The organism is Streptomyces sp. NPDC059009, from assembly GCF_042740175.1.
Classification (GTDB): Bacteria; Actinomycetota; Actinomycetes; order Streptomycetales; family Streptomycetaceae; genus Streptomyces.
The window spans coordinates 112,242-167,238 of the sequence record NZ_JBHYJB010000007.1; the positions used below are offsets into that span (position 1 = coordinate 112,242).

51 protein-coding genes and 2 pseudogenes (2 of these 53 only partly in view) are annotated in these 54,997 nt (G+C 71.5%); 27 read left to right on the forward strand and 26 right to left on the reverse strand.

Features of this window, described 5'->3' with window-relative positions:
- Positions 1 to 582: the 3' portion of a haloacid dehalogenase type II gene (locus tag ACFWYM_RS09195; RefSeq protein ID WP_384832408.1), read on the forward strand. 168 nt of this gene lie to the left of the window's left edge; the window shows 582 of its 750 coding nt (coding positions 169–750); its start codon lies off the left edge, out of view; its stop codon occupies positions 580 to 582.
- On the opposite strand, the gene ACFWYM_RS09200 is transcribed toward ACFWYM_RS09195, so the two are convergent.
- Complete coding sequence (locus ACFWYM_RS09200; RefSeq protein WP_384832411.1) at positions 570 to 1,502, reverse strand: GntR family transcriptional regulator; 933 nt, start codon at positions 1,500 to 1,502, stop codon at positions 570 to 572. The genes ACFWYM_RS09195 and ACFWYM_RS09200 overlap by 13 nt on opposite strands.
- A gap of 179 nt (positions 1,503 to 1,681) precedes the next feature.
- Here ACFWYM_RS09200 and ACFWYM_RS09205 point away from each other — a divergent pair, with 179 nt between their 5' ends.
- Positions 1,682 to 2,989, forward strand: coding sequence for an aspartate aminotransferase family protein (locus tag ACFWYM_RS09205; protein ID WP_384832414.1), 1,308 nt, complete (start codon positions 1,682 to 1,684; stop codon positions 2,987 to 2,989).
- Between the two features lie 40 nt (positions 2,990 to 3,029).
- On the opposite strand, the gene ACFWYM_RS09210 is transcribed toward ACFWYM_RS09205, so the two are convergent.
- Positions 3,030 to 3,938 (reverse strand): glycoside hydrolase family 16 protein, encoded by a 909-nt coding sequence (locus tag ACFWYM_RS09210; RefSeq protein ID WP_384832417.1) that lies wholly within the window; start codon positions 3,936 to 3,938, stop codon positions 3,030 to 3,032.
- A 209-nt stretch (positions 3,939 to 4,147) separates the two neighbouring features.
- Here ACFWYM_RS09210 and ACFWYM_RS09215 point away from each other — a divergent pair, with 209 nt between their 5' ends.
- From ACFWYM_RS09215 to ACFWYM_RS09225, 3 genes are all read left to right on the forward strand, one after another.
- Positions 4,148 to 5,212, forward strand: a complete 1,065-nt coding sequence (locus tag ACFWYM_RS09215) for a type III polyketide synthase (protein ID WP_384832420.1) — start codon at positions 4,148 to 4,150, stop codon at positions 5,210 to 5,212.
- An 81-nt stretch (positions 5,213 to 5,293) separates the two neighbouring features.
- Positions 5,294 to 5,845: an RICIN domain-containing protein gene (locus ACFWYM_RS09220; protein ID WP_384832423.1), complete on the forward strand. Its 552-nt coding sequence runs from the start codon at positions 5,294 to 5,296 to the stop codon at positions 5,843 to 5,845.
- 65 nt (positions 5,846 to 5,910) lie between these two features.
- On the forward strand, positions 5,911 to 8,238 hold the full coding sequence (locus ACFWYM_RS09225) for an Rv1355c family protein (protein WP_384832426.1): 2,328 nt from the start codon (positions 5,911 to 5,913) through the stop codon (positions 8,236 to 8,238).
- A gap of 127 nt (positions 8,239 to 8,365) precedes the next feature.
- On the opposite strand, the gene ACFWYM_RS09230 is transcribed toward ACFWYM_RS09225, so the two are convergent.
- A complete protein-coding gene (locus tag ACFWYM_RS09230) occupies positions 8,366 to 10,663 on the reverse strand; it encodes a glycosyl hydrolase family 18 protein (RefSeq protein WP_384832429.1) in 2,298 nt (765 codons plus the stop codon).
- A 634-nt stretch (positions 10,664 to 11,297) separates the two neighbouring features.
- Between ACFWYM_RS09230 and ACFWYM_RS09235 the strand changes: the two genes are divergently transcribed.
- Positions 11,298 to 13,538 carry a M9 family metallopeptidase gene (locus ACFWYM_RS09235; RefSeq protein WP_384832432.1) on the forward strand — a complete coding sequence of 747 codons (2,241 nt, stop codon included), beginning with the start codon at positions 11,298 to 11,300 and terminating at the stop codon, positions 13,536 to 13,538.
- Here the strand turns inward: ACFWYM_RS09235 and ACFWYM_RS09240 are convergent.
- Positions 13,535 to 14,194 (reverse strand): GntR family transcriptional regulator, encoded by a 660-nt coding sequence (locus ACFWYM_RS09240; protein WP_384832435.1) that lies wholly within the window; start codon positions 14,192 to 14,194, stop codon positions 13,535 to 13,537. The two genes, ACFWYM_RS09235 and ACFWYM_RS09240, sit on opposite strands and share 4 nt — an antisense overlap.
- Positions 14,195 to 14,353: 159 nt before the next feature.
- On the opposite strand from ACFWYM_RS09240, the gene ACFWYM_RS09245 reads away from it, so the two are divergent.
- Positions 14,354 to 16,405 (forward strand): collagenase, encoded by a 2,052-nt coding sequence (locus ACFWYM_RS09245; protein ID WP_384832438.1) that lies wholly within the window; start codon positions 14,354 to 14,356, stop codon positions 16,403 to 16,405.
- 118 nt (positions 16,406 to 16,523) lie between these two features.
- On the opposite strand, the gene ACFWYM_RS09250 is transcribed toward ACFWYM_RS09245, so the two are convergent.
- The 5 genes from ACFWYM_RS09250 to ACFWYM_RS09270 form a co-directional block, all read right to left on the reverse strand.
- Complete coding sequence (locus ACFWYM_RS09250; protein ID WP_384832441.1) at positions 16,524 to 18,059, reverse strand: MFS transporter; 1,536 nt, start codon at positions 18,057 to 18,059, stop codon at positions 16,524 to 16,526.
- 44 nt (positions 18,060 to 18,103) lie between these two features.
- Positions 18,104 to 19,417, reverse strand: coding sequence for an aldehyde dehydrogenase family protein (locus ACFWYM_RS09255; RefSeq protein ID WP_384832444.1), 1,314 nt, complete (start codon positions 19,415 to 19,417; stop codon positions 18,104 to 18,106).
- Between the two features lie 5 nt (positions 19,418 to 19,422).
- Complete coding sequence (locus ACFWYM_RS09260) at positions 19,423 to 20,436, reverse strand: NADP-dependent oxidoreductase (RefSeq protein WP_384832447.1); 1,014 nt, start codon at positions 20,434 to 20,436, stop codon at positions 19,423 to 19,425.
- 69 nt (positions 20,437 to 20,505) lie between these two features.
- On the reverse strand, positions 20,506 to 21,075 hold the full coding sequence (locus tag ACFWYM_RS09265; protein WP_384832450.1) for a TetR/AcrR family transcriptional regulator: 570 nt from the start codon (positions 21,073 to 21,075) through the stop codon (positions 20,506 to 20,508).
- Positions 21,076 to 21,080: 5 nt separating this feature from the next.
- The gene (locus ACFWYM_RS09270) at positions 21,081 to 21,776 is read right to left on the reverse strand and encodes a type 1 glutamine amidotransferase domain-containing protein (RefSeq protein ID WP_384832453.1); all 696 of its coding nucleotides are present in this window, start codon (positions 21,774 to 21,776) and stop codon (positions 21,081 to 21,083) included.
- Positions 21,777 to 21,990: 214 nt separating this feature from the next.
- Between ACFWYM_RS09270 and ACFWYM_RS09275 the strand changes: the two genes are divergently transcribed.
- Complete coding sequence (locus ACFWYM_RS09275) at positions 21,991 to 22,947, forward strand: LysR family transcriptional regulator (protein WP_384832456.1); 957 nt, start codon at positions 21,991 to 21,993, stop codon at positions 22,945 to 22,947.
- A 469-nt stretch (positions 22,948 to 23,416) separates the two neighbouring features.
- Here ACFWYM_RS09275 and ACFWYM_RS09280 read toward each other — a convergent pair whose 3' ends face one another.
- The 3 genes from ACFWYM_RS09280 to ACFWYM_RS09290 form a co-directional block, all read right to left on the reverse strand.
- Positions 23,417 to 23,725, reverse strand: coding sequence for an antibiotic biosynthesis monooxygenase family protein (locus ACFWYM_RS09280; RefSeq protein ID WP_384832459.1), 309 nt, complete (start codon positions 23,723 to 23,725; stop codon positions 23,417 to 23,419).
- An 81-nt stretch (positions 23,726 to 23,806) separates the two neighbouring features.
- Positions 23,807 to 24,568 carry an HD domain-containing protein gene (locus ACFWYM_RS09285; RefSeq protein WP_384832462.1) on the reverse strand — a complete coding sequence of 254 codons (762 nt, stop codon included), beginning with the start codon at positions 24,566 to 24,568 and terminating at the stop codon, positions 23,807 to 23,809.
- Positions 24,568 to 25,557, reverse strand: coding sequence for a GlxA family transcriptional regulator (locus ACFWYM_RS09290; protein ID WP_384832465.1), 990 nt, complete (start codon positions 25,555 to 25,557; stop codon positions 24,568 to 24,570). The genes ACFWYM_RS09285 and ACFWYM_RS09290 overlap by 1 nt, the downstream gene beginning before the upstream one ends.
- Positions 25,558 to 25,756: 199 nt before the next feature.
- Between ACFWYM_RS09290 and ACFWYM_RS09295 the strand changes: the two genes are divergently transcribed.
- Positions 25,757 to 26,491, forward strand: a complete 735-nt coding sequence (locus tag ACFWYM_RS09295) for a DJ-1/PfpI family protein (protein ID WP_384832467.1) — start codon at positions 25,757 to 25,759, stop codon at positions 26,489 to 26,491.
- A gap of 30 nt (positions 26,492 to 26,521) precedes the next feature.
- Here ACFWYM_RS09295 and ACFWYM_RS09300 read toward each other — a convergent pair.
- Positions 26,522 to 26,656, reverse strand: a pseudogene (locus ACFWYM_RS09300) (IS5/IS1182 family transposase); the annotation flags it as partial.
- Between the two features lie 154 nt (positions 26,657 to 26,810).
- Here ACFWYM_RS09300 and ACFWYM_RS09305 point away from each other — a divergent pair.
- Positions 26,811 to 27,464 (forward strand): transposase, encoded by a 654-nt coding sequence (locus ACFWYM_RS09305; RefSeq protein ID WP_384832470.1) that lies wholly within the window; start codon positions 26,811 to 26,813, stop codon positions 27,462 to 27,464.
- Positions 27,451 to 27,912, forward strand: a complete 462-nt coding sequence (locus ACFWYM_RS09310) for an Hsp70 family protein (protein ID WP_384832473.1) — start codon at positions 27,451 to 27,453, stop codon at positions 27,910 to 27,912. Before ACFWYM_RS09305 ends, ACFWYM_RS09310 begins: the two co-directional genes overlap by 14 nt.
- Before the next feature lie 133 nt (positions 27,913 to 28,045).
- Here ACFWYM_RS09310 and ACFWYM_RS09315 read toward each other — a convergent pair whose 3' ends face one another.
- Positions 28,046 to 28,468: a YjbQ family protein gene (locus ACFWYM_RS09315; protein WP_384832476.1), complete on the reverse strand. Its 423-nt coding sequence runs from the start codon at positions 28,466 to 28,468 to the stop codon at positions 28,046 to 28,048.
- 134 nt (positions 28,469 to 28,602) lie between these two features.
- Between ACFWYM_RS09315 and ACFWYM_RS09320 the strand changes: the two genes are divergently transcribed.
- The 7 genes from ACFWYM_RS09320 (at position 28,603) to ACFWYM_RS09350 (ending at position 34,842) form a co-directional block, all read left to right on the forward strand.
- Positions 28,603 to 28,686 (forward strand): putative leader peptide, encoded by an 84-nt coding sequence (locus ACFWYM_RS09320; RefSeq protein WP_384832734.1) that lies wholly within the window; start codon positions 28,603 to 28,605, stop codon positions 28,684 to 28,686.
- A gap of 173 nt (positions 28,687 to 28,859) precedes the next feature.
- The gene (locus ACFWYM_RS09325; protein WP_384832479.1) at positions 28,860 to 29,717 is read left to right on the forward strand and encodes an ABC transporter permease; all 858 of its coding nucleotides are present in this window, start codon (positions 28,860 to 28,862) and stop codon (positions 29,715 to 29,717) included.
- Positions 29,690 to 30,493 (forward strand): ABC transporter ATP-binding protein, encoded by an 804-nt coding sequence (locus tag ACFWYM_RS09330; RefSeq protein ID WP_384832482.1) that lies wholly within the window; start codon positions 29,690 to 29,692, stop codon positions 30,491 to 30,493. Before ACFWYM_RS09325 ends, ACFWYM_RS09330 begins: the two co-directional genes overlap by 28 nt.
- Before the next feature lie 52 nt (positions 30,494 to 30,545).
- Positions 30,546 to 31,592, forward strand: coding sequence for an ABC transporter substrate-binding protein (locus ACFWYM_RS09335; protein WP_384832485.1), 1,047 nt, complete (start codon positions 30,546 to 30,548; stop codon positions 31,590 to 31,592).
- 2 nt (positions 31,593 to 31,594) lie between these two features.
- The gene (locus ACFWYM_RS09340) at positions 31,595 to 32,803 is read left to right on the forward strand and encodes an LLM class flavin-dependent oxidoreductase (RefSeq protein ID WP_384832488.1); all 1,209 of its coding nucleotides are present in this window, start codon (positions 31,595 to 31,597) and stop codon (positions 32,801 to 32,803) included.
- A gap of 77 nt (positions 32,804 to 32,880) precedes the next feature.
- A complete protein-coding gene (locus ACFWYM_RS09345; RefSeq protein ID WP_384832491.1) occupies positions 32,881 to 34,017 on the forward strand; it encodes an NAD(P)-binding domain-containing protein in 1,137 nt (378 codons plus the stop codon).
- Positions 34,018 to 34,125: 108 nt separating this feature from the next.
- Positions 34,126 to 34,842 carry a haloacid dehalogenase type II gene (locus ACFWYM_RS09350; RefSeq protein ID WP_384832494.1) on the forward strand — a complete coding sequence of 239 codons (717 nt, stop codon included), beginning with the start codon at positions 34,126 to 34,128 and terminating at the stop codon, positions 34,840 to 34,842.
- Here ACFWYM_RS09350 and ACFWYM_RS09355 read toward each other — a convergent pair.
- The 3 genes from ACFWYM_RS09355 to ACFWYM_RS09365 form a co-directional block, all read right to left on the reverse strand.
- Entirely contained in the window at positions 34,826 to 35,650 is an 825-nt protein-coding gene (locus ACFWYM_RS09355; RefSeq protein WP_384832497.1) for a VOC family protein, read from the reverse strand. The two genes, ACFWYM_RS09350 and ACFWYM_RS09355, sit on opposite strands and share 17 nt — an antisense overlap.
- Positions 35,651 to 35,711: 61 nt before the next feature.
- Positions 35,712 to 36,365 (reverse strand): hypothetical protein, encoded by a 654-nt coding sequence (locus ACFWYM_RS09360; RefSeq protein ID WP_384832500.1) that lies wholly within the window; start codon positions 36,363 to 36,365, stop codon positions 35,712 to 35,714.
- The gene (locus ACFWYM_RS09365; protein ID WP_384832503.1) at positions 36,349 to 37,065 is read right to left on the reverse strand and encodes an RBBP9/YdeN family alpha/beta hydrolase; all 717 of its coding nucleotides are present in this window, start codon (positions 37,063 to 37,065) and stop codon (positions 36,349 to 36,351) included. Before ACFWYM_RS09365 ends, ACFWYM_RS09360 begins: the two co-directional genes overlap by 17 nt.
- Before the next feature lie 50 nt (positions 37,066 to 37,115).
- Here ACFWYM_RS09365 and ACFWYM_RS09370 point away from each other — a divergent pair, with 50 nt between their 5' ends.
- A complete protein-coding gene (locus ACFWYM_RS09370; protein WP_384832505.1) occupies positions 37,116 to 38,084 on the forward strand; it encodes a LysR family transcriptional regulator in 969 nt (322 codons plus the stop codon).
- 24 nt (positions 38,085 to 38,108) lie between these two features.
- On the opposite strand, the gene mltG is transcribed toward ACFWYM_RS09370, so the two are convergent.
- From mltG to ACFWYM_RS09385, 3 genes are all read right to left on the reverse strand, one after another.
- Positions 38,109 to 38,921: an endolytic transglycosylase MltG gene (mltG, locus tag ACFWYM_RS09375; protein ID WP_384832508.1), complete on the reverse strand. Its 813-nt coding sequence runs from the start codon at positions 38,919 to 38,921 to the stop codon at positions 38,109 to 38,111.
- Positions 38,922 to 38,964: 43 nt separating this feature from the next.
- Positions 38,965 to 40,764: an ABC transporter ATP-binding protein gene (locus ACFWYM_RS09380; protein WP_384832511.1), complete on the reverse strand. Its 1,800-nt coding sequence runs from the start codon at positions 40,762 to 40,764 to the stop codon at positions 38,965 to 38,967.
- A gap of 107 nt (positions 40,765 to 40,871) precedes the next feature.
- Positions 40,872 to 41,819 (reverse strand): MarR family transcriptional regulator, encoded by a 948-nt coding sequence (locus tag ACFWYM_RS09385; protein ID WP_384832514.1) that lies wholly within the window; start codon positions 41,817 to 41,819, stop codon positions 40,872 to 40,874.
- A gap of 237 nt (positions 41,820 to 42,056) precedes the next feature.
- Here ACFWYM_RS09385 and ACFWYM_RS09390 point away from each other — a divergent pair, with 237 nt between their 5' ends.
- The 3 genes from ACFWYM_RS09390 to ACFWYM_RS09400 all read left to right on the forward strand — a co-directional run bounded on the left by ACFWYM_RS09390 (position 42,057) and on the right by ACFWYM_RS09400 (position 44,988).
- Positions 42,057 to 42,986: an ABC transporter ATP-binding protein gene (locus ACFWYM_RS09390; protein WP_384832517.1), complete on the forward strand. Its 930-nt coding sequence runs from the start codon at positions 42,057 to 42,059 to the stop codon at positions 42,984 to 42,986.
- A gap of 68 nt (positions 42,987 to 43,054) precedes the next feature.
- Positions 43,055 to 43,885 (forward strand): ABC transporter permease, encoded by an 831-nt coding sequence (locus ACFWYM_RS09395; protein ID WP_384832737.1) that lies wholly within the window; start codon positions 43,055 to 43,057, stop codon positions 43,883 to 43,885.
- An 80-nt stretch (positions 43,886 to 43,965) separates the two neighbouring features.
- Positions 43,966 to 44,988, forward strand: a complete 1,023-nt coding sequence (locus ACFWYM_RS09400; protein WP_384832520.1) for a Ppx/GppA family phosphatase — start codon at positions 43,966 to 43,968, stop codon at positions 44,986 to 44,988.
- Here ACFWYM_RS09400 and ACFWYM_RS09405 read toward each other — a convergent pair.
- The 4 genes and pseudogenes from ACFWYM_RS09405 to ACFWYM_RS09420 form a co-directional block, all read right to left on the reverse strand.
- Positions 44,903 to 46,317: pseudogene (locus ACFWYM_RS09405) on the reverse strand (FtsW/RodA/SpoVE family cell cycle protein). The gene ACFWYM_RS09400 and the pseudogene ACFWYM_RS09405 sit on opposite strands and share 86 nt — an antisense overlap.
- A complete protein-coding gene (locus ACFWYM_RS09410; RefSeq protein WP_384832523.1) occupies positions 46,305 to 47,504 on the reverse strand; it encodes an LCP family protein in 1,200 nt (399 codons plus the stop codon). Before ACFWYM_RS09410 ends, ACFWYM_RS09405 begins: the two are co-directional and overlap by 13 nt.
- Positions 47,505 to 47,614: 110 nt before the next feature.
- On the reverse strand, positions 47,615 to 49,072 hold the full coding sequence (locus ACFWYM_RS09415; protein ID WP_384832525.1) for an ATP-binding protein: 1,458 nt from the start codon (positions 49,070 to 49,072) through the stop codon (positions 47,615 to 47,617).
- The gene (locus tag ACFWYM_RS09420; protein WP_384832528.1) at positions 49,062 to 49,739 is read right to left on the reverse strand and encodes a response regulator transcription factor; all 678 of its coding nucleotides are present in this window, start codon (positions 49,737 to 49,739) and stop codon (positions 49,062 to 49,064) included. Before ACFWYM_RS09420 ends, ACFWYM_RS09415 begins: the two co-directional genes overlap by 11 nt.
- A gap of 178 nt (positions 49,740 to 49,917) precedes the next feature.
- Between ACFWYM_RS09420 and ACFWYM_RS09425 the strand changes: the two genes are divergently transcribed.
- The 3 genes from ACFWYM_RS09425 to ACFWYM_RS09435 all read left to right on the forward strand — a co-directional run bounded on the left by ACFWYM_RS09425 (position 49,918) and on the right by ACFWYM_RS09435 (position 51,829).
- Positions 49,918 to 50,154: a hypothetical protein gene (locus ACFWYM_RS09425; RefSeq protein ID WP_384832530.1), complete on the forward strand. Its 237-nt coding sequence runs from the start codon at positions 49,918 to 49,920 to the stop codon at positions 50,152 to 50,154.
- A 2-nt stretch (positions 50,155 to 50,156) separates the two neighbouring features.
- Positions 50,157 to 51,068, forward strand: coding sequence for an endonuclease/exonuclease/phosphatase family protein (locus ACFWYM_RS09430; protein WP_384832533.1), 912 nt, complete (start codon positions 50,157 to 50,159; stop codon positions 51,066 to 51,068).
- Between the two features lie 323 nt (positions 51,069 to 51,391).
- Entirely contained in the window at positions 51,392 to 51,829 is a 438-nt protein-coding gene (locus tag ACFWYM_RS09435) for a two-component system response regulator (RefSeq protein ID WP_384832536.1), read from the forward strand.
- Here ACFWYM_RS09435 and ACFWYM_RS09440 read toward each other — a convergent pair.
- Complete coding sequence (locus tag ACFWYM_RS09440) at positions 51,819 to 52,685, reverse strand: LysR family transcriptional regulator (protein ID WP_384832538.1); 867 nt, start codon at positions 52,683 to 52,685, stop codon at positions 51,819 to 51,821. The two genes, ACFWYM_RS09435 and ACFWYM_RS09440, sit on opposite strands and share 11 nt — an antisense overlap.
- 124 nt (positions 52,686 to 52,809) lie before the next feature.
- Between ACFWYM_RS09440 and ACFWYM_RS09445 the strand changes: the two genes are divergently transcribed.
- The gene (locus ACFWYM_RS09445; protein WP_384832541.1) at positions 52,810 to 53,409 is read left to right on the forward strand and encodes a short chain dehydrogenase; all 600 of its coding nucleotides are present in this window, start codon (positions 52,810 to 52,812) and stop codon (positions 53,407 to 53,409) included.
- A gap of 149 nt (positions 53,410 to 53,558) precedes the next feature.
- On the opposite strand, the gene ACFWYM_RS09450 is transcribed toward ACFWYM_RS09445, so the two are convergent.
- Positions 53,559 to 54,203 carry a carboxymuconolactone decarboxylase family protein gene (locus ACFWYM_RS09450; RefSeq protein ID WP_384832544.1) on the reverse strand — a complete coding sequence of 215 codons (645 nt, stop codon included), beginning with the start codon at positions 54,201 to 54,203 and terminating at the stop codon, positions 53,559 to 53,561.
- A gap of 75 nt (positions 54,204 to 54,278) precedes the next feature.
- Here ACFWYM_RS09450 and ACFWYM_RS09455 point away from each other — a divergent pair, with 75 nt between their 5' ends.
- Positions 54,279 to 54,997, forward strand: partial view of a LysR family transcriptional regulator gene (locus tag ACFWYM_RS09455; protein ID WP_384832547.1) — the 5' portion only. 250 nt of this gene lie beyond the right edge of the window; the window shows 719 of its 969 coding nt (coding positions 1–719); the start codon lies at positions 54,279 to 54,281; its stop codon lies beyond the right edge, outside the window.

Genomic DNA, 54,997 nt, shown 5'->3' on the forward strand with positions numbered 1-54,997 from the left:
TCCGTCGAACGGCTGCTGACCGTGTGGCAGCGCCACGTCGAGGAGGAGCAGCGGCGCATCGCGCAGGGCGAGCGCGCCTACGCGACCTCGGAGGTCATCGACGCGGAGGCCGCCCGCCGCGTGGCCGACCACGCGGGACTGACCGACCCGGCGGCCATCGCCCGGCTGGCGACGGCCGGACAGCGCCTGCCCCCGTGGGAGGACACGGTGACCGGCCTGGAGCAACTGGCCCACCACGTCCCCGTACTGGGCCTCTCCAACGCCTCCGGCAAGACCCTGCTGCGGCTCGACGCGCACGCCGGGCTGCGCTGGCACCAGGTCCTCTCCGGAGAGTCGGCGCTCGCCTACAAGCCGGACCCGCGGGTCTACCAACTCGCCCTGGACGCCGCCGGATGCGCACCGGAGCGCGTGCTCATGGTGGCCGCCCACGCCTGGGATCTCCGCGCGGCCCGAGCGAGCGGTCTGCGCACCGCCCACGTCCGGCGCCCGGCCGGTGACCCGCCGACGGACTCCGACGCCTTCGACGGGCACTTCGAGGGCCTGGACGACCTGGTCACCGCGCTGAGCGCTCAAGCGATCTGAAGGTCCCGTACGACGTCGGCGACCATCCTGATGGACGCGGCGTCGAGGACGTTGCCGAACTCGATCACCCGCACCCGCCCCTCCAACTGCCGCTTCAGGTCCGGCATTTCACTGGGGACGATCACGAGGTCGACGCCCCGGAGGTCCTCGTCGGCCGTCCCGGCGAGGACCTGGATGTTGGTGACGCCGGCCTGGGTGAGGGAGTCGCGGATGCTCACGGCCTGGTCGTCGGTCGAGTAACGCAGCCCCACCGCGCGGTTCTTGGGCACCTGGGCGATCTGGAGCAGCGTCTGGATGTGCGGCGCGACCACGATCGCGATGACGTCGGTCGTGGGGCGGCGCAGCATGCCGCGCACCTCGGCGAGGTGGAAGAAGGTCGTCAGGACCAGGTCGGGGTGCTCGTCGGCGGGGTCGAACTCGCCGAGGACCAGCGGCTTCACGGGGATGCCCACATGCTTTCCGAGCTCGTCGGAGAAGTACGTGGCCCGCTCGACGTTGCATTCCACGAAGGAGACCTGGGGCACCTTGTCCGCCGCGCGCAGCGCGAAGTCCATGACGAGCTCCTGGATGTCGGACGGCCGCAGCCCGAGCTCCATGCACTCGCGGGCGGCGGACTCCAGGACGGAGCGGGCCCGGTCCCGGGCCGCCGAGGTCGAGCGCGCCCGCTCGCCGCCGACCACCACCATGCCGTTGCGCCCCCGCGCCTCGACGAGACCGAGGTCCCGCAGCTCGCTGTAGGCGTGCGCCACGGTGTTGCGGTTGATGCCCAGATTGTCGGCGAGCAGCCGGGTGCCGGGCAGCCGCTCCCCGTCCCGCAGCTCACCCATCTCGATCATGAACGTCAGCTGCGTGACGATCTGCCGGTAGATGGGGACGTCGGAGTGCTGACTGACACTGACGTTACTGGCGCTGGCGCCCATGACCCTCCGGATCTCCTTTATGGCCTAGCCGAGAGTGTAGCCCAGTAGGTCATAAAGCCCCTCCGCTTGCATCCCCTTCTATTTGGCATAGCATCCTGTGCCATAGAACGTGGACGACGATCGGTCGTCACCCATCGGCGGCCCCGGCGCCGCCACGCACCAGCAAGAGGAGGTCCCCCATGACCGCGGACACCATGTGGGCTGACGTCGAACGTCATGTGGTCCGGTACGGCGCGAGCTTCACGCCGCGCATCATCGAGAGCGCGAGCGGCTCCTACGTCCACGACAGCGACGGCGGGACCCTCCTCGACTTCACGTCGGGCCAGATGAGCGCCGTCCTCGGGCACTCGCACCCCGACATCGTCCGCGCCGTCTCGCAGTCGGTCGCCTCGCTGGACCATCTCTTCAGCGGCATGCTGAGCCGGCCCGTCGTGGACCTGGCCAAGCGCCTGTCCGCGACGCTGCCGGACCCCCTCACCAAGACGCTGCTCCTGACGACCGGCGCCGAGTCCAACGAAGCCGCCCTCAAGATGGCGAAGCTGTACACCGGCAAGTACGAGGTCGTCTCCTTCGACCGGTCCTGGCACGGCATGACGTCAGGCGCCGCCGCGGCGACCTTCTCCGCCGGGCGCCACGGCTACGGCCCGACCATGCCGGGCAGCCTCACCCTGCCCACCCCCAACGCCTACCGCTCGCCGTTTTGCCGCCCCGACGGCTCCTACGACTGGGAGGCGGAACTCGCGTACGGCTTCGCTCTCGTGGACCAGCAGTCCACCGGCTCGCTCGCGGCGTGCCTGGTCGAACCGATCCTGTCGTCCGGCGGCATCATCGACCTGCCGCCCGGCTACCTCGCCCGCCTCAAGGAGATGTGCGCCGAGCGCGGCATGCTCCTCATCCTCGACGAGGCCCAGACCGGCCTCGGCCGCACGGGCCAGATGTACGCCTTCGAGCGCGACGGCGTCACCCCCGACCTCCTCACGCTCTCCAAGACGCTCGGTGCCGGACTGCCGGTCGCGGCGGTGGTGACCAGCGCGGAGATCGAACAGGTCTGCCGGGACCGCGGCTTCCTCTTCTTCACCACCCACGTCTCCGACCCCCTCGCGGCGACCGTGGCGCTCACCGTCCTCGACGTCATCGAGCGCGACGGCCTCGTCGAGCGGTCCGCGAAGCTGGGCGCACAGCTCACCGAGCGCCTCCTTGGCCTGCGCGACACGTACGAGGTCGTGGGCGACGTCCGGGGCCGCGGCCTGCTGCAGGGCATCGAGCTGGTGCAGGACAAGGAGAGCAAGACGCCCGCGGACGCGCTCGGCCAGGCCGTCACGGCGGCCTGCCTCGACCGGGGCCTGCACCTCAACATCGTCCAACTCCCCGGCATGGGCGGCATCTTCCGCATCGCCCCGCCGCTCACGGCGACCGAGGACGAACTGCACGCGGGCATCGACATCCTCACGGACGCCCTCAAGGCGGTGCTGGCAGCCCGCAGTTGACGCCACCGCACCGCACGGCCTCCGCTGATCCGCCCCCGGATCACTTCCACCCGTAGGCGTACGCGGCGACCCAGGTGATCTCCAACTGCGCACTGCTGCCGGGCGCTGCCCCCGGCCCCTCCAGCGCGCTCTCGTTCTGCAGGACCCAGGACAGGGGGCGGTCCGGCACTCCCCTGGTGTCGTGGCCCGTCTCCCGTCCGTCCACGAAGAAGCGCACGCTCCCGGGCGTCCACTCGGTCGACACCGTGTGCCACTCGGTCCAGTCGTCGGCGCCGCGGAAGGCGCCCTGCTCGCCGCCGCCGCACGGGTGGTGGAAGGCCGTGAGGGATCCGGTCCAGTTGCCCTCGGGGTGGTCCATCTCGCAGCCGCCGCCGTAGTGCAGCCAGGCCGACTTGTATCCGGGGGCCGGACGGGTCACCTTGATGCGCGCGCTGTACTTGCCGTACTTCATCTGCATGACGGCGCGCGGCACGACCGCCGCCGCGTGGACCGGCCCTCCGTCGGCGGGCCGCCACATCCGGATACGCATGCGGCCGTCACCGTTGTGCGCAGGCCCCACGCTCACGGTGTCCTCCGGGTGGTAGACACCGACGACGTCACGCCCCCGGTCGTTGGCGGTGTCGCGCCAACCGGTCGGGTAGGCCCACCAGTTGTCCCGGTACGCGCCGTCGAGGCCGCCGCAGTACGCGGCCGACGTGTCGATGTGGTGATCGCAGTCGCTGAACGCGCCGAGCGGCACCCGGTCACCGGTGAAGTCCTCGGCGAGGACCTGCCAGAACGGCCCGCAGTCACCGCGCGGCACCTCCGTGGCGGCCGTCGCACCGCAGGCATCCCCCGACCGCGGCGCACCCCCGGCGCTCGGGATGCACAGCAGGGCGGCGAGCAGAGTGGCGCCGACCGCCACGAGCACGACCGGCCTGCGCCGTCTCCCCGCCGCGTGTGATCCCATCGCGATGCCCTTCCTCCCGGCCCCGCACACCCGACGCCATCCGTCCACGGACGCCCCGCACGCGTCAAGCCCCACGGCGGCTCCAGCACTCCACGACACCGCGCCCCGCACGCCGCACACCGGAACCAGGAACTCCCCCCAACTGCACGGGAGTTGCCCCTCCACGGCTCCACGGCTCAACGGCTCCACAGCCCGAAAGGCGGTCCGCCATGACACGCATCGCCTCCGTGTACAAGGTCACCGCTCCACACCGGCACACCCAGGAAACACTCGCCGCCCGCCTCAAGGCCGCGCTCCCCGACGCCGACCCGGAGCTGCTGCACCGCGTGCACACCTCCTCCGGCGTGCACACCCGCCACCTGGCCCTCCCTCTCGACGCCTACGACGCACTCACGGGCTTCGGCGACGCCAACGAGGCGTATCTGCACAGCGCGTCGGACCTGGGCACCGAGGCGATCGACGGCGCGTTGCGGTCGGCAGGTGTCACCCCCGCGGACGTCGACATGCTGATGTTCGTCTCGACGACCGGCCTGGCCACACCGTCCGTCGACGCCCGCCTGATCCCCCGTCTCGGGCTACGGGACGACATCGTCCGCCTGCCGGTCTTCGGGCTCGGCTGCGCCGCCGGTGCGGCGGGCCTCGCGCGCGTCGACGACATGCTGCGCGGCCGCACCGACGCGCTGGCGGTGCTGCTCTCCGTGGAACTCCCCACCCTCACGCTCCAGCGCGACGACCCGTCCCCCGCCAACCTCATCGGCAGCGCCCTGTTCGGCGACGGGGCGGCGGCGCTGGCCCTGTGCGGACCACGGCACCCCGCAGCCGCAACCGCTGCCGGACCGACCGTCGTGGCCACCCGCAGCCTGCTCATCCCGTCCGGCGAACGCGCCCTGGGCTGGGACTTCACCTCCACCGGCTTTCGCGCGGTGCTCGGCCCGGAGATCCCCGGCCTGGTCCGCACCCACCTCCCGGACACCGTCGACGCCTTCCTGACGGACCACCACCTGACCCGCGGCGACATCGGCGCCTGGATCTGCCACCCCGGCGGCCCCAAAGTGCTCGACGCGGTCGAGACCTCCCTCGCCCTGCCCGCCTCGGCGCTCGCCCCCTCCCGTACCTCCCTGGCCCAGGTCGGGAACCTCTCCTCCGCGTCGGTGCTGCACATCCTCGCCGACGTCACGGCGGCAGGCGTCGAGCCGGACACCTGGGGCCTGGTCCTCGGCTTCGGCCCGGGATTCTCCGTCGACCTGGCCCTGCTGCGCTGGGACTCGGCCTGAGCCAGTCGGATCGCCCCTCCCAAAGGGGCAATGCCCCCTGGGACGATGCGCGTTTTCGATCTTGGTCGTAGTGTCAGGCGGATGAAGAAGACGATGGGTTCCGTGGTGGCCTCGGGGGCTGCGATAGCGGCGATAGCCGGTGGCGTGGTGGTGCAGGGTGCTGCACCGGCGCAGGCGAGAGTGAAGCTGAACAACATTCAGCTGCACTCGATGTGGGGGAAGAACCTGTGCCTGTCGATGGCCGGGAGCAAGAAGAGTGGGGCCGCACCGAGGATCGCGAAGTGCTCGAAGCACAAGACGCAGCGATGGACGTTCAAGTATGAACGCTATGGGTCGTACGGGTACAAGCTGAGGAACGACCATTCGGGCAAGTGCCTGTATGTGGGCAGCACGAGGCAGGGCGCGGCGATCAAGCAGGCGACCTGTCCGAAGTACAACGACCAGAAGTTCCGGTGGCGTCCGGTCAACAAGGCCGGGGCCGAGAAGGGGCACATCAGGAACTACGAGAAGCTGCGCAACGCGTACTCGGGGAAGGTGATCACCTTCGGTTCCAGGGTCGGTTCGAAGGCGGTCAGCGGGAAGGCGAAGACGGGCAGCAAGCATCAGTCGTGGTATCTGCCGGCGTTCGTCTGAGCGTTGGCTCGCAAGGGGGCCGGGCAGGCGCCCGCCGATGTCCACGCAACGCATGAAGGTGCCCGATGAATCTGGAAGCCCGGATCAGTTCTCTCGCCGCCACCACCGGCGGTGCCGACGCCCCTTGGCGGCCGGTGCTGTACGCCCTCGACGACGGCGCGCAGCGGGCGGCCCTCGGCGCGATGCTCGAGCGCGGCGAAGTGACCGAGGTGCGGGACACGGTGGCCGAGCAGGCGGCGGAGCTGCTGACGTCGCGCAGGCCCGACTGGCGCCCGGACACCGGCGAGTTGGCCGCGGCGGTGGAGGCGCACCTCGGCGGTCCGGCGAGCGCGTACGGGTCCTGGGTCTGGTATCCGTGGTCGCGCCGGCTCGTCCACGTCCTGCCCCCGGACGAGTACCGCGAGCTGCGGCAGTCCCGCAACCGGTACAAGATCACGGCCGAGGAGCAGGCGCTCCTCACGGACCGGACGATTGCCGTCATCGGGCTGTCCGTGGGGGCCGCGAGCGCGGTCACACTCGCCCAGGAGGGGGTGGGCAGCCGGTTCCGGCTCGCCGACTTCGACCGCCTTGCACTGTCGAACCTCAACCGGCTGCGCGCCTCGGTCACCGACATCGGCCTGCCCAAGGTCGTGATCTCCGCCCGGCAGATGTACGAGATCGATCCGTACCTCGACATCGAGGTGTGGCCGCACGGGCTCGCGGAGGGCAACGTGGATGCGTTCCTGACCGGCGGCGGCCGCGCCGATCTCCTCGTGGAGGAGTGCGACGACCTCTACATCAAGGTGTACGCCCGCGAGCGGGCCCGCGCGCAGGGCATCCCGGTGCTCATGGAGACCAACGAGCGCGGCATGCTGGACGTGGAACGGTTCGACCGTGAGCCCGAACGGCCGCTGCTGCACGGGCTGTTGAGCGGTGTGGCGGCCGCCGACCTCAAGACGCTGTCCACCCGAGAGAAGGTGCCGTACGTCCTGCGGATCCTCGATCAGGAACGGCCGTCGGAGCGCTTCGTCCCGTCGCTCGTCGAGATCGGGCAGACCATCTCCTCGTGGCCGCAGCTCGCGTCGGGGGTGGCGTTGGGTGCCGCCCTGGTCACCGACACGGCCCGGCGGCTGCTCCTGGGGACCTTCACCTCGTCGGGCCGCTTCTTCGTCGATCCTGGGGAACTGGTCCGGGACGGTGGGGAGGTCACCGTGCGGGCGGCCGGGACCGCCCCTGGGGACGGGCCGGCGCCGGAGGCCGACGCGCCCGCCCTCGTCCTGCCCGAGCCCGGCGGGGACCTGGACGAAGAGACGGTGCGCCGTCTGGTCGCGTACGGAATACAGGCCCCGTCCGGGGGCAACACCCAGCCCTGGCTCTTCGTCTCGCGGGGCCGGGTGCTGGAGTGCCGCATCGACGACAGCCAGGCGCCGTCCCTGCTCGACTTCGAGAGATCGGCCAGTCATCTGGCGATCGGTGCTGCGGTGGAGAACATCGACCTGGCCGCCCGGGCCGCCGGGTGGAGGTGCACGGCACGGCTCTTTCCCGACCCGGCCGACCCCGGCCTGGTCTGCGAACTCACCTTGACCGAAGGCGTCGAGGGTGAAGGGGGCAGCGAGGGCGCCGACGCGCCGCCGCTGTCGCTGTCGCTGACCGAGTGGATCGAGCGGCGTACGACCAACCGCGCCCTCGGCTCGGACGCCCCGCTCGCGCGCCGGGCGGCCGCGGCGCTGACACGGTGCGCGGACGAGAGCGGAGCACGCCTCCATCTGGTCACCGAGCGCGGCCAGTTGGACGAACTGGGCCGCATTCTGGGCGCCGGTGACCGGCTGCGCATGATGTCGAGGCCGCTGCACCACGACATGATGGCCGAACTGCGCTGGGGCGACGAGGCCGTGCGGCGCACCCGGGACGGCATCGACGTGGCCACGCTCCAACTCGACACGACGGACCTGACCGGCATCTCCATCGCCCGGCACTGGCCGAACCTTGCCTTCCTGCGACGGATCGGAGGCGGCGCCTCGTTCGAGGAGGGCGCCCGCAAGCTCGTCGCGGCATCGTCGGCGATCGGCGTCCTGAGCATTCCCGGCACGGCCCCCGACGCCTATGTCCAAGGGGGACGGGCACTCCAGCGCCTGTGGCTGACCGCCACCTCACTCGGCCTCGCGGTCCAGCCTCTCAGCTCGCTGCTCTACCTCTTCGCGCGCGTCGAACGGGGCGGCGGGGCGGGGCTCGACGCGGACGAGAGCGCCACGTTGCGGGACCTGCGCGCCAGGCTCACCGACCTCGTGCCGCACCACCCCGACGAGGCCGAGTTGCTGCTCTTCCGGATCTCCGACGCCCCGGCCCCCACGGTCCGCTCGCTGCGCCGCGACGTCGGCTCGGTCCTGCGTTTCGCCGGGCCCGGGCGCGCCTGACGCGTCGGCCATCACGGCGAGGAGGAAGGGCCGCTGAGGAAGGGCCGCTTCGGAGGGAGTTTCCGAAGCGGCCCCGATTCATGAGCCGCGCCGTGCCACGGCGGCCGGGCGGCGGTCGTGGCGACGGCTACTTCAGGCCGCGGTCCAGGGTGTTGAACAGGATGTTGTCCGAGGTGTCTCCCGACATCTCCCAGATCATGCCGCCGAGCAGGCCCTTGGACTTGATGTACTGGGTCTTCTTCTCGATGGACCAGGCGTCGTCGAAGGACCACCACTGGCCGTTCGCCCCGGTGTAGCCGTACGTGGAGACGGACTGCTCGTCGTGGTGGACGGTCAGATTCGGGAAGGCGGCGACGAGGTTGTCGTAGCCGCGGGTGCCCGCCTCCTCCTGGAACTGGCCCGGGGCGGCGCCGTTCGCGCTCTGCCACTCGCCGTGCGCGCCGCCGTCGGCGACCTGCTGCCAGCCGCGCCCGTAGAACGGGAAGCCGATGGTCAGCTTGCGCGGCTTGACGCCCTGATCGGTGTACGCCTTCACGGCGTCGTCGATGCTGAAGTCGTTCGGGTACGGGCTCTGCGCGTCCTTGTACAGGTTGGCCTGGTGGCCGGTGCGGTGGGGTTCCCAGGAGTTGTCGCTGCCCGCGCCGTGGAAGTCGTAGCCCTGGACGTTGCCGAAGTCCAGGTACGTGAAGACCTCCTTGAGGTCCCAGCCATCGTTGATCTTCTTGGGGTCGGCCGGGGTGAAGGCGGTGAGCAGGCGGTGGCTGCCGCCGAGCGCGTCGAGCTGCTTGCGGAACTCGGCGATCAGGGCGGTGTTGTTGGCCTTGTCGTCCGTGCTCCAGTGGTTGCCGGGGTGGCCGTCCGGCGAGCCCGGCCACTCCCAGTCCAGGTCGAAGCCGTCGAAGATGCCGGCGGCGACGCCGTCGCCGCCCGCGCCGTTGTACGCGGGCAGGTTGCCCTTGATGTACATGTCGACGCAGGACTTCACGAACTTCTTCCGCGACTCGTCCGTCTTGGCGACGTCGGAGAAGTACTTGGAGTAGGTCCAGCCGCCGAGCGAGACGACCACCTTGAGGTTCGGGTGCCTGGCCTTGAGCTTCTTCAGCTGGTTGAAGTTGCCGCGCAGCTTGCCCCAGCCGTCGTCGGCGACGCCGTCCACGGACTGTCCCGCGGGGAAGGCCCGGCCGTAGTCGGCCTCGGCGTCCCCGGCCCCGTCGCCCTGGTTGGGGTCCTGAGGGTTCTGCGTGGTGCCCTTGGTGACGCCGTTGAGGCAGGTGAGGTTCTTGGGGTCGATGTTGGCGAAGGCGTAGTTGACGACGTCGAGTTTGGCCGCGGCGCCGGACGTCTCCAGGTCCCGCACGAAGTACTGGCGACCGTAGATGCCCCATTGCACGAAGTAGCCGACCTTGGCGTAACCGCCCTGGCCGACGGCCTCCTTGGTGGTGACGGACAGGGTGTTGCTCGCGGGCGAGGCGTTGTCGGCCGCGTCCCGCGCCTTGACGGTGAAGGCGTACTGCGTGTCGGGGGTCAGCCCGGTCACGGTGCTGGTGCGGGTGTCGGCGGGCAGGCTCTCCACGAGGGTCGTGCCGCGGTAGACGTCGTACGCGGCGACGCGCTGGTTGTCGGTGGCCGCGTCCCAGGCGAGCTGCACGGTGCTCGAAGTGACCTCGCCCGCGCGGAGGTTGGGGGGCGCGGTGGGCGGCACGGTGTCGGTCGCCGGGTCCACGGTGGTCGCGGTGACGGGGGCGCCGGCCTCGCCGGTATTGCCGCGCGAGTCCTTGGCGCGGACGCTGAACTGGTAGGCGGTCGCCGGTTCCAGGCCGCGCACCGTGGCCTGGGTGGTGGCGCTGGCCGCCACGACCGCGGTGCCGCGCAGCACCTCGTACGAGGCGACGGGGAAGTCGCCCTGTACGGCCGCCGTCCACTTCAGGCTGACCGTACGGGCGGTGGTGTCGGCGACGCTCAGCCCGGTGGGGGCCTTCGGGGGCACGGCCGCGGTGCCGTCGCACTTGTCGCCGTTGATGAGGCAGCCGGTGGGGGGCTTGAGCTGGCCACTGGCGCGGAAGCTGTAGCTGTACGGCTCGGTGTCACGGCCCGCCGGGACGCGGGCGTTGTAGTACGCGGGCGTCACGACCACATGCCTGCCCTTGATCTCGGCGGTGCCGTGGGTGTGGTCGCTGATGGTGACGCCGTCGGGCAGGTCGAACTCCAGGGACCAGGTGTCGACGGCGGTGTCACCGCTGTTCCTCACGACGAACTTGCCGGTCCAGGACGAGCCGCTTCCCTCGCTGACGAAGGCGGCGGTGAGCTTGGCGGCCGCGTGGGCGGGGGCCCCGAGCGAGGTGAGTCCGGCCAGTGCCAGTGCGAGCACGGCGAGGACGGCGATGAGGCGTCGGGGCGAGGCCAGGACCTCGTGGGATCTGGCCAAGGATCCGAGTGGGGATCTGCGTGGGGATCTGCGTGTGGATCTGAGTGGGGACACGGCTCTCCTCGGGGAAGGTGAGGCGTCCGTCCGTGCCGGGCCTGCCGGGGCCGGGTGCTCGGGCTTGTCGGGAGGCTCTCCTTCGGTTCGCGTCCGTGTGTCCGCCGCTGCCGGGGGCGCACGAGGGCAGCGGTGGATGCGGGAACGGGTCCGATGGGACGGGGGTCGGACGCGCTTCCTGCGGTACAGACCTCTCAGGGAACCACCCCTCGCGGGCATGTCAACGCGGCCGGGAGGGCCCCCGGGCCGTACCAATGCACGGCCCCCGAGCCTTCTGCCACGCTCCCACCCTCGTAAAGGACTGGACCAATTCGACAAGGTTCTCCTTCACCTTGGCTCGATCTGGCCGGTCCCGGCCTCAACTCGCCTTCAGACCCTCCGAGTAGCAACCCCCGGCCTGACAGCTGAGGCCCAACCCCCTTGACCCACAAGGCTGTTGTGGCATGACACAAGGCGAAAAGGATGAAGGACGCGAGTCTTGTCCACCCATGAACCGTGTGCAATTTTACATGTCACATGTGCTATGTGTTCATGTCAAGCAAGATCGCAGGCCGCATCCCCCGCAGAAGGAGAAGTCGCCATGCACCGACGTCGCTACGTCGTGCCCTTATTGATAAGTACCGCCCTGATGGCGGGGAGCGGCGCGCAGGCACTGGCCGCGCCTCTCGGTCCGGAGCCCGCCACTACCACTACCGCTGCCCCTGCCCCTGCCCCTGCCCCTGCCCCACGCGGCAAGCCCGTCTCAGGACCGACCAAGATCGTCGAGCAGGACAGACCCGGCAGGCAGCAGAGAGCCGAACGGCTCGAACCGCTCACACCGCCCGCCACGACGGCCCCCAAGGCGCTGCGGACGACCGCAGCCGCAGCCGACTGCCGGGTCTCCGACTTCACCGGCAACACGGGCACGGCCCTGGTCGACGCGATCAAGGCCGCCTCGGTCGGCTGCATCAACTCACTGTTCAGCGTGACCGGTTCCGACCAGTACCACGCCTTCCGTGAGGCGCAGATGGTCACCGTGGCGGGCGCCCTGCGGACGAACGCCGCGTCGTACAACGGAACCAACGCCGCCAGCACGGAACAACTCGTCCTGTATCTGCGCGCCGGATACTACGTCCACTACTACAACCCCGACACGGTCGGCCCCTACACCGGCACCCTGACCACCGCGACCAGGCAGGCGCTCGACACCTTCTACGCCAACCCGGCCACCCGCACCGTGAGCGACGCGAACGGGGAGATCCTCGGGGAAGCCGTCATCCTCATCGACAGCGCCGAGGAGAACGCGCGCTATCTGTACGTCGTCAAGCGCCTGCTCGCCGCGTACGACAGCGCCCACAACGCGAACTGGTACATGCGCAACGCGGTGAACAACGTCTTCACCGTCCTGTTCCGCGGGGAGTGGGCGGCGGGCTACCCGGCCGCGGTCCAGGCCGACCCGAGCATCGTGGACGCGGTCTACACCTTCGCCGCACAGCACCTGGACCTGTTGAGCACGGACTCCGCGTTCCTGGTGGCCAACGCCGGTGGGGAAACAGCCCGGTTCGTGCAGTACGCCGCCCTGCAGAACAAGGTCCGCCCGCTGAGCAAGTGGCTCCTCGACAACAGCGCGATCACCGGCGACCGCGCGAAGCTGTGGGTGCGGGTGGCCGTCGTGGCCAACAGCAAGGACGCGGCCAACTGCTCCGCCTACGGCACCTGCGACCTGGAGAAGCAGCTCAAGGCCGCGGTGCTGCCCCAGAACCACACCTGCAGCGCCGGAGTGCTGCACATCCTGGCCCAGAAGATGACCGACGACGAGTTCCAGGCGGCCTGTTCGAGCCTGCTCCGGCAGAACTCCTACTTCCACGACGTGGTCAAGGACGGCGGGCGGCCGGTGGCCGACGACAACAACAGCACCATGGAGGTGGTCGCCTTCAAGTCCAGGGACGACTACCAGACGTACGCCGGCGCGATCTACGGCATCGACACCAACAACGGCGGCATGTACCTCGAAGGCGACCCCTCAGCCACGGGCAACCAGCCGCGGTTCATCGCCTACCAGTGGGACACGGACAACGGCTTCGCGGCCCGCATCTGGAACCTCAACCACGAGTACACCCACTACCTCGACGGCCGGTACGACATGTACGGCGACTTCAACGCCGGACAGACACATCCGGCCGTCTGGTGGATCGAGGGCGCGGCCGAGTACGTGTCGTACTCCTACCGCAACCTCCCCTACGACGCCGCGCTCAAAGAGGCCCCGAAGCACACGTACGCACTGAGCACCCTCTTCGACACCACCTACGCGAACACCACCACGGACCGGACCTACCACTGGGGCTACCTGGCGGCGCGGTACATGCTGGAGAAGCACCCCGCCGACGTGACCAGGCTGCTCGGCTACTACCGGACGGGGAAGTACGCCGACGCGTACCGCTTCACCAAGTCGCTGAACTACGACGGCGCCTTCAACGCGTGGCTGGACACCCTCTCCGGCGGCGGCACGACCGAATGCACGGCGTCCGACACCCGGGTCCTGGGCCAGAACTGCGGGCGCAGCAATGTCTCCGCGACCACCGGCAACACCGCCCACTTCTACATCTGGATCCCCTCCGGCACGACGTCCCTCACCATCAAGGCATCCGGCGGCACAGGCAACGCCGACCTCTACTTCAACCCCGACACCTGGGCCACGCCGAGCGCCCACACCGCACGGTCCACCGGCCCGGACAACACCGAGTCCCTCACGGTGACGGGCCTGCGGCCGGGGGCGTACCACTACATCAGCCTCCACGCCACGACCTCGTTCACGGGGGCGACCGTCAGCACGAGCTACTAGCCACGCGCCCACAGCGACCGTACGTGGCCGAGGTGGCGGGTCATGCACTGCTCGGCTCCCCTGACGTCGCCCGCCAGCATCAGGTCGAGGAGTTCGACGTGCTCCTCGGCGGACGGGACGAGCTGGTCACGTTCGTCGAGGCCCGTCAGGCCGTACAGGCGGGAGCGCTTGCGCAGGTCGCCGACCGTCTCGACAAGGCGGGCGTTGCCGCCCAGCCCGAGCAGCGACAGGTGGAACTGCCGGTCCGCCTCCACATATCCGATCAGGTCGTGGTCGCGGGCGGCGCGCACGATCTCCTCGGCGACCGGGCGCAGCGCCTCCAGGTCCTCGCGGACGGCGCCGCGCGTGATCCTCCCGATCATCGGCACCTCGATGAGCAGCCGGATCTCCGTGTACTGGTCGAGGTCCCCCTCGTCGACCTCCGTGACGCGAAATCCCTTGTTGCGTACGGGTTCCACGAGGCCCTCGCGGACCAGGTCCAGCATCGCCTCGCGCACCGGCGTCGCGGAGATGCCGAAGTCCTCGGCCAGGCCCGGCGCCGAGTAGACCTGGCCGGGCTCCAGTTCACCGGAGATGAGGGCGGCGCGCAGCGCGTGGCCGACCTGATCGCGGAGCCGCTCGCGGGGCGTGCCCAGGTTGCGCTTCAGGTAGCCCATGACGTTCCTTCCGATCCTGCCGCCGCGACGCCCTCAACACCTCAACGCACAATGTCACGTTGTTTTCGCTGGTGACAGGGGGTGGGCAGAGCTGAGAACGGAAAAGAATCCGCCGGACACCTTGCCAGTGCAATTTCACATTACTACCTTACGCATCACATGCCGCTCCAACTACCGCTGTGTGAGCGGCAGTTGCAGCACCCGCACGGTCCGCGCACCCCCCACCGCCGTGCCTCACGCATCCGCACGGCGGCCGACCGGCCGGAGGCCACCTTGATACCCAGATCACCCACCGCGCGAAAATTCGCGGGGTTCCTCGTCGCAGCCCTGATCACCTGCCTGGGGTTCGCGCTGCTCGCCCCCACCGAGAAGGCGTCCGCAGCCAAGGCTCCCCGGCCGACGTCGGACATCGCCCCGCAGCCCGCCACCCCCACCACCATCGCCGCCGACATCGCTTCCGACGCCGGCCGCACGGACAAGCCGGCAGCGGACGCGTCGAAGCGCCCGCCGGTGTCCGCGACGCCGAAGGCCGCCCAGCGCAAGCGGATCGAGGCCGCGGCCCGGCCCAAGTCCGCAGCGGCCTGCGACGTCGGCGACTTCACCTCCAAGACCGGCGACGAACTGGTCAAGCAGATCAAGTCGGTGGAGACCTCCTGCATCAACACGCTGTTCGGCCAGTCCGGCGAGAACGCGAAGGGCCTGTTCCGCGAGGAGCAGATGGTCACCGTGGCGAAGGCGCTGCGCGACGTCGCGGCCACCTACCCGGGCGACAACAGCACGTCGACCGAGCAGGTGGTGCTGTATCTGCGCGCCGGCTACTTCGTGCAGTACAACCACCCGGACGACGTGGGTGAGTACGGCCCGGAGCTGAAGGGCGCCGTCCAGGGCGGCCTCGACGCCTTCTTCGGATCGGCCCGCGCCTTCGACGTGAACGACAAGAACGGCGAGATCCTGGCCGAGTCGGTCATCCTGATCGACAGCTCCGGCGAGAACGCCCGCTACCTGAACATCGTCAAGAAGCTGCTGACGTCCTACGACTCCTCGTACGACGGCTTCTACTGGATGGTCGCGGCGGTCAACAACACGTACACCGTGCTGTTCCGCGGCCACTATCTGCCGGAGTTCGTGTCCGCCGTGGAGGCCGACCCGAGCGTCCTCACCGAGCTGCGCGACTTCGCCGTCGCCCACCTCGACCTGCTCGGCACCGACAAGGCGTACCTGGCGTCCAACGCGGGCCGGGAGCTGGGCCGCTTCCTGCAGCACGACGCGCTCAAGGCCACCGTCCGCCCCCTCGCCAAGGAGCTGCTCGGCCACAGCAAGCTCGACGACCGCACCGCGGCGCTCTGGGTCGGCGTGGCCGAGATGACCGACGAGTTCGACAAGGACAACTGCGCCGACTACGACACCTGCAATCTCAAGGAGCGGATCCGCGAGGCCGTCCTGAAGGTCAAGCACACCTGCGCCCCGAGCTTGAAGATCGTCGCCCAGGCGCTCACCGACGACCAGCAGTCGGCAGCCTGCTCCAGCCTCCTCGGGCAGGACACGTTCTTCCACGGAGTCGCCAAGGACAGCGGGCCGGTCAAGGACGACCACAACGACACCCTCGAAGTGGTCGTCTTCAACTCCAGCCTCGACTACCGGACATACGCGGGCGTCCTCTTCGGCATCGACACCAACAACGGCGGCATGTACCTGGAGGGCGACCCCGCCAAGGAGGGCAACGTCCCGCAGTTCATCGCCTACGAGCAGAACTCCGAGATCTGGAACCTCAACCACGAGTACACCCACTACCTCGACGGCCGCTTCGACATGTACGGCGACTTCGCGGCGGGCCAGACCACCCCGACCGTGATGTGGGTGGAGGGCTTCGCCGAGTACATCTCCTACGCGTACCGCGACGTCACCTATGACGACGCGATCGAGGAGGCCGGCAAGAACACGTACAGACTCAGCACCCTCTTCGACACCACCTACGACAACACCGACACCACCCGGACCTACAACTGGGGCTACCTCGGGGTCCGTTACATGCTCCAGTCCCACCCGGACGACGTCGCCACCCTGCTGGGCCACTACCGCTCCGGCGACTGGAACGCCGCCCGCACCCTGCTCACCGACACCATCGGCACCAGGTACGACGCCGACTTCGCCGACTGGCTGGGCAAGTGCCACGCCGGCGACTGCGGCAGCCTCCCGGCCGCCGCCCGGTGACGGTGCGCCCGTCCCCGTACAGCACACCCGTCCGGTGAGTTGAGGGGACCTCCCCGTCACCGGTGCGAGGCCCGTGAAACCAGCACGGCCTCTGCATCGGTGACGAGGGGGTTTCCGCTCAGCCCTGTCGGGCGACGTCGGCCGCACCCCGAGGGGCCTCGGCCGGGCTGCTCTTCCCGCGCCGGACGAGCTGGGTGTGGCGGCCGTCGTCGATGCGCAGCCCCGTGAGGGCGGTGACGGTCACGAGCGCGAAGGCGACGGCGCCGACCACGAACGCGGTCGTGTACTGCGCCTCTTCGGGCAGCGCCGGGACACCGGCGGGAAGGCCCTTGATGAGGTTCGCGGTGAGCAGCGAGGTGATGACGGCGCTGCCGATCGAGCTGCCGACCGAGCGCGCGATGGAGTTGATGCCGTTGGCGATGCCGCTCTGGTGCACCGGCACTCCCGCCACGATGAACGCGGGCAGCGAGGCCAGGCCGAAGCTGACGGCGACGCCCGTGAGCATGCCGGCGGCGATCACCGAGCCGGTGCTCCCGTGCTGCAGCGCCAGCCACACGTACCCGAGGACGCCGAAGACCCCACCGGTCGCGAGCGTGATCCGGCCGCCGATGCGGCGGACCAGGACACCCGCGATCTGTGCGCCCACGAGGGAGGCGGCCGTGGCGGGCAGCAGGTAGGTGACGGCCGCGGACAGCACGGAGGCGGTGAAGCCGTAGCCGGTCAGTGCGGTCGGCGTCTGCACCAGGTAGGAGGTGGCGATGAACTGGGTGAACATGCCGAAGCCGAGGAGCAGACCGGCGATGTTCGTGAACAGGACGGGCCGCAGCACGAACATCTTCATGTCGACGAGCGGTTCGCGCACCCGTCGCTCGACCACGACCCAGATCGCCGCCATGACGACGGCCGCCGCGAACAACGTGATCGTGCGGGCCGAGCCCCACCCCCACGTGTTGCCCTGGGAGATGGGCAGCAGGAACAGGACGAGTGTGGCCGCGAGCGCGCCCGCGCCGAGCCAGTCCGTGCGGCCGCCGTGCGGCTCGGGTGAGGGCGGGACGACGACGGCCGCAACCACGAAGGCGAGCGCGGACAGCACGGTGGCCAGCCAGAACACATGGTGGTAGTCGGGGTTGTCGCCCTGGGTGAGCAGTCCCGCGCCGACGAGGGCGAGTCCGCTGCCGACGGCGAGGGTGCCGCTGACCAGGCCCATCGCTCCGGGCAGCCGGTGCGGCGGGAGTTCGTCGCGCAGCACGGACAGGGCGAGCGGGAAGATCGCGGTGGCGGCGCCCTGCATCGCGCGGGCGGTGAGCAGCAGCGGCAGGGAGTCGGTGGTCGCGGCGAGCACCGAGCCGACGACCGTCAGGGCGAGCACGCCGAGCAGGACGGGCCGCTTGCCGCGCTGATCGCCGAGCCGGCCGAGGAGCGGAGTGAACACGGCGGCGGACAGCAGCGTCGCGGTGGTGAGCCAACTGGCCGACGACGTGGTGATGTCCAGGTCCTGCTCGATGATCGCGAGGATCGGCACGACGAGGGTCTGCATCATCGACACGACCATCGCGGCGAGGCCCAGGGCCAGGACGAGGCCGGTGCCGGCGCGCCGGGACTCGGGTCTGTCGGGGTGGGCGGCGTGCCGGGATTGCGGAGACAGCGGAGACATGGGTGTGTGCTTTCGGGGCTCTGTTGCGGGTAATGGGGGGTGGGTCAGCTCAGCGGTACGTCGAGGCGGGCCCGGCGGTGGCTGAACGCGGCGATGGAGTGCGGCCCGTGGTAGGCACCCATCCCGGACTCGCCGACGCCGCCGAACGGCAGGTCGGGAACGCGGAGATGGGCCATCGGCAGGCCGAGGCCGAGCCCGCCGGACGACGTCTCGGCGGCCAGCCGCCGCCGGGTCGTCTCGTTCTCGGTGAAGCCGTACAGGGCGAGCGGCTTGTCTCGGTCGTTGATGAAGGCGATGGCCTCGTCCAGGTCGGCGACCTCGACGATCGGCAGCACCGGGCCGAAGATCTCCTCCTGCATGACCGGGGCGTCGCCCTTCACCCCGGCGAGGACCGTGGGGGCGATGTACAGGTCGTCGCGGTCGGTGCGCCCGCCGAGGGCCACGTCGCCGGAGCCGAGCAGCGCGGCGACCCGGTCGAAGTGCCGCTGGTTGACGAGGCGTCCGTACGCGTCCGAGACCTGCGGGTCGGCGCCGAACAGTCGCTCGACGGCCTCGGCGAGGGCGACCTGAAGCGCGGCCGAGGTCGCGGGGTCGGTCAGGACGTAGTCGGGTGCGACGCAGGTCTGGCCCGCGTTGCGGAACTTGGCGTCCGCCAAGCGGTCTGCCACCACGGCCACTTCGGCGTCGCGGTCCACGAACACCGGTGACTTGCCGCCGAGTTCGAGGGTGACCGGGGTGAGGTGCTCGGCGGCGGCCAGCATCACGATGCGGCCCACGGTGCCGTTACCGGTGTAGAAGATGTGGTCGAAGCGGTGCGTGAGCAGTTCCGTGATCTCGGGAACGCCGCCCTCGACGACGGCGACGGCCTGCGGGTCCAGGTATCGCGGCACCAGGCGGGCCATCAACGAGGAGGTGGCCGGGGCGAGTTCGCTCGGCTTGAGCAGGACGGTGTTGCCCGCGGCGAGCGCCCCCGCGACGGGCACGAGGGAGAGCTGGACCGGATAGTTCCACGGGGCGATGACGAGCACGGTGCCCAGCGGCTCGTACTGCGTGCCGGCGGTGGCGCCGTCCGGCAGGCCCGCGAGCGCCTCGGCGGCGAGCGGCTGCGGCGCGAGCCACGCGTCGAGATGGGCGAGCGTGTGGTCGATCTCGCGGATCGGGAGATCGACCTCGGCCGCGTACGACTCGGGGCGCGGCTTGTGCAGATCGGCGTGCAGTGCGTCGGCGATGGCCTCCCGGTTCTCGGTGAACAGGGCGCGCAGTGAGGTCAGTTGGTCCTTGCGCCAGGCCAGGGGCCGGGTGCGGCCGGAGCGGAACGTGTCGCGCAGGGTGCTGATGGCAGCGGCTATGTCGGACATGGCGATCAGACCTGCGGGAGGCGGACGAGCATCTTGCCCGTGTTGGCGCCGCGCATCATGGCCGAGAACGCCTCGAAGGCGTGGTCGATGCCGTCCACGACGGTCTCGTCGGCGACGAGGGAACCGTCCGCGAGCCAGCCGCCCGCCTTCGCGGCGAACTCGGGCACCAGGTGGAAGTGATCGCTCACGTTCATGCCGCGCAGGTTGATGCGCTTGCCGATGGCGAGCGGCAGGTGCGGCGGACCGGCGGGCAGCTCGGTGGCGTTGTACATGGAGATCGCGCCGACCATCGCGACGCGTCCGCGCAGGTTCATGACCTGGAGCGCGGCGTCGAGGTGATCGCCGCCGACGTTGTCGAGATAGACGTCGATGCCGTTCGGCGCGGCCTTGGCCAGCTGCCCGGCGATGTCGCCCTCGCGGTAGTCGAGCCCGGCGTCGAAGCCGTAGTCCTCGGTGAGCCGCTTGACCTTGTCGGGGCCGCCGGCCGAGCCGATGACCTTCGAGGCGCCCAGCTTGTGGGCCAGCTGCCCGGCGACCGATCCGACGGCACCCGCGGCACCGGAGATGAAGACGACGTCGCCCTCCTCGACCGGGGCGACCTCCTTGAGGGAGGCCCACGCGGTCAGGCCGGTGGTGCCGAGGACGCCCAAGTAAGCCTGGGCGGGTGCCAGTTCGGTGTCGACGAGCTGGACCTGGTCGGCGGGCAGGAGCGCGTACTCGCGCCACCCCAGGAAGTGCGTGACCGTCGTGCCGACCGGCACGTCGGCGGAGTGCGAGGCGACGACCGTACCGACGGCCGTGCCGGTCATCGGCTGGTTCAGCGCGAAGGGCGGCAGGTAGGACTCGCGGTCGTCCATCCGTCCGCGCATGTACGGGTCCACGGACAGGTAGTCGTTGCGGACGACGACCTGCCCCGGGCCCGGGTCGGGCACGGTGGTGGTGACGAACGCGACGTCGGAGGCGGTGGGCTCGCCGACGGGGCGGGCCACGAGGTGCCATTCACGGCTGACGAAAGACATGGTGATCCTCTGAAACGTGTGCAGGGGTGATGAGGGGGGAGGGGCGGTCAGCGGGGGTGGGGGGGGAGGTCAGTGCCCTGAGGGGGCGGGCGCGTCGCCGAGCAGGCCGGCCACGAGGGCGTTCGACGCCGGAGCCAGCAGCTCGCGGGCGTACGGTGCGCGCTCCAGGCCCATGACGAGCGCGATGCAGATGTCCGCGGCCTGGGCGGGCCGGACACCGGCCGCGGTGCCCGTCTCGGTGAACAGGCCGGTGAGCAGGGTGCGCAGCTCGCCGACGAAGGAGGTGCAGATGTCGCTGAGCAGCCGGGCCTTCTCGTCGAGGAGCTCGGCGGTGTGCGGGGAGTCCCCGGAGAGTTCGAGGACGAGGTCGAGCTTGGCGGTGAGCACGCCACGGACCCGGTCCGCGTGCGGCAGGCCGGTGTCGGCCGCCGCCCGGCGGGCCCGGACGAGCGCCTGCTCGTAGAGGCGCTCGGCGAGCCGCCGGACCGCGTCGTCCTTGTTGCGGACGTACTGGTAGACCGCGGACCGGGACACGCCCATGGTGGTGGCGATGTCGTCCATCGTGGTGCGCCGTACGCCGTACCTGGTCAGGCAGTCGTACGTCGCGTCGAGGACCGCGTCGAGCCGGTCGGTGCCCATGGCGCTCAGGCCAGCTTCTTGAGCAGTTCGGCGGCGAGCGGCGCGGACGAGGCGGGGTTCTGGCCGGTGACGAGGTTGCCGTCGACGACCACGTTGGGCACCCACGGCTCGCCGACCCGGACGTTCACACCGGCCTCGACGAGGCGGGTCTCCAGCAGCCACTTCGCCTTGTCGGCGAAGCCGGCCTGGGTCTCCTCGGCGTTGGTGAAGGCGGCGACGTCACGGCCCGCGAAGACGTTCGTGCCGTCGGCCCGGGTGGCGGCGAGCAGCGCGGCGGGCGCGTGGCAGACGACGCCGAGCGGCGTGCCGCCCTCCAGGGCCAGGGTGAGGAGCCTGCCGGAGTCGGCGTCGACGGCGAGGTCTTCCATCGGGCCGTGGCCGCCGGGGTAGAAGACGGCCGCGTAGTCGTCGAGGCGCACGTCCTCCAGGCGGATCGGGGACTTCAGCTCGGCGAACGAAGCGAGGGCGGCGGCGGCCTTCTCCGCTCCGTCCGGGCCGCCGTTCACCTCGGGCGCGAGGCTGCCCTGGTCGACGGTGGGCACGACGCCGCCCGGGGTGGCGACGACGATCTCGTGACCTGCCGCCGTGAACGCCGTGTACGGGGCGACGGCCTCCTCGGCCCAGAAGCCCGTGGGGTGCTCGGTGCCGTCGGCCAGCGTCCAGTGGGTGGCGCCGGTCAGCACGAAAAGGATCTTCGACATGCGTGTTCATCTCCGAGGGGGTGGCGAAGGTGACGTTCTGCGTCCGAAGTGTCAGTTCGGCGATGTCCTCGAAGGTAGGTCGCGCCCACAGCGGTGACCAATGACAGATCCAATGCCTGCCATACGAAACTTCATGGCTCCGGCGGAATAGCGCTGTGCGCGGCCGACGGGCGGCCGACGGCGGGCGGCGCCGGAGTCTTCTAGGCTCCTGAATGTGATCCACAGCAATCCCGCCGACCCGGTCGAGGCGCACGAAGCGGCGGCAGCGGCCCCGGCCCCGCCCGACCTCAATCTGCTGCGCACGTTCCTCGCCGTCTACCGCTTCGGCTCCTTCACCGCGGCGGCACAGGCACTGGGTCTGTCCCAGCCCACGGTCACCACCCAGATCCGCAACCTGGAGCGCCAGACGCGCCGCGAACTGTTCGAGCGGCTGCCCCGAGGTGTCGCCCCGACGTCGGTCGCCGACGAACTGGCGGCCAGGATCGCCGCGCCCTTCGACGCGCTCACCGTGGCCGCGGGCCACGGCATGGCCGAGGGGGTGCGTGCCGAGCCGGTGCACCTGGCGGGCCCCGCCGAGATGCTGTCCGCCTTCGCCCTCCCGGCCCTGGCACCGCTCGTCGCCCAGGGGGTGCGGCTGCGCGTGACCCTGGGCCTGACCGATCCCCTCCTGGACGAGCTGCGCGCCGGACGGTACGACCTGGTCGTCTCCACGACGCGGCCCCGCGGACGGTCCTTGGACTGGGTGCCGTTCGCCGACGAGGAGTTCGTCCTGGTCGCCGCGCCGGTGTGGGCCGACCGGATCGAGGAGCCGCTGGCCACGGAAGGTCCCGCCGTCCTGCACACCGTGCCACTCGTCTCGTACGCCGAGGACCTGCCCATGGTCCGCCGCTACTGGCGGCACGTCTTCGGTGAACGCCTCAACGGCCATGCGGCCGTCACCGTGCCCGATCTGCGCGCGGTGAAGTCCACGGTCGTCGCCGGCGCCGGATTCGGCGTGCTGCCGCGCTACCTGTGCGAAGCGGAACTGGGCTCCGGCGCGCTCGTCCTCCTCAACGATCCCGAGGATCCCCCGATCAACACCGGCTACCTCGTGCAGCGTCCGGGCGTCTCCGCGAACCCGGACGTCAACCGCGTGCGCGACCATCTGGTCGAGGCGGCCCGCTCCTGCTGAGGGCCCGGGAGCGGGCGGCCACGGCCCTGAACGCGTGACGCCGGCGACGGACTGCATCGCGCTCCGGCTCAGCCCAGAAAGCTCAACCGAACCTGGCGGTCGGGGTTGTCCACGTTCGTGTCCGCGAAGCTCCGTTAGGACAACCCCAGGCTATCCGGCTCCCGATGTGCATCAGGCCGACGTCGCGGCCGCCCTCTCCCGACACCACAACGCCAGATGACACGCCGGCACGGCGAACAGAACCCAACCATGACCCGTCCGCGTCGACCGGGCCCACCGTGCCCTTCGCGGCGAGCGGCCCGATCCCCTCGGCCTGCCGCGCAGCGATCTTCCGCCACACTTCCCGCCAGCGGCCTCGAACTGGCCGATGAATACGGCCGTTCGACCCTGCCCGCCGCTTCCGCATAGCGGACCTGCACGCCGCCGAGGGCGGGCCCCGGCTGCATGGCGGGTGCTGGGTGCCCGTCCGTCAGGGGCTCTCGGCGACAACCTGGTAGAGGCCAGGGCTGGCACTGGCGATTCGTTCGGCTTGGGAAACGGAAGCGAGCACGGTGGGGTTGGCGCCGGCGGCCTCGCAGGCTTCGACGCTGTCCCAGTGTGCGATGTTGACGAGCTGGAATCGCGCGTCCGGCAGCAGCGCACGGTGCAGCCTGACGTCGCGGAACCCAGGCGCCGTACTCATCAAGGCCACACGTTCACGCCACTGCTCGATGAACTCGTCGACTTGGTCGGCGGATATTTCGATGACGTTGATGAAAGTAACGGCCTGATCAGCCATAGGAGGTTTCCATTTCTTCGATGTTGTGATGTCAGCCCGGGGTTGTCCGCTCGCTGTCTGCTCACCACTGCACGGAGCTCTTCAGTCGCCCCAGCGGCTCGCGTCGAGGGTCATCTGCCAGGTGGTGTAGGGAAGTTCGGGGTGGAGCTGGTGGAGGATCTCGCCCGGCAGGGTCATCGGCGGGGCCGTGGCCGGGTCGGAGAGGCTGCGGGCCTCCAGGGTTTCGCTGAGGGCGCGAGCCCCTCCGAGACGGGGGTGGACGGCGTGCACGCGGGAGGCGTAGCCGGGCGGCAGGTCGTCGGGGCCGCCCTCGATGTCGAGGAGGATGCCGTGCTGCCCTATGCCGATCTCCGGCGGGCGGCGGTGCCGGTGGACGGGGGAGGACGCGAATCCGGGCGAGGTGTGCAGCGCGATACCGTCCCAGACGGTGTCCACGCGGGTGTCGGTGACGCCATTGTCCTCCAGGAAGCGCGCCGCCAGGTCGGCGCCCGCGACCTCGAACCGCTGCCGATCGTCCGCCGCCCGCGCGGTCAGTCCCATGTCGTGCAGCGCGCAGATCAGGAACAGCACCTCCTCGTCGTAGTCCTCCCCCGGCCGACGCCCGGCCTGCGCGGCGGCGGCACGGCCGAACAGGAAGGCGCGCAGGCTGTGATTGCGCAGGTACGGCTGCGCCTCCTCGTCCACGAAACCGCGGGCCTTACGGGCCAGGGTTGTGCCCGGGAACGACAGGCCCTGGGCGGCGTCGATGTCGTCGTCAGCTGCGGCATCCGTGGTGATGGCCGGCGCTGACAGCGCGGCGGCTCCCGTGATCGGCGCGTCGCGACGCGACGGGTGTGCAGGCATCAGTTCTCTCCTTGGTCTGATGACACTTGGGACCGCTGGGCGGAGGTGGTCGCGCGGAATCGCGCGCGGTACGCCGCGGGCGGCGCCCCGAGCACGCGCAGGAACACCCGCCGCATCGTCTCGTCCGTGCCGAACCCGCAGGTGCGGGCAATGGTGTTCACACCGGCGTCGCAGGATTCGAGCATCGCCTGCGCCGCCTCCACGCGGACGCGTTCCACGTACTGCCCGGGGGTGCCGCCGACTTCGCGGCGGAAGAGGCGGGTGAGGTGGCGTTCGCTGACGGCGACCCGCTCGGCCATGGCGGCGAGGCTGTGGTTCCCGCCGGGGTCGGCCACCACGGCATCCAGTACCCGCCGCAACCCGACGTTGCGGGGCGGGGTCACCGCGCTGCGCACGCTGAACTGCGACTGGCCGCCGGGGCGTTGGAGGAACACGACGAGGTACTTGGCCGCGGTACGCGCCACCTCGGGGCCGTGGTCCTCCTCGACCAGCGCCAGCGCCAGGTCGATGCCCGCCGTCACCCCGGCGGAGGTGATGACGGGCCCGTCACGTACGTAGATGGAGTCGGGCTCCACCCGCACCCGCGGGAAGCGCCTCGCGAGCGTTTCGCACTCGGCCCAGTGCGTCGTGGCCCGCCTGCCGTCGAGCAGCCCGGCCTCCGCCAGCAGATACGCGCCGGTGCAGGCCGACGTCGTACGCCGCGCGCCCGCGCCGAGGCGGCGTACGTGCGCGATCAGCTCAGGCGGATGCCCGTGGCCGTTCACCGTCGGATAGCCCGGCACCATCAGCGTGTCCACGGTCTCGGGGACGTCCTCCACCGCCAGTTCGACCCCCAGCGGGATCCCCGTGTCGCTCACCACCGCACGCCCGCCGGGCGAGGCGAGCCGGACCCGGTAGCCGCTCCCGTGCAGCACCTGCACCGGACCGGCCACGTCCAGCAGCACCACGCCGTCGCCCACGACCACGACCACATCACTCTCGGTCTTCACGCTCCTCAGTCTCGGCGCCCGGCCGGTATGTCCTCAAGGACCAGCAGCCCACGCATACGGACATCCCCTTCCATCCGCCTTTGGCCCGCGGGGACAGTCATCTGGCCCGCGTTCCACAGCCCGGAACCAGCGCATCCCTGACGCCGACCCACTCGGCCCGTCACTTCTCCGATCCCAACCGACTCAAGGAGCACACGACATGCAGCGCCGAAACATTCTCCGTACGGGCGCAGTGGCCACAGCCGCGACCGCGCTGGGCCTCGGCACCTCCCTCACCACCGCCTCTGCCGCTGCCCCCGGCGCCGAGCGGAAGCGCGAGCGCGCCCGCGAACTGCGCGTGCACACGGTCCTGTTCGACGCCGTCGAGGAGCAGGACTTCGCGGGCCCCATCGAGGTCCTTGGCATCCTCGCGGACGCCGACAAGCACCGGATCAAGCAGAGCTTCGTCACCGCCGACGGCCCTCGCACCGTACGGACGTCGTCCGGAATGCACATCGACGTACGCGACCCCTGGGCGCCGGAGGACGCGGACGTCCTGCTCGTGCCGGGCGGGGGCTACGGGAAGGGATCCGGGGTCGATGACGAGATCAAGCGCGGCATACTGCCGCGCGCACTGGCCAAGGCCGAGCGGCCCGGACTGATCATGGGTGGGATATGCACCGGCGTCATGGTCATGTCGGCGGCGAAGATCACCCGCGGCAGGCCGTGCACGACGCACTTCGCGGCCCGCGAGGACCTCGCCGAGCAGGGCGGGAAGCTCACCTACGGGCGTGTGGTGGACGACGGAGACCTGATCACCTGCGGCGGTGTCACCTCGGGCCTCGACCTGGCCCTCTGGCTCGTCGAGCGCCTCTACGGCCCGCAGGCCGCGCTGCGTGCCGAGATGGTCCTGGAGTACGAACGCCGGGGCACCGTCTGGCGCTCGAAGAGCTGACCGCAGTGAGCACATTCTTCGCCGGATGGCGCTCTCGCCCGTCATGCGCTGGGCGAGGTTGTCGATCGAGGCGACGTGGGCCACAGCCACGGAACCGGCGGTAAGGCCCTCGTAGCCGCGGGCGAAGCGGCGGTGCGTCGTGATCCACCCGATACTCCGCTCCACCGCGCTGAGACCAAAACTGAGACCACGAACGACGCAGGGACCCACCGCCTGTCGGCGATCACACCATTGGTTCAGGCCGCGATTCCATGAATCCCCAGGTTGAAGGCGCGAGTGCGGGAACGATTCATGTGGGGATTGCCCCGGTATGGGGGTCATGGCGATCGAGGATGTGCTGTTTCCCGGGATCGATGTGCGGGTCACGGCGGTGCACGCCGCCGTGGAAGGGGTCGTGGTCGAGGCGGCGGCCTGCGGTCGGCCACCGGACTGCCCGAGCTGCGACTGCGCGGGACGGCGGGTGCACTCCCGCTACCGGCGCAGTCTGGCCGAACGCACCGTCGCGGGACGGTCGTTGGTGACCTCGCTGCGCGTGCGCCGGTTCTTCTGCGAGCGGGCCGGGTGCCGACGGCGGACGTTCGTCGAGCAGGTGCCTGACCTCAGTGAACGGTACCGGCGTCACAGCATCGGCCTGCGGCAGTGGATGCGGTCCATCACGACGTTCGTCGGAGGGCGCCTCGGTAAACGGCTGTGCCAGATCCTGCAGTTACCCACCGGCCGGACCCACCTGCTGGGTCTGCTCACCGACCCGCCGGTGCCCGAGCGGGCGCCGCGGGTGCTCGGTGTCGACGAGTTCGCCTTCCGCAAGGGATGGCGCTACGGCACCGTTCTGGTGGACGTGGAGGCGGCCCGGGCGGTGGATGTCCTCCCGGGCCGGGACGCGGTCACCTTCGCCGCCTGGCTGAATTGTCACCGGTGCGGCGCTGCAGGCCGGTGTCCTCTCCGGCCGAGTCAAGGAGGTGTTCCTCCTTGACGTCATCTCCGTGTCGATCGGCGTCGAAGTGCAAGGTGGCACGGTTGTGAAACTGATCGATCGGAACTCCGCAGTCGCCACGAAACGCAGCCACATCTTCACCACGAGCGCGGACAACCAGCCCTCGATGGTGTTGCACTTCGTGGAGGGCGAACACGACAAGCCATCGGAGAACAGAACCCTCGCGGTGCTGGAATTGGAAGGGATACCTCCCGCCCCCAGATGCCTACACCAGGTCGAGGTGAGTGCCAGCCTCGACGCCAATAGCATCGTGACCTTCAGCGCCATGAACCTGGGCACCGGCAAAGAGATCTCTGTAACCGCGCACCCGTCCGCCATGGAAGAGGCCACCGCTCTCATCAGGTCCCCCCAGTGGACCGAGCTGCGTCGCCTCTCCCCCGTGCGCATGCCCGCAACCACGCCACCACCACCGGTGTCCGATGACTGACCGCACACCAGACCGTCACCTCGCCCGGTCTTGGCCATCGAAGCGAAGAAACCCCGGCCCTTCACACGCCGCCCTGAGCCCATGCCACTGCAACAATGGAGGCACTGAAGTCGACCGGGCTGGGCGATCTTGGTCAGCCCAGGAAGCTCAACCGGACCTGACGGTTGGGGTTGTCCACGTTCGTGTCGACCAGGCACACCGACTGCCACGTCCCCAGCTCGAGTCCGCCGCGTACGACCGGCAGGGTCGCGTGGGGCGGGACCAGGGCCGGGAGGACGTGGTCCCGGCCGTGGCCCGGGCTGCCGTGGCGGTGTTGCCAGCGGTCGTCGGCGGGGAGCAGGGTGTGCAGGGCGGCGAGGAGGTCGTCGTCGCTGCCCGCGCCCGTCTCCAGGATGGCGATGCCCGCGGTGGCGTGCGGGACGAAGACGTTGAGCAGGCCGTCGCGGCCGGCCGCCGCCTCGCGCAGGAAGCTCTCGCAGTCGCGGGTGAGGTCGACGACGGTCTCCGTCGAGCCGGTGGCGACGTTCAGGACACGGGTGGTGAACACATCCGACATGGGTTCATCCTCCCTCATCCGGGGCCTGCCCGGCTCGCGCGGCCTCGCCCCATGGAGACCATTTGCTGATACGGAGCGTCCGGCCTTCGAGACCCCATTGACCGTGAGTGGGCCATCTGGCTACGTTCTGCCGCATGTTGCGTTCAGCCCTGCTCACCACGCGCGGTCACATCGACCTGCTGCGGGTGGCTTCGGCCGCGTGTCTTCGCGCCTGCTGACGTCTTTCTCTCCCTCCCTCTTCTCGCGCTCGGTCTCGTACTCCGTCGCCGAGTAGCCCGGCACTCAGTGGTTCTTCGCTGAGGTCGTTCCGGCCTGCCGTTTCCGTTCCCCGCTTGCCCCACGCGTCCTCCGTCGCGCGCTCTCCCCTGCCCTCCCCTGCCCTGGAGCACCCTTGACCATCAGTCATGCCCCGCCCGACGCGCGGCCCACCGGCCTCGACCTCGACCTCGACCTCGAAGCCCTCGTCCCCGCCTCCTCCCGCCGCACCCGCCTCCCCCGCTGGCTGCGGCGTACCTCCGGGCCGCTGTTGCTGCTCGCTCTATGGCAACTCCTCAGTGCGACCGGGGTGTTGAGGGCCGACGTCCTCGCCCCGCCCGGGACCATCGCCCGGGTCGCCGGGGATCTCATCGAGGACGGGTCGCTGCCGTCCGCGATGGGTGTCTCGCTGCAACGCGTCGCGGTGGGGCTGCTGTTCGGCGTCCTTGTCGGGACGGGGCTCGCGCTGGTCTCGGGGCTCTTCCGGGTCGGTGAGGACCTGGTGGACGCGAGTGTGCAGATGCTGCGGACGGTGCCGTTCGTGGGGCTCATCCCGCTGTTCATCATCTGGTTCGGGATCGGCGAGACGCCGAAGATCGCCATCATCACCCTCGGAGCCTCCTTCCCGTTGTACTTGAACGTGTACGCCGGGATCCGCGGCGTCGACGCCCAGTTGATCGAGGCAGGGGAGTCGCTCGGGCTCTCACGGTGGGGGCTGGTGCGGCACGTGATTCTGCCCGGCGCCCTGCCCGGGGCCATGACGGGGCTGCGCTACTCGCTCGGCATCGCCTGGCTCGCGCTCGTCTTCGCCGAACAGGTCAACGCCGACGCCGGGCTCGGCTTCCTGATGGTCCAGGCACGCGACTTCCTGCGGACCGACGTGATCGTGGTCTGCCTCATCGTCTACGCCTTCCTCGGCCTGCTCGCCGACTTCATCGTCCGCACCCTCGAAAGGCTGTTGCTGCAATGGCGACCGACGTTCACCGGAAGGTGACCACCCCCGCCCCCGAAACCACAGCGCCGTCCTCCGCTCCCTCCGCCGTACGGGTCGCCGAGCTGACTCGCGCCTTTGACGGCCGTACCGTCATCGACCGGCTCGAACTCGACGTGCGGCCAGGGGAGTTCGTGGCCCTCCTCGGGCGCAGCGGCTGCGGCAAGTCGACGCTGCTGCGCATCCTCGCCGGACTCGACCGGGAGATCACGGGCACCGTGCTCGTGCCCAGGCGCAAGGCCGTCGCCTTTCAGGCTCCCCGCCTCATGCCGTGGAAGCGGGTGTGGCGCAATGTGCTCCTCGGGCTGCCGGGGCGCCCCGGGCGGGAGGTCGCGGAGCGGGCCCTGGCGGAGGTCGGGCTCCAGCACCGGGCCGGTGCCTGGCCGAAGACGCTCTCGGGTGGTGAGGCTCAACGGGCCTCGCTCGCGCGGGCGTTGGTGCGGGAGCCGGATCTGCTGCTGCTGGACGAGCCGTTCGGCGCCCTCGACGCGCTGACCCGGGTGAAGGCGCAGCGCCTCGTCGACGAGCTGTGGCAGCGGCGCGGCTGCGCGGTGGTGCTCGTCACGCATGACGTGGAGGAGGCCGTGCTCCTGGCCGACCGGGTCCTGGTCATGGACGACGGCGTCATCGCGCACGAGCAGACCATCGGTCTCGACCGCCCGCGCGACATCGGCGACCCCCGGTTCGCCGAGCTCCGGGCCGGGCTCCTGGAACGCCTGGGTGTGGCTCCCTCCGCCGCCGCACCCCCCACTGCTCCGGACCACCGTCATGCCGCCTGAACTCCCGCTCCTCCACCGCGACATGACACGCAACGAACGGACTCACCTCTCCATGCGACGACGAAGCCTCGCCCCCGCCGCCCTGCTCCTCCCCCTCTCCCTCCTCCTCGCCGCCTGCTCCGCCACCTCGTCGGCCAGTTCCGCCACCGGTGGCGCGGGCGGCCGCACCGACGGCAAGGGGTCGCTCACCCTCGACGTCGGGGACCAGAAGGGGGGTTCGGAGGCAGTGCTGCGCGCGGCCGGGGAGCTGGACGACCTGCCGTACAAGATCCGCTGGTCGACGTTCACCTCGGGGCCGCCGCTCCTGGAGGCCGTCAACGCCAAGGCCGTGGACATCGGCGCCGTAGGCAATACGCCGCCGGTGTTCGCCGCGGGGGCCGGGTCGAAGATCCGCATCGTGGCGGCGAGCCATGGCACGGCGACCGGGGAGACGGTGCTCGTCCCGAACGGCTCGCCGCTGAAGCGGACCGCCGACCTGAAGGGGAAGTCGGTCGCGGTGGCCCAAGGGTCGTCCGCGCACTATCAGTTGATCGCTTCCTTGAAGAAGGCCGGGCTGGCGCTCGAGGACGTCGATGTGAAGTACCTCCAGCCCGCCGACGCGCTCGCCGCGTTCACCGGGGGCAAGGTGGACGCCTGGGCGGTCTGGGACCCCTACACCTCGCAGGTGCTGCGCCCCAAGAAGGGCCGCGTGCTGACCGACGGGGACGGCGTGGTGAACGGGCTCAGCTTCCAGGTGGCCGCGCCGGACGCGCTGGCGGACAAGGAGAAGGCCAAGGCCGTCGACGACTACCTGAAGCGGCTGCGGCGGGCGCAGGACTGGGTCTTCAAGCACCCCGAGGCGTGGGCGAAGGTCTGGTCGAAGGACACCGGGCTGCCCTACGAGGTCGCGCTCGACTCGGTGAAGCGCAGCAACGGCACCCGCGTCCCGGTCGCCGTCGACAAGAACGTCGTCACGTCCGAGCAGGAGATCGCCGACACCTTCAGCGAGTTGAAGCTGATCCCCGGCCGTGTGCGCTTCGGCGACTACGTGGACCGGCGCTTCAACGGCAGCCTGCCGCCCTCCACCACCGAGCCCCGCACCTACGGCAAGGAGTCCTGACGATGACGGTCCACCTGCACTGGTTCCTGCCGACCGGCGGCGACGGTCGCACCCTCGTCGACCGGCACGCCTACACCGACGGCGGCATCACCCGCTCCCGGGTCACCCCGGTCAGCGGCGTGCGCGCCCCCGACATCGAGTATCTGGCCCAAATAGCCAAGGCCGCCGAGCAGTTGGGCTTCGAGGCTGTGCTCACGCCGACCGGCACCTGGTGCGAGGACGCCTGGCTGACCACGGTGGCGCTCGCCCAGCACACCGAGCGGCTCAAGTTCCTGGTGGCGTTCCGCCCCGGGGTGATCTCGCCGGTCCTCGCGGCGCAGATGGCGGCGACGTATCAGCGCATCACGCGCGGGCGGCTGCTCCTCAACGTGGTGACGGGCGGCGACTCCACCGAACAGCGCCGCTTCGGCGACCACGTGGACCACGACCGCCGCTACGCCCGCACCGACGAGTTCCTCTCGGTGGTGCGCGGCGTCTGGAGCGGACGCCCGTACGACTTCGAAGGAGAACACTTCCACGTCGAGGGCGGGCTGACCGCGCTGCCGCCGGACCCGCTGCCGGAGATCTTCTTCGGCGGGTCCTCTGCGGCCGCGGGGCCGGTCGCCGCCCGGCACTCGGACGTCTATCTGACGTGGGGCGAGCCGCCGCGGCAGGTGAAGGAGAAGATCGAGTGGATCCGGGGGCTCGCCGAGAAGGAGGGGCGCACGGTCCGCTTCGGGATCCGGCTGCACACCATCTCGCGCGACTCCGCGGCCGAGGCGTGGGCGACGGCGGACCGGCTGCTCGACGACCTCGACGCGGACACCGTCGCGGCCGCGCAGCAGGCGCTCGGGCGCAGTGAGTCCGTCGGGCAGCAGCGGATGCTCGCGCTGCACGGCGGCCGCCGTGACGACCTGGAGATCGCACCGAACCTGTGGGCGGGCGTCGGTCTCGTACGGGGCGGCGCGGGCACCGCGCTCGTGGGCAGCCACGCGGACGTCGCCGACCGGATCGAGGAGTACCACGCGCTCGGCGTCGAGCACTTCGTGCTGTCGGGCTATCCGCATCTGGAGGAGGCGTACTGGTTCGGCGAGGGTGTGACGCCGGAGCTGGCGCGGCGGGGGCTGCTCCCGCGCATCCCGGCCTCGCCCCTGGCGGGGGTGCCCGCCGCCAACGGGCGCCCGGCCTCCGCCCCCGGCGGCGCCCCGCTCCTCGTCTCCGGCGGACGCTGAGCGGGAGTCCATGGCCGTACCGCGGAAGCCCCCGGCCGCACGGGAAGATCTCGCGCACCCGATGAGTTAGTAGAAGCGTGAACGACATCGGGGTACAAGACGCGGCGGTACGGGCGGTACGGAACGTGGACGTGGTCGTCATAGGCGCTGGGCAGGCGGGTCTGTCCAGCGCCTATCACCTGCGCCGGGTGGGGTACGAGCCGGACCGTGACTTCGTGGTCCTCGACCATGCGCCGCGCCCCGGCGGGGCCTGGCAGTTCCGCTGGCCCTCGCTGACCTTCGGCAAGGTCCACGGGATGAACTCGCTGCCCGGCATGGAGCTGACCGGCGCCGACCCCGCGCGGCCCTCGGCCGAAGTCGTCGCGGAGTACTTCGACGCGTACGAGAAGCGCTTCGGCCTGCGGGTGCGGCGCCCCGTCGATGTGCACAAGGTGCGTGCGGGCGAGGACGGCCGGCTCCTCGTCGATACGTCGGACGGCACCTGGGCGACGCGGGCGCTCATCAACGCCACGGGCACCTGGGACCGGCCGTTCTGGCCGCGCTATCCGGGCCAGGAGACCTTCCTCGGGCGGCAGTTGCACACCTCGATCTACCCGGGCCCGGAGGCGTTCGCCGGGCAGCGGGTGATCGTCGTGGGCGGCGGCGCCTCGGGCACCCAGCACCTGATGGAGATCGCCCCGTACGCCGCCGAGACCCACTGGGTCACCCGGCGCGAACCGGTCTTCCGCGAGGGCCCCTTCGACGAGAACACCGGGCGGGCGGCGGTCGCGCTCGTCGAGGATCGGGTGCGCCGCGGGCTGCCGCCGCAGAGCGTCGTGTCGGTGACCGGGCTGCCCCTCAACGACGCCGTCCGCCAGGCTCGCGCGCAGGGCGTCCTGGACCGGCTGCCGATGTTCGACCGGATCACGCCGACGGGCGTCGAGTGGCACGACGGCCGTCGCGTGGACGCCGACGTCATCCTGTGGGCGACCGGGTTCCGCGCGGCCATCGACCACCTGACACCGCTGCGGCTGCGCGAGCCGGGCGGCGGGATCCGCGTCGAGGGCACGCGTGCGGTGGCCGATCCGCGGGTCCACCTCGTCGGGTACGGGCCTTCGGCGAGCACCATCGGCGCGAACAGGGCGGGGCGCGCGGCGGTGCGGGAGATCGAGCGGCTGCTGGAGCGGGGGCAGGTCACCGGCGAGGCGGCGGAGCGGCAGCCGGTGAGGGCTTGATCACGATTCCGTTGACGATGATCAACTTCCGCTCCTAGGGTCGGCGCTGACTGCTGTCGCACCGCACTGCGACGGCAACAGCCAGGCACGGAGGGGTGGTTGAGGCTCATGGACGTATCCGACGTCGATGCCGCGGTGTTCGATGTGTTCGGGACGCTGACCGACTGGCGGTCGAGCGTGGCCGAGGAGCTGGCCGGGGTCGGCGGCCGGGCGGGGCTCGAGGCCGACTGGGCCGAGGTGACCGACGACTGGCGGCGCGCCTACCGGCCCACGCTGCGCAAGGTCTTCACCGGCGAGCTGTCCTGGCGCTCGCTGGACGAGCTGCACCGGATCATGCTCGACGAGATCCTGCCCGCGCACGGCCTCGACGCCCTCGGCGATGCGGACCGGGAACACCTCGTACGGGCCTGGCACCGCCTGCGCGCCTGGCCCGACGCGGGCCCCGGCCTGGAGCTGCTGCACGGCTCCCCCGTGATCACGTCGACGCTCTCCAACGGCGGGCTCGGCCCGCTCACCCGGCTCGCCAAGGGCGCCGGGCTGCGCTTCGACTGCGTCCTGTCCGCCGAGCTGGCCCACTCGTACAAGCCCGACCTCCGGGTCTACCGCAAGGCGGCCGAGCTCCTCGGTCTCGCGCCGGAGCGGCTCCTCATGGTGGCCTGCCACCCCGACGACCTGGAGGCGGCGGCCAGGGCGGGCCTGCGCACCGCGTACATTCCGCGCCCGGAGTGGGGCCCGGACGCCGAGCCGCCCGCGCCGCCCGCCGACGTCGACCTGGTGGTGCCGGACGTGGTCGGCCTGGCCGAGGCCCTCACGCGGACGGCGTGACCGGCGGCTGTTCCCCGGCAGGCGGCTGTTCCCCGGCGTAGGCCAGCACGGCGAAGACGGCTCCCTGCGGGTCGGCGAGGACGGCGAACCGGCCCGGGTCGATGGTGGTGGGCTCGACGAGGACGCTGCCGCCGAGGCCGGTGCAGCCCACCGCCGCGGCGTCGCAGTCGTCGACGGCGACGTACGCCAGCCAGTGCGGGGGCACCTCGGGCGGGAATGTCCCGTCGATGGCGAGCATGCCGCCGAAGGTGTCGCCCGCCACGGACCACTCGGTGTACTCACCCGGGCGCTCGCCCCGCGTGAAGGGGTGCGTGGCGTCGCCCCAGCCGAAGACCGACTGGTAGAAGTCCTTGGCGCCCGCCGTGTCGCGCGTCGCGAGCTCGAACCAGCAGAAGCTGCCTGGTGAGTTGACCGTGCCGAAGCCCGGGTGGTCCCTGGGCTCCCACAGCCCGAACACGGCTCCGCCCGGGTCGGCGCACACGGCCATGAAGCCCTGTTCGAGGACCGGCATGGGTCCGGCGAGGGTCTGCCCGCCGTTGCCGGTGACCCGGGCGGCCACGGCGTCGACGCCGTCGCTCTGGAAGTACGGCAGCCAGGCCGCGGGCTGCCCCGGGTTCATGACGGGCCCGACACCGCCGACGGCCGCGCCCCGCTCGTCCTTGAACAGTCCGTATCCTCCGGCCTCCGGTTCGGGCGCGACGGCGCAGTCCCAGCCGAAGAGGGTGCCGTAGAAGTCCCGCGCGGCGGCCGGGTCCGTCGTGGACAGATCGGCCCAGCACGGCGCCGACGGCGTGTTGGAGATCTTCATGGGCCCATTGACCCACGCGCCGGGCAGGTCCGCATCGGCACGCTCTGTGAGCACTCGCCCCTTACGGGAGGAGCTGCTCGCGGGCCAGCGCGACGACCTGCTCGGCGAGCCCGCCCAGGCCCGGTTCGCGGCGGGCGGCGGCACGGGCCAGGCACACGATGTCGTCGACCCGGACCGTGCCGCCCGCACCGACCGGGGTCCCCTCCTCCCCGATCCGCGCGAACCCCCGCTCCAGGAGCCCCCGAGCCACCCCGGGCCGCTCCCGCGCCAGCTCCTTCACGGCGCCCACCGCGTTGGCGAGCGCGCTGGCCGGTCGCGACCACTCGTCGTCGCGGGCCCGCGCCCGGGGATTGCCGAGGTCGTACCCGGGGTCCCCGGCGACGGACGCGGCACGCACCGACAGGTCGAGCCGCCAGAACAGCGGCACGTCCGCGAAGCGCACGAACAGCAGCCGGCGCCGCTCGGAGTGCAGGAGATCCGGATCGGCGCGCACCTCCGCCACGGCCCGCACCCCGTCCAGGACGGCACGCACCGCCCGTACACACCGCTCGAACTCCCCGTCAGGAACGACCCATTCGAGGTCGATGTCGCTGTACGCGTCGTCAGTCGCTGTGGCCAGCGACCCGAGGAGCAGCGTCCGCGAGCCGCGACAGCTCGCGGTCAGGGCCGCCCGCACCGCGGCCGCGAGGGCGGCGCGCTCACTGCTGGATCTCATGGCGTGAGCGTAGGACCCGCGCCCCCGCACCGAGGGCCGTCGCCTCTGCTTCACGAGCCCATGCGAGCAGCTCCGGCCACGGCCCGTACCCCGCGGCCAGGTCGAGGTGGCCCGCGCCGGGGAGCACGTCGGTGGGCAGGCCGAGCGGATCGCCGTACGTGGCCGCGGCGCCGCGCGGACAGCAGGGGTCGTCGTCGGAGCCGACGATCCGGGTGTGCGAGGCGGCGGCTCGGAGCCGCCCGGCGAGGGTCGGCAGCGGGCCGAACTCCGCTATCCGCGGGTGCTGTTGGACGAATTCCGGTGCGGGCGGGGCGACGAGGAGGACCCGGTCGACGGGCACCGGGACGGCATCGCGCGCCACGGCATGCAGCCAGAGGAGACAGCCCAGGCTGTGGCAGATCACGGTGCGTCGCCCTTCTCCACCGCTCAACTCGCCCACATGGGCGCGCAGTTCGGCAAGCCAGTGCTCCAGGTCCGGTTCGTCCGGGTCGGGGAGCTGGGGGTAGCGGACGGTGTGGCCGACCGCGGTGAGGCGGTCGGTCAGCCAGCGCTGCCAGTGTCCGGCGGGGCGGTGGTGCTGCCAGCCGTGGAGCAGCAGGAAGCGGCCCGGGGCCGTCGCGTACCCAGGCGTGGCGCTCGCGGTCGTGGCGTACTGCCCGGTCATCCCGTACTGCCCGGTCATCGCGTACTCGGTCGTCATGACTCGATGATCCGGCCGGGCGATCGTGCAGGTCCAGTTAATCTCTCTGCATGGAACCGGTAAGGAATTCCTTCACTGTCGACCTGCGCCGCCTGGGGGTGCTGCGCGAGCTGGACCGGCGCGGCAGCCTGGCCCGCACGGCCGAGGCACTGCATCTGACGCCGTCGGCCGTGTCCCAGCAACTCGCGGCGCTGGCGCGGGAGGTGGGGGTTCCGCTGATCGAGCGGCAGGGGCGCGGGGTGCGGCTGACCGGACAGGCCAGGGTCCTGCTCGAGCACGCCGCCGCGCTGGCCGCGCAGTGGGAGCGGGCGCGTGCGGACCTCGCCGCGTGGGAGGAGGGCGGCCGGGGCACGGTGACCATCGGGGCGTTCTCCAGCGCGATCACCGGGCTGCTGCCGCCCGCGCTCGGACTGCTCACCGCGCACCGTCCGGACGTGACCGTCTCGGTCGTGGAGGCCGAGCCGCCCGACCTGTTCACGCGCCTGGACGGCGGCGACGTCGACCTCGCCGTGGCGGTGGACTTCGCCGCCGCCCCGCCGCACACCGACCGCCGCTACACCCGCGTCGACCTGCTGGCCGACGTCCTGGACCTGGCGCTGCCCGCCTCCCATCCGCTCGCGGACCGCGCCCGCGTGCCGCTGCGGGAGCTGGCCGCCGACCCCTGGATCGTCGGGGACGCGCGCAGTTGCTGCGGGGCGATCACCCGTTCCCTGTGTGCGGCGAACGGTTTCACGCCCGACATCCGCCACCCCGTGGGCGACTGGGCCTCGGTCGCCGCCCTCGTCGGGGCGGGCCTCGGGGTGGCGCTCGTGCCCCGGCTCGTGCGGCCGCCGCAGCGCCCGGGCCTCGTCCTGCGCGCCCCGGTGGGTCGGCCCCCGGTGCGGCACGTCTTCGCCGCCGTGCGCGCCGGGTCCGAGAACGACCCGGTGCTCGCGGCGGTCCTGACGCGGCTGCGGGAGGCGGCCGCACAGGTGACGGCGCAGACCGAGGACACCGAGAACGCCGGGGACACCGAGTAACCCCGACGCCCCCCAACAGCCGGACTAGGTCTGCTTGTTGAACTCGGCGACGTTCTTCTGGTGTTCGGCCAGGCTCGACGTGAAGCGGGTGTCGCCCGGCTTCACCGTCACGAAGTACAGCCAGTTTCCCGCCGTGGGGCCTGCGGCCGCCTTCATCGCCGCGTCGCCCGGGTTGGAGATCGGGGTGGGCGGCAGGCCCATGCGCGCGTACGTGTTGTACGGGCTGCTGATCTTCGTGTCGCGGTCGGTGGTCTTCAACGTGCTGCGGTTCAGGGCGTAGTTGATGGTCGAGTCCATCTGGAGCGGCATGCCCTGGTCGAGGCGGTTGTAGATGACGCGGGAGACCTTGCCCATGTCCGCCTTGGTGCCTGCCTCGGCCTCGATCATGCTCGCGATGGTGACGGTCTGGTAGACGTTCACCGCGTTCCGGTCGGCGCCCGCCGCGACCTGGTTGCCGCCGAACCGCTTGTTGGCGGTGTTCACCATGTAGGTGAGGACGGAGGCGGGGGTCGACTGGGAGCTGATCGGATACGTGGCGGGGAAGAGGTAGCCCTCGGGGTTGCCGCCCGCGTCGCCGGGCAGCTTCAGGTCCGCGTCGGGGACGGCCTTCTTGGTGGAGCCCGCGGGCAGGTCGAGGGCCTGGTCGATGGCCGCGTAGACCTGGCCGGAGCGCCAGCCCTCGGGGATGGTCAGGGACTCGGCGCGATGGTGGTCGTCCGGGAGCAGCAGCGGGACGGCCACGGCACAGGCCGCCACGGCGGCCCCCGTCGCGATCAGGGCGATCCGGCCCCGGCGCGTGAGCCGGATCCTGCCCCGGCGCGGAGTGTTGGTCTGCATGCGGGCACGGTAACGCGCCGAAGGGGACAAACCCGGCATATCTTCATGTCGCGGGCTCCAGTTGGGCGTCTCGGCGGACGAGGGCCGCATAGCGCCCGTCGCGCTCCAGGAGCTCTTCGTGGGTGCCGCGTTCGGCGGCGCGGCCGGAGTTGAGGACCACTATCTGGTCGGCGCCGCGCACCGTGGAGAGGCGGTGGGCGATGGTGAGGGTGGTGCGGTCGGCGGAGAGGGCGTCGATGGCTTCCTGGACCGCGTGTTCGGTGCGGGTGTCCAGGGCGCTGGTCGCCTCGTCCAGGATCAGCACGGGCGGGTCGCGCAGGATGGTGCGGGCGATGGCCAGGCGCTGCTTCTCGCCGCCGGAGAAGCGGTGGCCCCGCTCCCCCACGACCGTGTCGTAGCCGTCGGGCAGGGACGCTATGTGCTCGTGGATCTGCGCCGCCTTCGCGGCCGTGTGCAGCTCCTCGTCCGTGGCGTCGGGCTTGGCGAAGCGGAGGTTCTCGGCGACCGAGGCGTGGAAGAGGTAGGTCTCCTGGGAGACCACGCCTATCGCGCGGGCGAGGGTGTCGAAGTCCAGGTCGCGCACGTCGACCCCGTCGAGCGTGACGCGGCCGCCCGTGACGTCGTACAGGCGGGGCACGAGGTAGCTGAGGGTGGACTTGCCGGAGCCGGTGGGGCCGACCACGGCGAGGCTGCCGCCGGCGGGCACGGTGAGGTCGATGCCGTCGAGGACGGGGCCGCTCGTCCCGTCGTAAGCGAACTGGACGTTCTCGAAACGCACTTCGCCCTTGACGGTGTCGAGGCGCACGGGTTCGGCGCGCTCGACGATGTCGATCGGCAGGTCCAGGTACTCGAAGATGCGCTGGAAGAGGGCGAGCGAGGTCTGGATCTGCACTCCGGTGGAGAGCAGGCTCACCGTGGGCCGGAACAGGCCCTGCTGCAGCGAGACGAAGGCGACCAGGGTACCGATGGAGACCGTGGGGCCGCCCAGCTGGAAGGCGATGCCCGCGGCCCAGTAGATGACGGCGGGCATGGCGGCCATGACGATCGTGATGACGGCCATGCGCCACCGCCCGGCCATGTTCGAGCGGACCTCGAGGTCGACGAGGCGCTCGGACTCGTCGGCGAAGGCGTGCGTGAGGGAGTCGGCGCGCCCCATGGTGCGGCCGAGGAGGATGCCGCTGACCGACAGCGATTCGGTGACCGTCGCCGCCATCGCCGCCATCTGCTTCTGCCGCTGCGTGGCGATCTTCTTGCGCTCGCGCCCGACCTTGCGGCTGATCCACACGAAGACCGGGAGCAGGAGCAGCGAGACGACGGTCAGGCGCCAGTCGAGGGCGAGCATCGCGACGATCGTGGCGATGACGCTCGTGAGGTTCGAGACCAGCGAGGTGGCGGTGGAGGTGACCGTCGCCTGCATGCCGCCGATGTCGTTGGCGATGCGCGACTGGACCTCACCGGTGCGGGTGCGCGTGAAGAAGGCGAGCGACATGCGCTGCAGGCGGCCGTAGACCGCGGTGCGCAGGTCGTGCATGACGCGCTGCCCGACGGTCGTGGAGATGAGCGTCTGCAGCACGCCGAAGACGCTGGTGACGACCGCGCTGAGGATCATCCCGAGCGCGAGCAGGCTCAGCAGCCCGGTGCGCCCCTGCGGGATCGCGGTGTCGAGGATCTCCTTGAGCAGGAAGGGCGTCGCGACCGAGACGAGCGAGGCGGCGCAGACGAGGAGGCCGACGAGGGCGAGGCGGCCGCGGTAGGGCCGGAACAGACGCAGGATGCGGCGCAGCTGCCTGGGCTGCTCCGCGTCCTGGGGCGGGGGTGTCCACGTGGGTTGTTCGGGATGCATGGGCTCCTACGGGAGGCGAGGCGAGGATGACTTTGAGAGCATAGCTCATTGTTACCTATGCTCACAATGAATAGGGTCCTCGAAATATTCCTGCGCCATCCGTACGGTCACCCCGCCGCCGAGAGGGCCGCGCGCTGCCGGTCGGTGAGCCGGGCGGCCCGGGCCGCCACCGCGTAGGCCCCGGACGGCGCGCGGTGCAGGGCGAGCGGATCGGCCAGGTCCGGGTGGGCGGCGGCGGTGTCCAGAGCGGCGGTGACGCGGTCGGCCGGCCAGCCGAGGGCGGCGGCCAGTTGCTCCGGGGTGCGGGGCGCGCCCGCGTGGACGAGGGCCGCGAGCACGGTCAACGCGCTGTCCCCGGCGGCGACATCGGTCGGGCCGCTGTCCATGTCGTCGCTGAGGCGCGTGAAGAAGAGACCCATGTCGTCGAGGCGGGCCCCGGCGGGGGTGGACGTGTCGAGGAGCCGGGCTCCCCTGCGCGCGGCGTCCGCCCACCTCTCGGTCGAGTGGGCGCTGGTCGTCCATGCCTTCTGCCAGACGTCGTCGTCCAGGCGGTACGTCTCGCGCCGGTGCCGCGGCTCGCGCTCGCGCCGGACCAGTGCGAGCGCTTCGAGGTAGCCGATGGCCTTGGACACCGAGGCGGGGCTGACCCGCAGGCGCTGGACGAGTTCGGCGGAGGTGAGGCTGCCGGAGTCGGCGGTGAAGAGGGAGGAGAGGACGCGGGCCGCCATGCGGGGCACTCCGGTCTGCACCATCAGGGCCGCGAACTCCTCGGTGAACGCCCGCACTTGGTCCGGGTCGCGGCCGTCCGCGTCGTCCGCGGAGGTGGTGGCGGCGGTGGTGGCGGTGGCCGTGCGGGGCCAGCGGGCGCGGCGTCCGGTGGCGTACTGGGCGTGGTCCGCCCGGTAGCGCTCGGGCCCGCCGTTGCGCGCCACTTCACGGCTGACGGTCGAGGTGGGACGGCCGAGCCGCCGGGCGATCTCGGCGTAGCCGGTCCCCTGTGCCAGCCATCCGGCGATGCGGTGGCGGTCCTCCTGGGTCAGCCTGCTGCCGGGCATCGGCGCTCGCCTCCTCGGTGCGGTTCGTCGTGGCGGCCCAGTGTGCGTTCATCCGCAGTGCATTGCAACGATGATCTTCGACAGCCGTTGCATTAAGCGGCAGCGGGATTGCAATTTTCGGCCCCTAATTCCCGCTTGAATCGGGGCAATTGACCTCCACCTTCGTTGTCGGCTTGTGAAACGCAACGTAGCCTTCGCGGCTGTCTGAACGATGGGCACAGCGAAGGAAGGTGAACCATGGCGGTGAGCGAGCAGATCGCGCTCGACGTCGAAGGGCTGCGCATGCGGTACGGCGCGCACGACGTGCTGCGCGATGTGACGTTCCAGGTGCGGCACGGCGAGGTGCTCGCCCTGCTCGGGCCGAACGGGGCGGGGAAATCCACGACGGTCGAGATCCTCGAGGGCTTCCGGATGCGCTCGGCCGGGCGGGCCGAGGTCCTCGGCTCGGACCCCGCGCACGGCACCGAGGCGTGGCGGGCCCGGATCGGCGTCGTCCTGCAGTCCTGGCGGGATCACGGCAAGTGGCGGGTGCGCGAGCTGCTCGCGCATCTGGGCTCCTGGTACGCGTGCCACTCCACGGCGTCGGCCCAACGCCCTTGGGACGCGGACGAGTTGATCGCGGCGGTCGGGCTGAGCGAGCACGCGGACCGGAAGGTCAGGACGCTCTCCGGCGGCCAGCGCCGCCGCCTCGACGTGGCGATCGGCCTGGTGGGCCGCCCTGAACTGCTGTTCCTGGACGAACCCACGGCCGGACTCGACCCGCAGGCGCGGCGCGAGTTCCACGGCCTCGTGCAGGGCCTGGCCGCGGAGCGGACGACCACGGTCCTGCTCACCACGCACGATCTCCACGAGGCCGAGAAGCTCGCCGACCGCATCGTGATCCTGAGCGGCGGCCGCATCGTCGCGGACGGCACGGCACAGGAGCTCGCCCGGCGGATCACCGGAGCGGACGAGGTCCGCTGGACGCTCGACGGACAGCAGTTCGCGCGGACGACGAGCCGGTCCACCCGCTTCGTCCACGACCTGTTCCAGCAGTACGGCACGTCCGTCAGCGACCTCGAAGTGCGCAGGTCGTCCCTGGAGGACACCTATCTCGCTCTGGTCCGGGAGGCGGAATCCGCCCCGGGGGAAGGGGAATTGCGCCCCCTGCCGGAGGTGACCCGGTGAGGCCGAAGACGTCGGTGACACGGTCGAGCCCCGTCCGCCCGACGAGGACCCCCAGGCCGGCCACCGTCATGCTGCGCGCCGGGCTCTCCCGCGGCGTGATCGAGCTCCGCCAATCGTTCACCAACGGCGGCGACCTGTGGAACCACCTCTTCTGGCCGGTCCTCATGCTGGGTGTCACGTTCTATCTGCGGGACGAGACCTTCGGGGAGAGCGGCCTGCTGCTCGGTACGCTGGCGCTGCCCGGCATCCTCGGCATGAACGTGGCGGTCGGCATGATCGTCATGAGTCAACACCTCACCGCGGACCGCGAGGACGGCACCCTGCTGCGCGTGAAGGCCACCCCGAACGGCATGCCCGGCTATCTCCTCGGCAAGATCGTCACCGTCTCCGGCAGCCTGATCGCCGATCTCGCGATCTTCCTGGTCCCCGGCATGCTGCTGGTGGACGGCCTCGCGGTCACCGGAGCGGATGCCTGGCTGACCCTCCTGTGGGTCCTCGCCCTCGGGCTGCTCGCGGCCCTGCCCGTCGGCGCGGTCCTCGGCTCGGCCTTCACCAGCGTGCGCGCCCAGGGCCTGCTCACGCTGCCGACGCTCGCCCTGATCGGGATCTCCGGGATCTTCTATCCGCTGACGTCGCTCCCCGAGTGGCTCCAGTGGACCGCCCAGGTCTTCCCGTTCTACTGGCTCGGCCTCGGCATGCGCTCCGCGCTGCTGCCGCACCGTGCCGTCACCGTTGAGATCGGCGACTCCTGGCGGCACTTGGAGACCGTCGGGGTGCTCGGCGCGTGGGCGGTGCTCGGCCTCGCGGTGGCCCCGATCGTGCTCCGCCGCATGGCCCGGCACGAGTCCGGGTCACGGGTGGCACAGCGCCGTGAGCGCGCGCTGCAGCGCGTGGGCTAGGACGTGTCCGGCGGATCCGGCCCCGGCCTCCGGTGGCCGGGGGCCGCGTGACGCGCGTCAACTACGGGTACGCACGTGCCATGCGGATGAGTGTCGTGGACGTCGGATCCCATACGGTGCGCCTGGCCATCGCCGACACGGAGGCCGGTGCGCCCCTGCCGGTGCACACGGCGAAGCGGCGCCTGCGCCTCGCCCAACTCGTGGAGGGGGACGGCCGCATCCGGGGCCGGAACATCGACAAGGTGGTCCGGGCGGTCGCCGACGCCCGCCAGGAAGCCCTGGACCGGGGCGCGGACGAGCCGTTCGCCTTCGCCACCGCGATCGTGCGCGACGCCCCCAACCGCGAACAGGTCCTCGACGCGGTGCACACGCAAACCGGCGTACGGCTGCGGGTGCTGCCCGGCGAACTGGAGGCCGGGCTCACCTTCCTGGCCGCACGGCGCTGGATGGGCTGGCGCACCGGACCGCTCCTCGTGCTCGACATCGGCGGCGGCTCCCTGGAGGTCGCGTTCGGGCGGGGCCGCGTCCCGGACTTCGCCCTCTCCCTGCCGCTGGGCGCGCGACGTCTGACGCGCGACCACCTCAAGGGCGAGGATCCCCCGGACCTCGCCGCCCTGAAGGCCCTGCGGCGGGTGATCCGGCACGAGCTGCGGGACGTCGCCGCCCGGGTCCGCTGGGAGGCCCCGCACACGGCCGCCGCCACCTCGCGCACCTTCGGCCAGCTGGCCCGCCTCTGCGGCGCGGCACCGGGGCGTCAAGGCCCCTTCGTACAGCGGGAGTTGCCGCGCAGGGAACTGCGCCAGGCGATCGACCGCCTCGCCGAGCTCCCGGCCCAGGAGCGCGCTCAGCTCCCGGGCATCTCCGCGCCCCGTGCGGCACAGGCCCTGGCCGGGGCGCTGGTCGGGCACACCGCGATGAAGCTGATGGGCATCGACCGGCTGACCGTCTGCCCCTGGGCCGTACGGGAGGGGATCCTGCTGCGGCACATCGAGGAGGGCGGCGCATGGTGGGACGCGCTCAGCCTCCCGCCCGCACAGGTTCCCCAAGGGGCCTTTCCCGGTGAGGAGTCGGTGCGGCAGCTGCGCCTTGCTCCTCGCCCGTAGGCTCGGCCTGCGGTCTGCGGGCCTCGTGGCTGATGACCAGGAGGATCGCGACGATCAGCCAGTTGGCGACCATGGAGGAACCTCCCTGGGCCAGGAACGGCAGCGCCTTGCCGGTGAACGGCATCAGGCCGGTCACTCCCGCCGTGATGATGAAGACCTGGAGCGCGAGGACCACGGACAGGCCCGCGGCGATCAGCTTGCCGAAGGGGTGGGCGCAGGCCATCGCCGTGCGCAGCCCGCGCGCGACGAGCAGCGTGTAGAGGAGCAGCACCGCCACCATCCCGGCGAGACCGAGCTCCTCGCGACCGTGGTGAGGATGAAGTCGGTGCGCCCGGCGAAGCCGATGAGCTCCGGGTGCCCCTGGCCGAGGCCGGTGCCCGTGACGCCGCCGCTGCCGAAGCCGAACAGGGCCTTCGCGGCCTGGTCCGAGACCAGGCCCGGCGGGCGCTGGTCGGGCGGCAGATAGATGTCGAAGGGGTGCAGCCAGGCGAGGATGCGGCCCCGCACATGCGGTTCGGCCGCGCCGACGGCGGCGGCCCCCACCACGGCCATGGCGGTGCCGCACGCCACCCAACTGGTGCGCTCGGTGGCGATGTAGAGCATCGAGACGAAGACGCCGAAGAAGAGCAGCGACGTGCCCAGGTCGCGTTCGAAGACCAGGACCAGCAGGCTCAGCAGCCACACCGTGAGGATCGGGCCGATCTGTCGTCCGTGCGGCAGCGTGACGCCGAGCACGCGGCGCCCGGTGAGGGCCAGCGCGTCCCGGTGCAGCACCAGGAACCCGGCGAAGAAGACCACCACGGCGATCTTCGCGAACTCGCCCGGCTGGAAGGAGAACGGGCCGAGATAGACCCACCGCTTGGCGCCGTAGGTGTCGCCGGGGAAGAAGGCCGGCGCCATGAGCAGGGCGAGACCCGCCGCCATGGTGACGTAGAGATAGCGCTGCAGTCGGCGGTAGTTGCGCAGCAGGGCCAGGACCGCGATGACGGCGGCCAGCGCGAGGACGGTCCACACGAGCTGGCCGGTGCTCGCGGGTGGCGCGTCGAAGCGGGCCGCGTAGGCCGCGTCAAGCCGGTTGATCAGGAGCAGCCCGAGTCCGGTGAGGAGGAAGGCGAGCGGCAGGATGAGCGGGTCGGCGTACGGCGTGAATCTGCGGACCGCGAGGTGCACGGCGCCGGCGAGGCAGACCTGCGAGAGGCAGAAGCGGGCCAGGTGCTGCGGGAGTTCGCCCGTCATGGCGAGGCTCGACTCCGTGTAGCCGTAGACGACGACCACGAGGGCCAGCGCGAGCAGGAGCGCTTCGGTGCGCCGGGCGTTCAGTTCACGCACGGGACACCGCCGCCGTCGATCTTCTGTTCATCGCTGTGCGACGGGGACGGGGAGCTCTTCGACCCGTCCTTCGACCCGTCCTTCGACCCGTGCGGCGCCTTCTTCTCCTTCTCCGCCTGCCCCGACGTCTCCTCCTGCACGCGCCGCCGCACCAGGTCGCGGTCGACGATGTTGACGTCCTCGCCGTGGTGCTTGGCGAAGCGCTCCACGGGCAGGGTGGTGAACTCCACCTTGCCGCCGGAGAGGTTCTCGGCCTGCTTGACGAAGGAGAGCACGCCCCAGCCCTTGTCGAGGACGACGTTGTCCTTGACGACGTTCTTGAGGTCGAGGAGCCGGGCCGGGTTGGTCAGGGTGCCGAGGCTGTTGACCTGGTGCAGGGCCGAGGCGAGGAACGCCTGCTGGCGGCGGGTGCGGTCCAGGTCGCCGCGGGGCAGACCGTGCCGCTGGCGTACGAAGGCCAGTGCCTGCCGGCCGTCGAGCTTCTGCTTGCCCGCCGGGAAGTCGGCGCCCGAGTAGCGGTCCTTGACCGGCTTGTTGAGGCACACCTCGACGCCGTCGAGCGCGCCGGCCAGGTGGTAGAAGCCCGCGAGACTGACCTCGGCGAAGTGGTCGATGGGCACCCCGAGGAAGGCCCGCACCGTCTGGATCTGCGCCCGGCGCCCGGCCTCCCGGCCGCTGTTCTCCAGCTCGCTCCGGTCGGTGACGCCCTTGCCGCGCAGGCGCTCCTCCTCCGCCGCCTTCGCGAGGCCGTACGCCTTCTTGATCTTGTCCTTGCCGAAGCCGGGGATGTCGACGAGGTCGTCGCGCGGGATGGAGAAGCCCTTGGCCTTGCCGCCCCCGGCCGGGACGTGCAGCAGGATCAGGGTGTTGGCGTTGTAGCCGCCGATGTCGGAGCTGCCTGCGTGGAGCTTGTCCAGGACGTTGTCGGGAAGGTCCTCGCCGTTCTGGTCCTTCCTGGTGTCCAGGCCCATGAGCAGGATGTTCGTGGAGCCGTTCGTCGACTTGGGGGCGTCGTCGCCGAGCGCGGACGAGGACCCGATGCTGTCGACCTCGCGATACAGGTACCAGGCAGCCGTGCCGCCGCAGACCACGAGGGCCAGGGTGAGGATCAGCAGCGTGCGCCCGAGCCGGAACCGGCGGGCGCGGCGTCGTGGACGGTGGGGGCGGGCGGCTCGGTGCTGGGGCATGGCGACGATCCTGGGCACCGCATCCTGAAGGCAACCTGAGGAAACGGAAGCGGGCTTCAGGTAGGGGCGAGTTCAGTCGCCGGTGCCGCCGGGCCGACGGCCCGCCCAGCTCACGTGGATCCGGTGTCCCCTGGCGCCGAGCCCATCGCGGGCAGGCGCAGCACCAGCCGCGCACCCCGTGCGCCGGGCTCGACGCCCAGCGTCCCCCCATGAGCCCGCGCGATCTCCCGCGCGATGGCCAGGCCCAGTCCGGTGCCGCCGCTGTCGCGGTTGCGGTCCGCGTCGAGCCGGGTGAAGCGGTCGAAGACCTGCTCCGCCGCCTCGGGCGGGATGCCCGGTCCGTCGTCGGCCACCTCGAGCACCGCGGTGCCGGTCGCCGGGTCCGTCACGGCGGTGATGCGCACCTCGGAGTCCGCGAACCGCTCCGCGTTGTCCAGCAGGTTCGCCAGGAGCCGCTCCAGCCGGCCCCGGTCCGCCCGTACGGGTACGGGCTCCGCGGCCGTCAGGGTCAGCGGTACGCGGGGCGCGCGGCGCCGGGCGATCTCCTCGGCGGCGAGCAGGGACAGGTCGACGTGGTGCGCGACCGGTGGCTGGTGCGCGTCGAGGCGGGCGAGCAGCAGGAGGTCGGCGGCGATGCGCTCCAGGCGCAGGGTGCTGTCGAGGGACTGCCGCAGGGCGGCCGCCTGGTCGTCGGGGGCGGTCAGGAGGGCGAGTTCGAGTTCGGCGCGGGCCGTGGCGATGGGGTTGCGCAGTTCGTGCGAGGCGTCGGCGACGAACTGCCGCTGGCGGGTGACCGAGTCTTCCAGGCGCTCCAGGGTGTCGTTGACGGTGCGGGCGAGGCGGGTGATCTCGTCCTGGCCGCCCGGGGCGGGCACCCGGTGGCTGAGCCGGTCCGCGCTGACGGCCGCCAGTTCGCCGCGGATCGACTCGACGGGTCGCAGCGCCGCACCGGTCACGGACCAGGCGATGCCGCCGGTGAGCAGCACCACGAGCGGCCCGCCGACCAGGAGCGTGAGGCCGAGGGCCCGTTCCGCGTCGGCCACGGAGTTGAGCTGGGTGAGGGCGTAGACGTAGCGGTCGCCCTGCGGCGAGGGGGTGCGGACGACGGCGATCACGCTGCGGTGGCCGGCCAGCGCCGCGTCGGCGGAGAACTCCCGTACGTCGGAGTCGTCCCCGGCGTCGGGGCGGAAGTGCGCGAGGCGCTGCGCGCGGGCGGCGGGGTCGGGGGCGGTGCTGCCGAGCGGGCGGCCCCGGTCGTCCAGGACGAGCACGGAGTCGACGCCGCCGTCGGGCTCCGGCAGGTCGGCGTGCAGCCGTTGTGGATCGGCGGTGATCATCGCCGCCGCCTGCCGGGCGGCGAGTTCGGTGCGGTCGGCGACGTTGTCGAGGAGGTTGTTCCGCAGCGTGAGGTAGAGCCAGCCGCCGCCCGCGGCGAGGGCGATCACCATCGTCACGACGGCTGCCGCGGTGGACCGGGCCCGCAGCGTGCGGGGCATCCGGGGACGCAGGGAGCGCAGGCGGCGCAGCACGCGCGACCGTCGTGAGGTGGCGCGGCTCTCAGGGGGCATCGGGAGCCAGCCGATAGCCCACGCCTCGTACGGTGCGGATGGTGTGCCGCCCGAAGGGGGCGTCGAGCTTCTTGCGCAGCGAACTGATGTAGACCTCGACGATGTTGGGGTCGACGTCGGCGGGCGAGTCCCAGACCTCGTCGAGGATGTGCTGCTTGGCGACCGCGCCGCCGTCCGCGCCCATCAGACAGCCGAGCACGTCGAGCTCGCGCGCCGTCAGCTCCACGGTCTGCTCGCCGCGTTTGCACAGCCGGGCGACGACGTCCAGGGTCAGGTCGCCGACCTGCAGCGTCGGGGGCCGCTCCCGGCCCGCGCGGCGGCCGAGGGCGCGCAGCCGGGCCAGCAGGACGACGAGCGAGAAGGGCTTGGTCAGATAGTCGTCGGCGCCCGCGTCGAGGCCGTCGGCCTCCTCGTACTCGCCGTCCTTGGCGGTGAGCATGAGGACGAGGGCGGGCTCGTCCAGGCCGCGCAGGCGCCGACAGACGTCCAGTCCGTTGATGCCGGGCAGCATCAGGTCGAGCACGATCACGTCGTATCCCCCGGTCAGGGCGAGCTCGAGTCCTGCGTGTCCGTCATGGGCGACGTCCACCCAGTGGCCGTCCGAGGAGATGGCCCTGCGCAGGGTGTCGGCGAGCGGCCGCTCGTCTTCGATGACCAGGATCTTCACGGGTCAAATATCACATACGTAGCGAATTGGCCCGCTTCCGCCCTCCCCCTTCTCTGCTTCTCCGCGCTCGCCGCTTCCCTCCCTGAAGTCGGATTCAGGTGCCTCAGATTCCCTTCAGCGGGGCGCCGCCAGGGTGGAGGGGCAGAGCAGCACGAGACCCAGGTCGCAGGAGGAAGCGATGACCACGCGTGAGACCACACGGACCACCCTGACGCTGGCCGGACTGTCGGCGGCCCTGCTGACCGTCGTCGCCGCGGCCTCGATCGCCACGGCCTCGCCGGATCGGGCCCCCTTCATCAGCGGCGCGCTGCTCGGGATCTCCTTCGCCTCGGTCGGCTTCGGCCTGGCGGGCTGGGGCTTTGCCCGACGGCGTACGGACGGGGGGCGGCCCTGCGACGGAGAGCGCCCGTTCTGAGCATGGGCGCCCTCGTCCCCGCCGGGCTGCTCGCCGCCCTGCTGGCCTTCCCCGGCATCGTCCCCGACACCCCCGGCCACCTCGGCAGCCTGACGGAGACCGCGCTGCCGTGGCTCGGCCTCGCCGTCCCGTTCCTCCTGCTGCGGGCGGCCCTGCGTCGCTCCCCCACGCAGGTCGCCGCCGCGCTGGTGCCCGCCGTGGTCTGGGCCGCCGTCTTCGGCCCGGGGCTCTTCGGCCAACAGCACCCGGAGCGGGCCCAGTTCCACGTCCTGACCCTCAACGTCGGGGGTGAGCGCACCACTCCGGGGGACGTCGCCCGCGAGGTGATCGCGGCTGACGCCGACGTCGTGGCACTGGAGAAGGTGCCGACCGGAGCCGTCAAGGAGTACGAGCGGCGCCTCGCCGCCGCCTATCCGCACCACGCGACGGCCAACACCCTTGGCCTGTGGTCGCGTTACCCGCTGCACGACGTCGAACCGCTCGACCTGGGCGGTGCCTGGCCGCACGCGATCCGGGCCGTCGCCCGCACTCCCGGCGGCGACACGGCGCTGTACGCGGTGCGGCTGCCGTCCGTCCGCGTGACCGCGCGGCAGGGGTTCGCCGTCGCGGACCGGGACGCGAGCGCGGCCGCGCTGCGCGACCGCGTGGCCCACGACCCCGCCGCGCGCCTGGTGCTGCTCGGTGATCTCAACGGCAGTCTGCGCGACCGCGGGCTCGCGCCCCTGACGCGCGAGTTGAGCCCCGTGCGCGACCAGGCGGGCCGGGGGCCCGGCTTCACCTGGCCCGCCGCGTTCCCGCTGGTCCGCATCGACCACGTGCTCGTACGGGGCCTGACGGCGACCGACGTCACGGTCCGCCCCGACCTCGGCAGCGACCACCGCCCGGTCCTCGCCGGGCTGCGCGGCGACGGCTGAAACCACCGTGGGGGTCGCGCGAGGAAGCGATGGAGGGGAGCCTCGCTCCCTCGCGCTCTCGACGGTCGCCGTCGTCCGCGTCGCGCGGCGGCGGCCGTCCCTATCGGGGTGACCGCGCTCCCGCCCGGAGAGGGGTCAACCTCCTGTGAAGGTACCCTCGTTCGCCCTCCGTGCCCCCTCCCGGGACGAGATGTCCCGTGCATTTATGCACTCGGTTCTTCGCGTGTCGCCCCGCCTGCTTGCCCGCGCCCCCTTCGGCGCAGCAGGATTCTCCAACTCCGCATGGACATACGCCGGTTACTCACAGGAGGGGGCCCGACCGCATGCCGCCATCCGACTTGAAGGTCCTCATCGTCGATGACCACACGGACACCCTGTTCGCGATCGAGAGCGCCCTCAGCCCTCTCGGCTACGAGCTGAAGTCCGTCACCACCGGCGACGACGCCCTCAAGGAGATACTGCGCGACCAGGTCGGGGTCGTCCTGCTCGACGTGCGGCTGCCCGGCACCAGCGGCCTGGACGTGGTGCGGTACATGCGGCGCCTGGAGCAGACGCAGCGCATTCCCATCCTGCTGCTGACCGGCTTCGGCATGGGCCGCGACCTGTCCGCCGCCGCCTTCATGCTCGGCGTGGCCGACATCGTCCTCAAGCCGGTCGACCCGTGGGCGCTGCGGACCAAGGTGCGCTACCTCTACGAGAGCTATCGGCACGCGCGCGGCGTGCAACGGGAGCTCGACGCCCTCCGGGCCGTCAGGGGCTGACCACGTCCCGGACCGCCGCGAGGAAGTCCTCGGTCCGCGGATGGGTGGGGTGCGCGGGCCGGGCCAGGTACACGGTGGCGGCGGGGGCGTCGGCGACCGGGACGAACCGGACGCCGGGGTGGCCGTGGCTCTCCGCTGTGCCCGCCGCGCCCACACCGAACGCGCCGCCGATGGCGATGAGGTTCAGCCACTCGTCCACGTTGCCCACCTCGACCGTGCGGGCCGGGCGCTGCTCCGCGGGCCACAGGCCGGTCGAGGCGGTGCCGGTGTCCGGCCACAGCGCCAGCGGCAGCTCCGGCCCGGCGGTGAGCTCGGCGAGCGTCACCCGGTCGCGGTCCGCGAGCGGATGGTCGTCGGGCAGGGCGGCGACCCGGTCCTCGGTGTAGAGGCCCTCGGTGCGGATGCGCGGGTCGGCGGGGACGGTGCGGAGCACCGCCACGTCCGTGTCCCCGGTGGCGAGCCCCGCGGTGCTGTTGTCCTGCCGGACCACCTCCAGCTCGATGTCCGGGTGGGTGCGCCGCCACGAGCGCAGCAGCGGGACGGTCTGCTGCCCGAGCACCGCGCAGGTGTAGCCGAGGCGCAGCGGACGGGAGACGGTGCGGGTGTCGGCGAGGGCCGCGTCCAGGTGGGCGAGGATGGCCCGCCCGTGCCCGAGCAGCGTGGCCCCTGCGGGGGTGAGGGCCAGATGCCGCGACGACCGGTCGACGAGCCGGACGCCGACGCGCGCCTCCAGCTGGGCGAGCGTGCGGGAGAGGGCGGGCTGCGTCATGTGCAGCCGGTCCGCGGCGGCGGTGACGGTGCCCGCGGCGGCCACCGCGTCCAGGGCCCTGAGATGGCGCAGCTCCACATCATCCATGCCTACGGAGCATAGTCCCTGCCCAGACGGCATTTCCGGGCGCGGTCCCGGGTCCGTAGCGTCGATGACGCCCGGGGACTTCCCCGGGTCCGAAGACGCATGAGACGAACGGCGGGTGTGTGGGATGAGGATTCTTCTGGTCGGCGCGGGCGGCACGCTGGGCAGCGCGGTGCACAAGGCGCTCACGGAGTGCGGGCACGAGGTGATCGGGGTGGGCCGCACGGGCGGCGACCTGGTGGCCGACGTCTCCGACCCGGCAGCGGTGTCGCGCCTGTACGCGCAGGCGGGTCCGCTGGACGCGGTGGCGGTCGCGGCGGGCGACGCCGTGTTCCGCCCGCTGTCCGAGCTGACCGCCGACGACTTCGCGGCGACGTTCCGCGGCAAGGCGCTCAGCCAGCTGGAGCTGGTCCGCCAGGGCGCCGCCCACGTGGCCCCGACGGGCTCGTTCACGCTGATCAGCGGCGTCCTCACCGAGGAGCCGATCGTGGCCGGGGCGGCGGCTTCGGCGGCGAACGGCGCGGTCGAGGCGTTCGTACGGGCCGCCGCGATCGAGCTCCCGCCGCAGCGGATCAACGCGGTCAGCCCGACGGTGACCGAGGAGTCCCTGCCCGCGTACGGGCCGTTCTTCGTCGGCATGGAGCCGGTCCCCGCGGCCCGCGTCGCGACGGCGTACGTCCGCTCGGTCGAGGGCGCGCAGACGGGCGAGGTGTACCGGGTCCGATAGGACCTGTCCGGCGGATCTTGCCGCGGTCGCGAGCTGTTCCACGCCGATCTGCGGCGTTGTCGTCGGTTGCCAACTCGCCGCGCGATGCGGGCCTTTCGGCTCCGGCACCGTCATGTGACGCCGGCTACGGCGCCGTCCTGTGACGGGGACTACGGCGTCAGCCACGTCACGCCCGCCACCCTGTCGCCGTCGATCCGGAGGTGGAGCACTCGTGCGGGCACCCGTGAGGGCACCCGCGTGGGCGCTCCACCTTCCTCCGCCTTTTCTGTCACTTCCGCCTCTTCCGCCTCTTCGGCGGTGAACACGACGACGACCTCGTCCGGGCCGACCGCCACCACCTTCGCCCCGTCCGCGGCGATACCCTCGGCCTCGAGGTGCGCGAGGGCGACCTCGCGCGGGGCGGGCGGCGGCGGGAGTGGTACGTCCGCGCCCCGGAAGGCGGCCTCGATCGTGGGGAGCGCCGAGACGGCGCGGGGGAAGCCGGCGAACGCCGCGGTCTCCAGCAGGACTTCGGCGATCTCGCCGGGCGCGAGCCCCGCCGCGAGACCCGTGCGCAGGTGTACGGCCAGCGGCCGCTCGTACATGCCGGAGGCGAGGATCGCGGCCAGGGCGGCGGCCTCGCGCATCCGGGGGTCGAGGGCGGGCCGGTGGTGCAGATGCCCGTAGACCGCGCCCACGGCCATCTCGCCGAGCGCGGGCGCGGCCCGCATGATCGCGTCGAGCTGCTCCTTGCCGCCGGGAATCAGCCCGGCGAAGGTGTCCCGGCCCCGCTCGTGCAGCTCCTCGAATCCCATCCGGCCATCGTTCAAGGCCAAGGCCGGACCGGCAAGACGAGCGGGCGGCGCGGCACGCGGGCGTACGGTGGGCCCGTGATCGAAATGCGACAGTTGACCATCTTTCGGGCGGTTGCCCGGAGTGGCTCCTTCTCTGCGGCGGCCCGGCAGCTCGGCTACACCCAGCCCGCGATCAGCCAGCAGATCAAGGCGATGGAGCGGGCCCTCGGCACTCCGCTGATCGTGCGTTCCGGGCGGCAGATGCAGCTCACCGAGGCGGGCGAGTCGCTGTGCCGGCACGCCGCCACCATTCTCGGCGCGCTGAACACGGCGGAGGCGGAGATCCAGGCGCTCGCGGGGCTGCAGGCGGGGCGGGTGCGGGTGACCGCGTTTCCCAGCGCCTGTTCGCTGCTCGTCCCGAAGGCGATCTCGCTGACCCGCCGCGCCCACCCGGAGCTGCGCGTCACCCTCGTCGAGGCCGAACCGCTGGAGGCGCTCGGCCTGTTGCGGGGCGGCGACTGCGAAGTGGCGCTCGTCTTCGACTACCCCGGGCGCGCCGACGCGGTGGCCGACGGCAGGTGCGGGAGCAGCGGGCCGACCGACGTCGCGGACCTCAGCACGCACCCGCTGCTCACCGAGCGCATGCGGGTGCTGCTGCCGCCCGGCCACCGGCTGTCCGGGACGGCGCGCACCGAGCCGCTCCGCCTCGAGGAGCTCAAGGACGAGAGCTGGATCGCCGGGTGCCCCCAGTGCCGCGGGCACTTGGTGGACGCCTGCAAGGAAGCCGGGTTCCACCCGGACATCGGGTACGCGAC

Bases quoted from the DNA above. Each gene is read 5' to 3' on its own strand.
- ACFWYM_RS09295 (WP_384832467.1), top strand. From the start codon at position 25,757: ATGCAGCGCCGAAACATTCTCCGTACGGGCGCAGTGGCCACAGCCGCG.
- ACFWYM_RS09320 (WP_384832734.1), top strand. From the start codon at position 28,603: ATGTTGCGTTCAGCCCTGCTCACCACGCGCGGTCACATCGACCTGCTG.
- ACFWYM_RS09315 (WP_384832476.1), bottom strand. From the start codon at position 28,468: ATGTCGGATGTGTTCACCACCCGTGTCCTGAACGTCGCCACCGGCTCG.
- ACFWYM_RS09435 (WP_384832536.1), top strand. From the start codon at position 51,392: ATGCCGCCATCCGACTTGAAGGTCCTCATCGTCGATGACCACACGGAC.
- ACFWYM_RS09250 (WP_384832441.1), bottom strand. From the start codon at position 18,059: ATGTCTCCGCTGTCTCCGCAATCCCGGCACGCCGCCCACCCCGACAGA.
- ACFWYM_RS09260 (WP_384832447.1), bottom strand. From the start codon at position 20,436: ATGTCTTTCGTCAGCCGTGAATGGCACCTCGTGGCCCGCCCCGTCGGC.
- ACFWYM_RS09355 (WP_384832497.1), bottom strand. From the start codon at position 35,650: ATGAAGATCTCCAACACGCCGTCGGCGCCGTGCTGGGCCGATCTGTCC.
- ACFWYM_RS09225 (WP_384832426.1), top strand. From the start codon at position 5,911: ATGAATCTGGAAGCCCGGATCAGTTCTCTCGCCGCCACCACCGGCGGT.
- ACFWYM_RS09235 (WP_384832432.1), top strand. From the start codon at position 11,298: ATGCACCGACGTCGCTACGTCGTGCCCTTATTGATAAGTACCGCCCTG.
- ACFWYM_RS09440 (WP_384832538.1), bottom strand. From the start codon at position 52,685: ATGGATGATGTGGAGCTGCGCCATCTCAGGGCCCTGGACGCGGTGGCC.
- ACFWYM_RS09410 (WP_384832523.1), bottom strand. From the start codon at position 47,504: ATGCCCCAGCACCGAGCCGCCCGCCCCCACCGTCCACGACGCCGCGCC.
- ACFWYM_RS09370 (WP_384832505.1), top strand. From the start codon at position 37,116: ATGGAACCGGTAAGGAATTCCTTCACTGTCGACCTGCGCCGCCTGGGG.
- ACFWYM_RS09210 (WP_384832417.1), bottom strand. From the start codon at position 3,938: ATGGGATCACACGCGGCGGGGAGACGGCGCAGGCCGGTCGTGCTCGTG.
- ACFWYM_RS09430 (WP_384832533.1), top strand. From the start codon at position 50,157: ATGGGCGCCCTCGTCCCCGCCGGGCTGCTCGCCGCCCTGCTGGCCTTC.
- ACFWYM_RS09265 (WP_384832450.1), bottom strand. From the start codon at position 21,075: ATGGGCACCGACCGGCTCGACGCGGTCCTCGACGCGACGTACGACTGC.
- ACFWYM_RS09245 (WP_384832438.1), top strand. From the start codon at position 14,354: ATGCCGCTCCAACTACCGCTGTGTGAGCGGCAGTTGCAGCACCCGCAC.
- ACFWYM_RS09380 (WP_384832511.1), bottom strand. From the start codon at position 40,764: ATGCATCCCGAACAACCCACGTGGACACCCCCGCCCCAGGACGCGGAG.
- ACFWYM_RS09360 (WP_384832500.1), bottom strand. From the start codon at position 36,365: ATGAGATCCAGCAGTGAGCGCGCCGCCCTCGCGGCCGCGGTGCGGGCG.
- ACFWYM_RS09280 (WP_384832459.1), bottom strand. From the start codon at position 23,725: ATGGCTGATCAGGCCGTTACTTTCATCAACGTCATCGAAATATCCGCC.
- ACFWYM_RS09305 (WP_384832470.1), top strand. From the start codon at position 26,811: ATGGCGATCGAGGATGTGCTGTTTCCCGGGATCGATGTGCGGGTCACG.
- ACFWYM_RS09200 (WP_384832411.1), bottom strand. From the start codon at position 1,502: ATGGGCGCCAGCGCCAGTAACGTCAGTGTCAGTCAGCACTCCGACGTC.
- ACFWYM_RS09215 (WP_384832420.1), top strand. From the start codon at position 4,148: ATGACACGCATCGCCTCCGTGTACAAGGTCACCGCTCCACACCGGCAC.
- ACFWYM_RS09340 (WP_384832488.1), top strand. From the start codon at position 31,595: ATGACGGTCCACCTGCACTGGTTCCTGCCGACCGGCGGCGACGGTCGC.
- ACFWYM_RS09285 (WP_384832462.1), bottom strand. From the start codon at position 24,568: ATGCCTGCACACCCGTCGCGTCGCGACGCGCCGATCACGGGAGCCGCC.
- ACFWYM_RS09270 (WP_384832453.1), bottom strand. From the start codon at position 21,776: ATGTCGAAGATCCTTTTCGTGCTGACCGGCGCCACCCACTGGACGCTG.
- ACFWYM_RS09415 (WP_384832525.1), bottom strand. From the start codon at position 49,072: ATGCCCCCTGAGAGCCGCGCCACCTCACGACGGTCGCGCGTGCTGCGC.
- ACFWYM_RS09240 (WP_384832435.1), bottom strand. From the start codon at position 14,194: ATGGGCTACCTGAAGCGCAACCTGGGCACGCCCCGCGAGCGGCTCCGC.
- ACFWYM_RS09385 (WP_384832514.1), bottom strand. From the start codon at position 41,819: ATGCCCGGCAGCAGGCTGACCCAGGAGGACCGCCACCGCATCGCCGGA.
- ACFWYM_RS09450 (WP_384832544.1), bottom strand. From the start codon at position 54,203: ATGGGATTCGAGGAGCTGCACGAGCGGGGCCGGGACACCTTCGCCGGG.
- ACFWYM_RS09335 (WP_384832485.1), top strand. From the start codon at position 30,546: ATGCGACGACGAAGCCTCGCCCCCGCCGCCCTGCTCCTCCCCCTCTCC.
- ACFWYM_RS09445 (WP_384832541.1), top strand. From the start codon at position 52,810: ATGAGGATTCTTCTGGTCGGCGCGGGCGGCACGCTGGGCAGCGCGGTG.
- mltG (WP_384832508.1), bottom strand. From the start codon at position 38,921: ATGCAGACCAACACTCCGCGCCGGGGCAGGATCCGGCTCACGCGCCGG.
- ACFWYM_RS09350 (WP_384832494.1), top strand. From the start codon at position 34,126: ATGGACGTATCCGACGTCGATGCCGCGGTGTTCGATGTGTTCGGGACG.
- ACFWYM_RS09330 (WP_384832482.1), top strand. From the start codon at position 29,690: ATGGCGACCGACGTTCACCGGAAGGTGACCACCCCCGCCCCCGAAACC.
- ACFWYM_RS09425 (WP_384832530.1), top strand. From the start codon at position 49,918: ATGACCACGCGTGAGACCACACGGACCACCCTGACGCTGGCCGGACTG.
- ACFWYM_RS09220 (WP_384832423.1), top strand. From the start codon at position 5,294: ATGAAGAAGACGATGGGTTCCGTGGTGGCCTCGGGGGCTGCGATAGCG.
- ACFWYM_RS09395 (WP_384832737.1), top strand. From the start codon at position 43,055: ATGCTGCGCGCCGGGCTCTCCCGCGGCGTGATCGAGCTCCGCCAATCG.
- ACFWYM_RS09205 (WP_384832414.1), top strand. From the start codon at position 1,682: ATGACCGCGGACACCATGTGGGCTGACGTCGAACGTCATGTGGTCCGG.
- ACFWYM_RS09390 (WP_384832517.1), top strand. From the start codon at position 42,057: ATGGCGGTGAGCGAGCAGATCGCGCTCGACGTCGAAGGGCTGCGCATG.
- ACFWYM_RS09365 (WP_384832503.1), bottom strand. From the start codon at position 37,065: ATGACGACCGAGTACGCGATGACCGGGCAGTACGGGATGACCGGGCAG.
- ACFWYM_RS09255 (WP_384832444.1), bottom strand. From the start codon at position 19,417: ATGTCCGACATAGCCGCTGCCATCAGCACCCTGCGCGACACGTTCCGC.
- ACFWYM_RS09400 (WP_384832520.1), top strand. From the start codon at position 43,966: ATGCGGATGAGTGTCGTGGACGTCGGATCCCATACGGTGCGCCTGGCC.